Here is a 56,949-nt window from a genome sequence, read left to right on the forward strand (position 1 = left end):
CGGATGTGGAAGCCCAGTAATGGGTGGAGCTGACCGGTACTAATAGGCCGAGGGCTTGTCCTCAGTTGCTCGCGTCCACTGTGTTAGTTCTGAAGTAACGAACACGCCCCCCCTTTCGGGGTGCGCGGCGGTTCAACTTCATAGTGTTTCGGTGGTCATAGCGTTAGGGAAACGCCCGGTTACATTCCGAACCCGGAAGCTAAGCCTTTCAGCGCCGATGGTACTGCAGGGGGGACCCTGTGGGAGAGTAGGACGCCGCCGAACAATCATTGTGGGAAAGCCCCGCACCGTATGGTGCGGGGCTTTTCTGCGTTTACAGGACTTTCAGAGTGCGAGGGCCCGAGGCCCCTCGGGGGACTTCTGGCCCTCGCACTTCAGAGTCGGCCGGCTGCCTTCAGGGCCAGATACGCGTCCGCCAGAGCGGGAGCGAGCTCGTCGGGGGTCGCGTCCACGACCGTGACGCCGTGGCGCTGCAGCTGTTCCGCCGTGCGGAGGCGTTGGGACTGGGCCTGGGTCGCGGCGGCCGCCTCGTAGACGCCCTCGATCGTGCCGCGGGTGGTCGCCATGCGGGCGATGTGCGGGTCGGCGGGGGAGGCCACCAGGACCGTGTGGCGCTGGGTGAGCTGCGGGAGGACCGGGAGGAGCCCCTCCTCGATCGGGGCGGCGTCCAGGCCCGTGAGCAGGACGATGAGGGAACGACGCGGGGCGCGGGCCAGGGCGGTGGCCGCCAGGCCGCGGGCGTCGGTCTCGACCAGCGAGGGTTCGAGCGGGGCGAGGGCGTCCACCACGGCGGGCAGGACGTCCTTTGCGGAGCGGCCCTGCACCTGGGCGCGGAGGCGGCGGTCGTAGGCCACGAGGTCGACGCGGTCGCCGGCGCGGGAGGCGAGGGCGGTGAGGAGGAGGGCGGCGTCCATCGCGGCGTCGAGACGGGGGACGTCGCCGACGCGGCCGGCGGAGGTGCGGCCGGTGTCCAGGACGATCAGGATGTGGCGGTCGCGCTCGGGGCGCCAGGTGCGGACGGCGACCGTGGTCTGGCGCGCGGTGGCCCGCCAGTCGATGGAGCGGGTGTCGTCGCCGGGCACGTACTCGCGCAGGCTGTCGAACTCGGTGCCCTCACCGCGCGTCAGAACGCTGGTGCGGCCGTCGAGTTCGCGCAGACGGGCCAGGCGCGAGGGCAGGTGCTTGCGGCTGGTGAACGGCGGCAGGACGCGGACCGTCCAGGGGACCTCGTGGTTGCCCTGGCGGGCGGCGAGGCCGAGCGGGCCGTACGAGCGGACCGTGACGCGCTCGGCGCTGCGGTCGCCGCGGCGGGTCGGACGCAGGGCCGTGGTGAGGCGGCGGCGTTCGCCCGCGGGGACCGTCAGGCGCTGCCGTGCGGGGTTCTGGGCCGCGCTCGGGGCCCAGGCGTCGCGGAGCTGGGCGCGCAGACGGCGGCGGGACGGGTTGGTGACGGTGAGTCGGACCTCGGCGCCGTCACCCAGGCGAACTGACGTATCACCACTTCGGGTGAACTGGAGCGTTCGCACTGGCGCGGCCATCGCGTAGTCGCACAGAATTGCGAGTGTGAGTGGCGCGTTCACCGCCAGCATCCCCGTCCAGTTGGGGGCGAGGATGCCGACGGGGAGCGCTCCGATGGCGGCGAGCAGGGCGGTTCGTCCGGTGAGGGCCATGGGGCGCCGTTCTCAGCGGGGTACGGGGACGTGGGCGAGGATCGACGTGAGGACGGAGTCCGTGGTGACTCCCTCCATCTCGGCCTCGGGCCGCAGTTGGATGCGATGGCGCAGGGTCGGCAGGGCCAGGGCCTTCACATCGTCCGGGGTGACGTAGTCCCGGCCGGTGAGCCAGGCCCAGGCGCGGGACGTGGAGAGCAGGGCAGTGGCTCCTCGGGGGGAGACGCCGAGGACGAGCGAGGGGGATTCACGCGTGGCACGGCAGATATCGACGACATAGCCGGCGATCTCGGCGGAGACCGTCACCTTGGTCACGGCCTCCCGGGCGGCCTCGAGTTCGGCGGGTCCGGCGACGGGGCGGACTCCGGCGGCCTTCAGGTCGCGCGGGTCGAAGCCCTGGGCGTGCCGGGTGAGGACGTTGATCTCGTCCTCGCGTGAGGGCAGCGGGACCGTCAGCTTCAGCAGGAAGCGGTCGAGTTGGGCTTCGGGCAGCGGATAGGTGCCCTCGTACTCGACGGGGTTCTGCGTCGCGGCGACGAGGAACGGCTCGGGCAGCGGGCGGGGCGTGCCGTCCACGGTGACCTGACGCTCCTCCATCGCCTCCAGCAGTGAGGACTGGGTCTTCGGGGGCGTGCGATTGATCTCGTCGGCGAGCAGCAGGTTGGTGAAGACCGGCCCGGGCTGGAAGGAGAACTCGGCGGTCCGGGTGTCGTAGACGAGGGAGCCGGTGACATCGCTCGGCATCAGGTCGGGCGTGAACTGCACGCGCTTGGTGTCGAGTTCGAGCGCGGCGGCGAGCGTCCGCACCAGGAGGGTCTTGGCGACGCCGGGGACTCCCTCCAGGAGCACGTGGCCCCGGCAGAGCAGGGCGACGACGAGACCGGTGACGGCGGGGTCCTGGCCGACCACGGCCTTCCCGATCTCGGTGCGCAGGGCCTCCAGGGAGGCGCGGGCGCGGTCCGAGCTCGGCACGGTCTCGGGGGTCGGGGCGCTCATGAGGTGCGTACCTCTCTTTCGAGGGCGTCGAGTTGGTCGGCGAGGCGGATCAGGGCGGTGTCGTCGGCGGGCGCCGGGCCGAAGAGGAGGTCCCGGTGGCCGGCGTCGTCGGGGAGCCGGACGGAGAGTGCCGGCAGGAGGAGATCGGAGGTGTGGGCGTCCTTGGAGGGGACGCCGAGGAGCGGGGCGATCCGGGTGCGGGTCGCGGTGCGCAGGACGGTCGCCGCGCGGTCGCGGGCGTCGGCCTTGCGGTAGAGGCGGGCGCGGCCCTCGGTGGCCTCGGAGGCGCGGACGGCGACCGGGAGTTGCTCGGTCACCAGGGGGCCGAGGCGGCGGCCGCGCCAGAGGGCGGCGAGCAGGGCCGCGACGGCGAGCTGGAGGGTGCCCCACAGCCAGCCGGAGGGGGCCAGGTCGAGGAAGGCTCCGGTGGGGTCGTCCGCGGCCTCGGGGTCGGCGGGCACGTCCGTGAGCGAGGGGAGGTACCAGACGAGATGAGGGCGGGAACCGAGGAGTTGCAGGGCCAGGGAGGCGTTGCCCTGCTGGGCGAGGCGCTTGTTGGTGAGGAGTTGCGGCGAGCCGAGCAGGACGGTGTCGGCGGTGCCCGGTCCGGGGAGGCGGACCAGGGTCGGCAGGCCGTCGGAGAGGTAGCAGGCGTCGGCGGTGGCCGTGCCGGTCCGGTAGCGCTCGCCGCCGAGCTCGACGCTGCCGGCGCGGGAGGCGGCGGGCAGGGTGCAGCCGGGTTCGAGGGTGGACACCGTGGTGCCCACGGAGGTCTCGATGCCCGGGGCGAGGGTTCCGACGGAGGGCAGGCCGGCGCCGAGGAGGACGGTGCGGCCGGCCGAGCGGGTCATCGCCCCGTACAGGGTGGACTGCTGATCGTCGGTGAGCAGGTCCGGGGCGGTGACGAGGAGGGTGGTGTCGGCGCCGGTGGCTGCGGTGGCCTCGGTGAGGCTGTCGGCCACGTCGACGGTGACGCGCTGGGCCCTGAGGAGTTCGGCGACGGCCCGGCCGCCGGAGGGGTCGACGGAGCGCGGGTCGAGGTAGCCGCCGTGGTCGGCGGAGCGGACCGTGGCGAGGAGGACGCCGCCGAGCAGGAGGACGGCCAGGAGCACGAGCGTGCCGCGGGCGCGGGCCCAGAGCTGACGGGGCGTGAGCGAGGTCGAGGTGGCGCCGGCGGCCCGCCGGCTCATCGGGGCGCCTCCGTGAAGGCGGAGGCGGTGCCGGTCGCGGAGAGGGACGGCTTGGCGCGTTCCAGGGCGGTGTCGAGCTGCTCGATGCGCTGGTACGCGGGCTCGTCGGCGGAGCGGCCGCCGTACGTGACGTCGTCGAAGGCGCGGGCGGCCGAGCGCAGGCCGTCGGCGTGGCCTGGCAGGGACCGGCCGGCCTCCGCGGCCGCCTCGTCGGCGGTGCGGCCGGGGCGGGGTTCGAGCAGGGTGCGCTCTTCGAGGGAGCGGACGATGGCCCGCATGCGTTCCTGGACGGCCTGGTTCCACTGGCCGGCGGAGGCGTGGCGGGCGGCGGCGGCCCGGTGTTCGGCGGCCGGGCGCGGGCCGTCGTCGAAGAGGGCGTCGCCGCCGCCGGAGGGTGCGCGACGGGGGGTGCCGAGGCGCCACCAGAGGGCGGCGACCAGGGCGATGACGACCAGGACCACGGCCACGACGCCGACGACGCCGCCGGGCGTCGCGCCGGCGGCCGCGTCGAAGAGGTGGCCGATCCAGTCCCAGAAGCGGTCGAGAGCGCGCTGGAGAGGACTCGGATCGTTCTCGTGGTACATCGGCTTGGACAGTTCCCGCTCGGCCGCCTCCTGGGCGGGGACGCGCGGAATGCCCACCGGTACGTCGCCGGCCGTTCCCCCCGTGACCGTCACGCCATCAGCCTCCCTGGCCGGCGAGTCCGGCGGCCCGGGTGAGCTCGATGTCGAGCGCCTCCCGGCGGATGCGCTGGTCGATGTAGAGGAGGACGGTCACGCCGGCCATGACCGGGTAGGTGACGGCGCTCGTGACGATCCCGCCGATGCCGCTGATGAGCAGGAACGACCAGGTGGTCTGGAAGCTGCCGCTGCTGATGCCGGCGAGGCCGTCGCTCGAGACGATCACCGCGATGATGCCGAACGGCAGCGCGAGGATGAAGGCGACGATGGCCACGATCAGCTGGGTGAGCAGGGTGATGCCGAAGATGCGCCACCAGGAGCCCTGCACCAACTTCGCCGAGCGCTTGAGTGCCTTGATGACGCCCTGGCGCTCCAGCATCAGCGCGGGCGAGGCCAGGCTGAAGCGGATCATCAGCCAGATCATGGCCACGAGACCGATGAGGGCACCGGCGACGACGAGGCCGCCACCACCGCCCGCGGTTTCGAGGAGGATGCCGGGCAGCATGGCGACGAACATGACGGCGGCGCCGATCAGCGGCACCAGGAGGGTCAGACCGAGCAGCTGCAGCAGCCGCGGGCGGGCCTCGCGCCAGGCGGTGGCCAGGTCGACGGGGCGGCCGAGGACGGCGCGGCTGATGACGATGGTGAGCAGCGCGGCGCTGACGAGCGTGGCCACGATCATGATCACGTAGGCCGGGATCGAGGCGATCACACCGGCCTTCATCGACTCGACGGTCTGGGCCATCACCTCGGCGGGGCCGGCGTCCGGGTCCACCGTGGCGGGGGTCGGCATCAGATAGCGCTGGGTCAGCGTCTCCGCGATCTGCATGATCACCGCGACGGTGACGGTGACGGTGAGGACGGTCCGCCAGTAGCGGCGCATGGTCGTCACGGCGCCGTCGAGGATCTCGCCCAGCGACAGCGGACGCAGCGGGATCACGCCCGGCTTCACGGCCGCGGGCACGCCCCACTGGCCGTGCGGGGGCTGCGGGCCCCAGCCCGGGACGCCCTGGCCGCTGTGCGCGCGGGCCGGTGCCTGCGGCGGGGCGGCGGGCGACTGCCACTGCCCGGCGGGCGGCTGCTGCTGGGACCACTCGGAGGCGGAGCCGTCCGGGCGGCCGGGCGTGCCGTTCTGGCCGTCGGAGGGGGCAGATCCGGGCGAGGTCCAGCCCGGAGTGTCGTTCACGGTGGTCCACCTCGAGGATTGGTCGCGGTGCCGGATCGCCGAACCGGCTCGGTCTCAGCGGCCGTCCGCCCGGCAGGGCGGCGGGCCGGGAGCCATCGTGCCACGCGAGGCCCGCCCACGGGCGGGCCCGGCCATACCTCCCGCGGCCTTCTACCGGGGCCGTCGCGGGCCGGACCGTGCCGAACGCCGATCCATCCGTACGAAAGGCGGTGGTACGGGGGAGCGGCGGGACACGGTCGTGCGTGGGGCGGGCCCGTGGGCGATCGCGGTGCCGGGAGCGGCTGGTGCCGTCGTGGCCCCAGCGCCTCCGCCGGTGATCGTTCCGCCGGAGCAGCGGGGCGGCGGTGATCGGGCGGCGCCGTGCGGGCGTCCTCCCCATGGGCCTATGTCAGCCGCGCAGGGTACGGTGCAGGGCGACCGGCGGGGGCCACGGGGGTGACATCCGTGTCTGACATCGACACCCACAGACATCGGCCATTCACGGCGGGCAAACGGGGACGTCACCGCAGGTCAGTGAGGTATCTCACCAGCCGCCTTGAGACTGATACGGAAATGGGATGATGTCGATATGAAGGGACGCGTTCTTGTCGTCGACGACGACACGGCACTCGCCGAGATGCTCGGGATCGTGCTGCGAGGTGAAGGTTTCGAGCCGTCGTTCGTGTCGGACGGTGACAAGGCACTCGCCGCTTTCCGTGAGGCCAAGCCGGATCTGGTGCTGCTCGATCTGATGCTGCCCGGTCGGGACGGCATCGAGGTGTGCCGGCTGATCCGGGCCGAGTCCGGGGTGCCGATCGTCATGCTCACGGCCAAGAGCGACACGGTCGACGTCGTCGTGGGCCTGGAGTCCGGGGCCGACGACTACATCGTCAAGCCGTTCAAGCCGAAGGAGCTCGTCGCCCGGATCCGGGCGCGGCTGCGGAGGTCGGAGGAGCCGGCGCCGGAGCAGCTGACCATCGGTGACCTGGTCATCGACGTGGCCGGGCACTCCGTGAAGCGGGACGGTCAGTCGATCGCACTGACGCCGCTGGAGTTCGACCTGCTGGTCGCGCTGGCCCGCAAGCCGTGGCAGGTGTTCACACGCGAGGTGCTCCTGGAGCAGGTGTGGGGCTACCGGCACGCCGCCGACACCCGTCTGGTGAACGTGCACGTCCAGCGGCTGCGCTCGAAGGTCGAGAAGGACCCCGAGCGCCCGGAGATCGTCGTGACCGTCCGCGGTGTCGGCTACAAGGCGGGACCCAGCTGACATGAGCAAGGGCAGTGCTGCTCCCAAGGCCGGGGACCCGGGGGTCCGTGCGGGGCGGGCTGCCGGACCGGGGAGGGGGGGCCGGGGTCTGGGCCGCCTCCTCCAGGTCGGGACACCGGGCGGACCCGCGTTCCGGCTGATAGCGCGCTGGGTGCGCCGTCCGCTGCTGCCCGCCGTACGGCTGTGGCGGCGCAACCTGCAGGTGCGGGTCGTCGCGGGCACCCTCCTCATGTCGCTTGGCGTGGTGCTGCTGCTCGGCCTGGTCGTCATCGGCCAGGTCCGCAACGGCCTGCTCGACGCCAAGGAGAAGGCCGCGCAGAGCCAGGCCGCCGGCGGGTTCTCCGCCGCGCAGGACCGGGCCGCGACCACGCAGCCCGCGCCGGGCGAGCAGGACGGCGGCCGCGCCGGATCCTCGGTGAACTGGCGCTCCACGCTGGTCGAGCAGCTCGCCAGCGGCGGCCAGAGCGCGTTCAACGTGGTCGCGCTCTCCCTGGAGACCGGCGACACCGCCAGCCGCGGCGCCCGCGCCTCCGGCGAGGTCGACCCGACCACGAGCATCCCCGCCGAACTGCGGCACAGCGTCGCGCAGGGCACCAACACCTTCCAGACGTACGCCCGCATCCACTACACCAGCGGCAAGCCGTCCGAGCCCGGCCTGGTGGTCGGCAAGCGGCTCAACGACGCCGACGGCCAGCCGTACGAGCTGTACTACCTCTTCCCGCTCACCCAGGAGGGCGACTCCCTCGCCCTGGTCAAGGCCACCCTGGCGACCGCCGGGCTGTTCGTCGTCGTGCTGCTGGGCGCCATCGCTTGGCTGGTGGTGCGGCAGGTCGTCACGCCCGTGCGGATGGCCGCCGGGGTCGCCGAGCGGCTGTCGGTCAACGGCCTCCAGGAGCGGATGAAGGTCACCGGCGAGGACGACATCGCGCGCCTCGGCGAGGCCTTCAACAAGATGGCGCAGACCCTCCAGCTGAAGATCCAGCAGCTGGAGGAGCTGTCCCGGATGCAGCGGCGCTTCGTCTCCGACGTCTCGCACGAGCTGCGCACCCCGCTGACCACCGTGCGGATGGCGGCCGACGTCATCCACGACGCGCGCGCCGACTTCGACCCGGTCACCGCGCGCTCCGCCGAGCTCCTCGGCGACCAGCTCGACCGCTTCGAGTCACTGCTCTCCGACCTCCTGGAGATCAGCCGCTTCGACGCGGGCGCGGCGGCCCTGGAGGCCGCGCCGATAGACCTGCGCGAGGTGGTACGGCGGGTCATCGGCGGCGCGGAGCCGCTGGCCGAGCGCAAGGGCAGCCGGATCGTCGTCGTCGGCGACGAGCAGCCCGTGGTGGCCGAGGCGGACGCCCGCCGGGTCGAGCGGGTGCTGCGCAACCTGGTCGTGAACGCGGTCGAGCACGGCGAGGGCAAGGACGTCATCGTGCGCCTGGCCGCCGCGGGCGGGGCCGTCGCCGTGGCCGTGCGCGACTACGGCGTGGGCCTCAAGCCCGGCGAGGCGACCCGGGTCTTCAACCGCTTCTGGCGCGCCGACCCGGCCCGCGCCCGCACCACCGGCGGTACGGGCCTCGGCCTGTCGATCGCCGTCGAGGACGCGCGGCTGCACGGCGGCTGGCTCCAGGCGTGGGGCGAGGCCGGCGGCGGCTCGCAGTTCCGGCTGACCCTGCCCCGTACCGCGGACGAGCCGCTGCGCGGCTCCCCGATCCCGCTGGAGCCCGAGGACTCGCGGCGCAACCGCGAGCAGGCGGCCCTGACCGGGGACGGCGGCGCCGCGGGCACGGGCGGTGGCGCCGCGTCCGGCGGGCGGCTCGCGGGCGTGCCGGTGCAGCCGGCCGGCGCGGTGCGCCCGGCTCTGCCCGTACCGCCGCGGATACCGCCGGCGCCGCGGGCGACGGTGGATCCGACGGCCCTGCCGGGCAGCGGTGCCCGGGTGGTCGCCCGGCCCGCGGAGGGGGTCGACGGCGACGGTGGTGAGGCGATGGCGTCGACGCGCGCCGAGCGGGAGGACGGAACTGGTGGGCGCTGACCATCGAGGGAAGCGGGAGACCCTGGGGCGGGGACGGTCGGCGGCCGGGCGGACCGGGCGCGGCGTGGTGCTGATCGCCTGCGGCGCGCTCGTCGTCACCGGGTGCGCCGGGATGCCCGACAACGGGGACGTGCAGGCGGTGAAGGCGTCCAACGCCGGCGACTCGCAGGTGCGGGTGTACGCCGTCGCGCCACGGGACAACGCCGACCCGGACGAGATCGTCGACGGCTTCCTGGAGGCCATGACGAGTGACGACCCCGGCTTCGCGACGGCGCGCAAGTACCTGACGAAGCAGGCCGCGCGGACCTGGAAGCCGGAGGAGAGCATCACGGTGCTCACCACCGCGCCCGACCGCGACCAGGCCGACCGGCCCGGTGACCCGGACAGCCAGGGGCGGACGTTCCCGATCTCGGGGCGGCGGATCGCCGAGGTCGACGCGAAGCACGCGTACCGGCCGGAGGTGCCGTCCGAGTTCGACACGGCCATCCACGTGGTGCAGCAGCCGTCGGCCGACGGCAAGACCAAGGAGTGGCGGATCGACAGCCTGCCGCCCGGCCTGGTGCTCGGCGAGGCGGACTTCCTGCGCAACTACCGCTCGGTCAACAAGTACTACTTCGCCTCCGGCGAGAGCTGGCTGGTCGCCGACCCCGTCTACATCCGGCAGCGCCAGGACCCGGTCACCCGCATGGATCCGGTGACGCAGACCGTCAAGGCGCTCCTGGACGGCCCGACGAAGTGGCTCGGCCCGGCGGTCGACTCGCGCTTCCCGTCCGGCACGGAGCTGCGCGAGGACGTCAGGTCGCTGACCCCCGACGACCAGTCCACCCTCAAGGTCCCGCTCAACGCCAAGGCCGACAACGTCAACGCGCCGGCCTGCAAGGGCATGGCCGCGCAGCTGCTGTTCACCCTGGGCGACCTGACGTCCGTGCGCGTCGAGCAGGTCGAGATCCAGGGCAGCAAGGGCAACCGGCTGTGCCTGCTCGGCAAGGGGCAGGCGCTCCAGGAGTACTCGCCGGTCCGCAACCCGGGCCGCGGCGAGAACCCGTACTTCGTCGACGAGCACGAGCGGCTGATGATGCTGTCGGTCGGCGGCCGCCAGCCGGACAAGCCGGCCGAGGTGCCCGGACCGTTCGGCAAGGGCGCGGTGCCGCTGCGGTCGGTGGCGGTGGACCGCGAGGAGAACCGCGCGGCCGCGATCGTCAACGACGGGCGCGAGCTGCGCGTCGGCTCGATCACCACCGAGGAGGAGCTGCCCGCGCCGGTCGTGATCAGCAGCGCGCTGCGGCCCGATGACCGGCTCTCGGCGCCCAGCTGGGACGGCCGCGGCGACCTGTGGGTCGCTGACCGCAACCCGCTGAAGCCGCGGCTGTGGCTGGTGCCGGGCGGCCAGGGCGAGCGCGTCGAGGTCGTCACGCCGTGGCTGCGCGACGGCGCCCGCGTCGAGTCGCTGCGGGTCTCCGCGGACGGCGTGCGCATCGCGCTGCTCGTGACCCGGGACAAGCGCACCACGCTGCAGATCGGCCGGGTCGAGCGCACGGTCGAGGACGGCCGCGTCGAGATCACCGTCAAGGACCTGCAGGACGCCGCACCCCGCCTGGAGTCGGTCACGGCCGTCTCCTGGGCCGGGCCCAGCCGGCTCGTCGTGGTCGGCACGGAGAAGGGCGGCGTGCAGCAGGTGCGGTACGTCCAGACCGACGGCTCCACCTCGTCCACCTCCGTCCTGCCGGGCCTGAACGGCGTCACGTCGGTCGCCGCGCCGTACGGGGCCGACCAGAGCGCCCCGGTGGTCGCGAACTCCGGCAACGACGGCATCGTGCGGCTCGTGCCGGGCGCGAACTGGCAGCCGGTGGCGAAGCCGGGCAGCTCGCCGGTCTACCCGGGCTGAGACGGGGCGCGAGGACGCGCGAGGGCCGGAGGGCGGGCCCCCGGCGTGCCCTTCTCGGCCATCCGCGCCGGTTGTCCACAGGCCGTTGTCCACAGGGGTGGCCGGGGGCGCCGGGCAGGAGGACAGTGGTGCCATGCAGGGGTGGTGGCGAGAGGTCGCCGGGCTGGTGCTGCCGGTTTCCTGCGGAGGCTGTGGGAGACCGCGTACGGCGCTGTGCCCGTCGTGCGAGGCCGAGCTGACCGGGGAAGGCCCCGGCAGGGTGCGGCCGGCGCCCGAGCCCGCGGGACTGCCGGCGGTGCATGCCGCGGCGCCGTACGAGGGCGCGGTGCGGGCGCTGCTGCTCGCCCACAAGGAGCGCGGCGCGCTGCCGCTCGCGAGACCCCTCGGCGTGGCGCTCGCCGGGGCCGTGACGGCTGCTGCCGGGGGCTTCGGCGGATCCGGACGCGGTCCGCTGCTTCTCGTACCGGTGCCGTCGTCGCGGCGCTCCGTGCGCGCGCGTGGCCATGATCCGACACGGCGGATCGCGCTGGCCGCGGCCGGGCGGCTGCGGCGTGCCGGCCGGGCGGCGCGGGTGCTGCCGGTGCTGCGGCAGCGGCGGTGGGTCGCCGACCAGTCGGGGCTCGGCGCGGGAGAGCGGCTGGCGAACCTGGCGGGGGCGCTGGAGGTCGCGGGAAGCGGCGTGCGGCTGCTCGGCGAGGCCGCGCGCAGCGGCGGACGGGTGGTGCTCGTGGACGACCTGATGACCACCGGGGCCTCGCTCGCGGAGGCCGCGCGGGCGCTCGCGGAGGCCCGTGTCGCGGCGGGCGGCGTACACCGGCCGTTCATCTTCCACGGATTACCGGGCAGTTCACAGGAAGGCGCGGCGGAAGCACTATTCGAACGCCCGGCAGCGGCGGTAGTCGCATCCTCTCCTGCCTCGTTCGAATTAAACCGGAACTCACGGGGAAGTTGCATCGTTGCAGGTGGTGAGAGGTGAAAACACCCGAATGGAGGTAACTGGCCGCACCGGGTGCCGACACCCGTCCGAACGAGCTATGTTCGGTTGTGAGGAATGGCGAATGCCACGCCTCACCGAATGCACGGGTGCGCCTACAGGACGGGAGTTCAGGGCGAATTAACCTCTGGTTGATGGGGTGGGGAGCTTGTCGGCTGGGGAGGAGGAGGTCAGGTCGCCAAGTCCGAGACTCCGGTAATCGCCGGGGTCTGGTGCAAAGGGAGAAGCTCGCCGGCCAAGGTGCCGTAACGAGTGATCCGGGAACGGAGTTCTGCGTGGACATCGTCGTCAAGGGCCGCAAGACCGAGGTGCCCGAGCGGTTCCGGAAGCACGTGGCCGAGAAGCTGAACCTGGAGAAGATCCAGAAGCTCGACGGCAAGGTGATCAGCCTCGACGTCGAGGTGTCCAAGGAGACCAACCCGCGGCAGGCCGACCGGTCCGACCGCGTGGAGATCACCGTTCATTCCCGAGGCCCGGTGATCCGGGCGGAAGCGTCAGCAGGCGACCCGTACGCAGCGCTCGACCTCGCCCACGGAAAGCTGGAGGCCCGGCTGCGCAGGCAGCACGACAAGCGGTTCACCCGCCGCGGCAACGGCCGGCTGTCGGCCGCGGAGGTCGCCGACGTGGTGCCGGGTGTCGCCCAGCTCAACGGAAGCGGCGAGCTCGTGCCCGAGGAGCCCGACGTGCCCACCACGATGATGGGCTCGATCGAGGTCCAGGGCGAAGGGCCGCTGGTGGTCCGGGAGAAGACCCACAAGGCCGCTCCCATGAGTCTCGGCCAGGCGCTCTACGAGATGGAGCTGGTCGGACACGACTTCTATCTCTTCGTCGACGCCGACACCAAGCTGCCGAGTGTCGTCTACCGACGGCACGCGTACGACTTCGGCGTCATCCGAGTCGAGAACGACCCGTTCGCCGAGTCCGAGGGGGGCGGCGCGGGCGGGGCGCTCGGCGGCTGACCCTCCGCCACCGACCCGGTCGCGGACGACCACGAAACGGTGCCCCTGGAGCGCCCCGAGTGCTCCCAGGGGCACCCCTGTGCGACCGTGCGCGCCCCCGTGCGTCCACGGGATCACCTGCCGGCCGCCTCGGCATGAAACTATGGCGTGCACGCCAACCGGTGCTCCCCGAGCAGCGGTTGGGGACCTAAAAGCGAATCAGCACACGACTTCAGGCCACGGCCTTCAGGGGGAGGAACCATGGCGGACAGCTTCGGGCCTTTGCACGGCGGACGAGAGCCCGAGAGCGCGCTGAACCCGGAGGGAATGGATTCGGCCAGCGGCGCGTCACGGGACGAGCCGATCCGGGTCCTCGTCGTGGACGATCACGCCCTTTTCCGCCGCGGTCTGGAGATCGTTCTCGCGCAGGAAGAGGACATCCAGGTCGTCGGCGAGGCGGGCGACGGTGCCGAGGCGGTCGACAAGGCCGCGGATCTGCTCCCCGACATCGTCCTGATGGACGTCCGGATGCCCAAGCGCGGTGGCATCGAGGCCTGCACCTCCATCAAGGAGGTCGCTCCCAGCGCGAAGATCATCATGCTGACGATCAGCGACGAAGAGGCCGACCTCTACGACGCGATCAAGGCGGGCGCCACCGGCTACCTCCTCAAGGAGATCTCCACCGACGAGGTCGCCACCGCGATCCGCGCGGTCGCCGACGGCCAGTCGCAGATCAGCCCGTCGATGGCGTCGAAGCTCCTCACCGAGTTCAAGTCGATGATCCAGCGCACCGACGAGCGCCGGCTGGTGCCCGCGCCCCGGCTGACCGACCGCGAGCTGGAGGTCCTCAAGCTCGTCGCGACCGGCATGAACAACCGGGACATCGCCAAGGAGCTGTTCATCTCCGAGAACACCGTGAAGAACCACGTCCGCAACATCCTGGAGAAGCTGCAGCTGCACTCCCGGATGGAGGCCGTGGTCTACGCGATGCGGGAGAAGATCCTCGAGATCCGCTGACCACGGCCGCCTACCACCCCCCAGGCCTCGGCCCGCCCACCGGCCCCGGCCCCCGAGCCCGTCGGATCCTGAGCTACCGGCCACCGGCCACCGGCCACCGGCCACCGGCCACCGGCCACCGGCCACCGGCCACCGGGCCCGACGGCCCCCGAGTCCCCGCTCTCGGCGCTCCGGGCCTCAGCCCAGTGCCTTGACCAGCTCCGGGGCCAGCTCAGGGGCGTCCACGCGCTCGACCGCTACGGCGTCGCAGCCCACCCACTCGGCCGCCTCGCGCAGCGCCTGCGCCACCGCCGGGACCGCCTTCGCGCCGTCCAGCGTCACCTGCCGGGCGACCAGGGTCCGGCCGTCGCGCGCCGGGTCCACCCGGCCCACGAGCCGGCCGCCGGACAGGACGGGCATCGCGAAGTAGCCGTACACCCGCTTCGGCTTGGGCACGTACGCCTCCAGGCGGTGCGTGAAGCCGAAGATCCGCTCCGTGCGGGGCCGCTCCCAGATCAGCGAGTCGAACGGCGAGAGCAGCGTCGTGCGGTGCCGGCCGCGCGGCTCGGTCGCGAGCGCGGCCGGGTCCGCCCAGGCCGGCTTCCCCCAGCCCGCCACCGTCACCGGCACCAGCCCCGAGTCCGCCACCACCGCGTCGAACGCCTCGGCCTTGATCCGGTGGTAGTCCGCGATGTCCGCGCGGGTGCCGACGCCGAGGGCCTCGCCCGCCTGTCGGACGAGCCGGCGCAGACACTCCGTGTCGTCGAGGTCGTCGTGGAGCACCGCGTCCGGGATGGCGCGCTCGGCCAGGTCGTACACCCGCTTCCAGCCGCGGCGCTCGGTGACCACCACCTCGCCGTACATCAGCGCCCGCTCCACGGCGATCTTGGAGTCGGACCAGTCCCACCACTCGCCCTTGTTCTTCGCGCCGCCCAGCTCCGTCGCCGTCCGCGGGCCCTCGGCGCGCAGCTGCGCGATCACCGCGTCGTACGCCGCCGGGGACAGCTTGTGGCCCCAGTGCGGGCGGTCGCGGTAGGCGCGGCGGCGGAAGGCGAAGAGCGGCCACTCCTCGACGGGCAGGATGCAGGCCGCGTGCGACCAGTACTCGAAGGCGTGGCCCTCGGTCCAGTACGCGTCCTCGACGGTGCGGCGGCCGACCGCGCCCAGGCGGGCGTACGGGATGAGCTCGTGCGAGCGGGCGAGGACCGAGATGGTGTCCAGCTGGACCTGCCCGAGGTGGCGCAGCACACCCCGCACCCCCGCCCGCCGGTCGGGGGCTCCGAGGAAGCCCTGCGCCCGCAGGGCGATCCGGCGGGCGTCGTCGGCGGACAGTTCGGCGGCGGGGCGCGGGGCGGCAGTCATGATCCGCACCCTAGAGGGCGGCACTGACACCGGGTGAGGCTTTCGGCCGAGGCGGCGGGGGACCGGGCAGCCGGGGCCGGCCGGCCCCGCCACACGGCCGCCGCACGTCAGCCACACGTCCGCCACACGCCCCCTCAGCCCTGCACGCCCCCTCAGCCCTCCGTCGCCGCGCTTGCCGCCCTCGCCGGCAGATACGGCACGGGCGAGGGCAGGCCCAGGTCCGACGGCAGCAGGGAGCCGAGCCAGCCGTCGCGGGCCGTGCCCTTGTTGATCAGGCCCGCGCGCTCCACGCCCTCGATGGTGAAGCCGGCGCGCTCGGCGACGGCGCGGGAGGCGGCGTTGCCGACCTCGGCGCGCCACAGGAAGCGGTGGATCCCGAGGGAGGTGAAGGACCAGCGGGCGAGGGCGGTGACGGCCTCGGTCATGTAGCCGTGGCCGCGGTGCTCCTTCACCATCCAGTAGCCGACCTCGCGGACGCCCGGGCCGCGTGCGTGCAGGCCGATCGCGGCGAGCAGCGGGCCGCCCTCCAGGGGCTCGACGGCGAAGGCGTACTCGCCGTCCAGGCGCCAGCCCTCCGGCGCGATGCGGGTGACGAAGAGCTCGGCGTCCGCCCGGCCGTACGGGGACGGGACGGTGGTCCAGCGCTGGATGTCGGGGTCCTGGCAGGCGGCGTACACCGCGTCGGCGTCCTCCGGCGCGAAGGGACGCAGGCGCAGCCGCTCGGTGCTGAGTGTGATGGGCTCCATGACGAAATTGTGGTGACCCGTCCCGGTGGAAGCGAACACTTTTCGGGCGGGGCGGCACCTTCCGGTGGCCTCGTGCGTTCTTCCTGTGAGAGGCGCCGGACAGGTCCTGGGGGCCGGAGCGGGGGCTCCGGCCCTGCGGGCCTCCCTCCGCGAGGGCGGTCTCGCTTACGATGGCCGTTGCGGTGGGGACCACCTGCCGTGCCCGCGCCCGAGTCATGACAAGACCCAGTGCCAGGCCCGACCGGCAAGGAGACCAGCCTCAGTGTCCGTCTTCCACAAGCTCATGCGTGCAGGCGAAGGCAAGATCCTGCGCAAACTGCACCGCATCGCGGACCAGGTCAACTCCATCGAAGAGGACTTCGTCAACCTCTCCGACGCCGAGTTGCGGGCGCTCACCGACGAGTACAAGCAGCGGTACGCCGACGGCGAGAGCCTGGACGACCTCCTTCCGGAGGCGTTCGCCACCGTCCGTGAGGCTGCCAAGCGCGTCCTCGGCCAGCGCCACTACGACGTGCAGATCATGGGCGGCGCCGCCCTCCACCTCGGTTACGTGGCCGAGATGAAGACCGGTGAGGGCAAGACCCTCGTCGGCACGCTCCCCGCGTACCTGAACGCGCTGTCCGGCGAGGGCGTGCACCTGATCACGGTGAACGACTACCTGGCCGAGCGCGACTCCGAGATGATGGGCCGCGTCCACCGCTTCCTGGGCCTCCAGGTCGGCTGCATCCTCGCCAACATGACCCCGGCGCAGCGCCGCGAGCAGTACGCCTGCGACATCACGTACGGCACGAACAACGAGTTCGGCTTCGACTACCTGCGCGACAACATGGCGTGGTCCCAGGACGAGCTCGTCCAGCGCGGCCACAACTACGCGTGTGTCGACGAGGTCGACTCGATCCTCGTCGACGAGGCCCGTACGCCGCTGATCATCTCCGGCCCGGCCGACCAGGCCACCAAGTGGTACGGCGACTTCGCCAAGCTGGTCACCCGCCTCACCAAGGGCGAGCCCGGCAACCCGATGAAGGGCATCGAGGAGACCGGCGACTACGAGGTCGACGAGAAGAAGCGCACCGTCGCCATCCACGAGGCCGGCGTCGCCAAGGTCGAGGACTGGCTGGGCATCGACAACCTGTACGAGTCGGTCAACACCCCGCTCGTCGGTTACCTGAACAACGCCATCAAGGCGAAGGAACTGTTCAAGAAGGACAAGGACTACGTCGTCATCGACGGCGAAGTCATGATCGTCGACGAGCACACCGGCCGTATCCTCGCCGGCCGCCGCTACAACGAGGGCATGCACCAGGCCATCGAGGCCAAGGAGGGCGTGCCGATCAAGGACGAGAACCAGACCCTCGCCACGATCACCCTCCAGAACTTCTTCCGCCTCTACAACAAGCTCTCCGGCATGACCGGTACGGCCATGACCGAGGCGGCCGAGTTCCACCAGATCTACAAGCTGGGCGTCGTGCCGATCCCGACGAACAGGCCCATGCAGCGCGTGGACCAGCCGGACCTGATCTACCGGACCGAGGTCGCCAAGTTCGCCGCCGTCGTCGACGACATCGCGGAGAAGCACGAGAAGGGCCAGCCGGTCCTCGTCGGCACCACCTCGGTCGAGAAGTCCGAGTACCTGTCGCAGCAGCTCAGCAAGCGCGGCATCCCGCACGAGGTCCTCAACGCCAAGCACCACGAGCGCGAGGCCGTCATCGTCGCCCAGGCGGGCCGCCGCGGCGCCGTCACCGTCGCCACGAACATGGCCGGCCGCGGTACGGACATCAAGCTCGGCGGCAACCCCGACGACCTCGCCGAGGCGGAGCTGCGCCAGGCCGGCCTCGACCCGGTCGAGCACGTCGAGGAGTGGGCCGCGGCCCTGCCGGGCGCCCTGGAGCGCGCCGAGAAGGCCGTGAAGGCGGAGTTCGAGGAGGTCAAGGAGCTCGGCGGCCTGTACGTCCTGGGCACCGAGCGCCACGAGTCCCGTCGTATCGACAACCAGCTCCGCGGCCGTTCCGGCCGTCAGGGCGACCCGGGCGAGTCCCGCTTCTACCTGTCGCTCGGCGACGACCTGATGCGCCTCTTCAAGGCCCAGATGGTCGAGCGGGTCATGGCCATGGCCAACGTCCCGGACGACGTGCCGATCGAGAACAAGATGGTCACCCGCGCCATCGCCTCCGCGCAGGGCCAGGTCGAGTCCCAGAACTTCGAGACGCGCAAGAACGTCCTGAAGTACGACGAGGTCCTCAACCGCCAGCGCGAGGTCATCTACGCCGAGCGCCGCCGCGTCCTGGAGGGCGAGGACCTGCACGAGCAGGTGCGCCACTTCATGGACGACACCATCGACGACTACATCCGCCAGGAGACCGCCGAAGGCTTCGCCGAGGAGTGGGACCTGGACCGGCTGTGGAACGCGTTCAAGCAGCTCTACCCGACCAAGGTCACGGTCGACGAGCTGGAGGACGCCGCCGGCGACCGCGCGGGCATCACGGCGGAATTCATCGCCGAGGCCGTCAAGAACGACATCCACGAGCAGTACGACGCCCGTGAGCAGCAGCTCGGCTCGGACATCATGCGCGAGCTGGAGCGCCGGGTCGTCCTGTCGGTCCTCGACCGCAAGTGGCGCGAGCACCTCTACGAGATGGACTACCTCCAGGAGGGCATCGGCCTGCGCGCGATGGCGCAGAAGGACCCGCTGGTCGAGTACCAGCGCGAGGGCTTCGACATGTTCTCCGCGATGATGGAGGGCATCAAGGAGGAGTCCGTCGGCTACCTGTTCAACCTGGAGGTCCAGGTCGAGCAGCAGGTCGAGGAGGTCCCGGTGCAGGACGCCCCGTCCCTGGACAAGGAGGGCGCGCCCGTCCCGGCCGGCGCCGCCCGCCCGGAGATCCGCGCCAAGGGCCTGGACGCCCCGCAGCGCCCGCGCCTGCACTTCTCCGCGCCGAAGATCGACGGCGAGGGCTCGGTCGTCGAGGGTGACTTCGCCTCGGACGGCGCCGCCGGCGAGGGCGACGGCCTGACCCGCGCGGAGCGCCGCAAGGCGCAGAAGAGCGCCGGTGGGCGTCGCCGCAAGAAGTAGGCGGATGCCGTAGGACGAAACCGAGGGGCCGGTCGCCGCATGGCGGCCGGCCCCTCCGGCATACGGGCGGCCGGCACCCGGCCCCTCTGGTGTGCGGCGGCGGCCCGGCCCCTCCGGCGTACGGGTCGCCGCCCGGCCCCTTCGGCGTACGGGCGGCCGCCGCCCGGTCCTCTCCGCGTACGGGCCCCGCGCGGCTCCGCTCTTTCGGGTGCGGCTGCGGTCAACGGCCGGATGACGGGCCGGGCAGGCCGTCCAGTTCCACCGCCGCGCAGCGCCAGCGGCGGTCCCCGCCCCGTTCCAGGCGGAAGGCCATGGCGCGGACGCGGTCGCCCGTCGCGACGGTGGCCCAGGCCTCCAGGGCGCCGTCGGCCGGCGGATGGAACCTGCACGCGCGCAGCACCGGGCGCGGCCCGGACGAGCGCAGCGGCGTGACCGGGGCGAGCCGGACCAGCTGCTCGTACGCCTCGCCGATCGTGTGCCCGAGCATCCAGTGCACGGGCCGCTCGCCGCTCAGCACGGCGAGGAGCTTCTCGGCGAACATCAGGTGCGGCGGCGCCGACCGCCGCGGGGTGGTCCCGGCGCGGCCACGGGGGCCGGTGCCGGCGGGGCCGCGGGGGCGCAGGGTGTTCGTGGTCATGGGGTCCCCGTTCGTCGCGATGCGTGCGATGAGATTGCAGTGGGTGACCGGTTGGTACCAGTCAGTAACTTGCTGGGGATCTTGTACGGGGGCGGCGGGCGCGGTCGCAAGGAGCGGTTGGCCTGCGGAGGTCACGCAGAGCGATTCACCTATCAGGGTGACGGCGGTGCGGGCTCGCCCCGCGGGTCTCCGCGGGTGCCTGCCTCGGCGTCAACCCCGCACCCGGGGCCGCCCGGTCGCCCGTGGCGGCCCCGGCGCCGGACCCCCGGCCCCGAAAGGGGACTCCGCACGTATCCTGAGGGCGTCTCCGACTACGAAAGCGGCCAGCCATGCGCGTGTACGTCCCCCTGACGCTCCCCGGTCTCGCACAGGCGCACAAGTCCGGCGAGCTGGGCCCCGGGCCGCTCACCGCCTACGCCGTCACCCCCGCGCTGCGCGAGTGGTACGTCTCCGACGACATCGAGGAGCTGGAGTACGCCGCCCTCAACCGCGCCGCCGCCGCCTCGCTGCGGCTGCTCGCCGGTGACCCGCGGGCCGCCCGGCGCCGGGTCGTCGTCGCCGTCGACGTGCCCGACAAGGACGCCGTCGTCGACCCGGACCGCGGGCTCGACGCGAGCGCGCTCGGCGAGGTCCGCATCGCCGCCGCCGTGGCGCTGGCCAAGGCCGCCGCCGTGCACGCCGACGCCGACGACGCGGAGAAGGACGTCGCCGCCGCGGCCGCCGCGCTCGGTGCCGCCGACCAGGGTGACGACGACGCGCAGTTCGTCGTCGACGGGGCCGAGGACCACGAGCTGCTCTGGTTCGGCGTGCAGGAGATCCCCGCGCTGCTGGGCTGACCTGCGGGCCGAGCTGCGCGCTGACCTGCCGGGGGCCCGGTCCGGCTGTCGTACCGGGCCGGTACCGTGGCTTCCCATGGGGAAGCACGCGAAGCATCTGGTCTGGGACTGGAACGGCACTCTGCTCGACGACATCGGCGCGGTCATCGGCGCCACCAACGCGGCCTTCGCCGAGCTGGGGCTCGAACCGATCACCCTGGAGCGGTACCGGGACCTGTACACCGTGCCGGTGCCCAAGTTCTACGAGCGGCTGATGGGGCGGCTGCCCACCGAGGACGAGTGGCTGCTCATGGACGGCACCTTCCACCGGCACTACTGGGCGCAGGCCGAGGGCGCCCGGCTCACGGCCGGCGCCGCGGAGCTGCTGGCCGCGCGGCAGGCGTCCGGGTTCACGCAGTCGCTGCTCTCGCTCGCGCCGCACGACGACCTGATACCGCTCGTGCGGCAGCACGGGATCGCCGAGCGCTTCGTGCGGGTCGACGGGCGGGCCGACCGGTCGTCGGACGGGAAGTCCGGCCACATGGTGCGGCACCTGGCGGCGCTGGAGGGAGTGGCGGCGGAGCGGGTGGTCGTCATCGGCGACGCCGCGGACGACGCGATCGCGGCCGCGCACGTGGGCGCGAAGGCGGTGCTGTACACCGGCGGATCGCACAGCCGGGCGTCACTGGAGCGGGTCGGGGTCCCGGTCGTCGACACGCTCGCCGAGGCGGTCGCCGTGGCGGACGAGCTGGTCTAGGGGCAGGGAAGGGCAGGAGCGGGGGCAGGGACAGGGGCAGGGGCAGGACTGGGGTACGGGGCCCGGGGCGGCCCGGTGGGGGTTGTGCCCACCGGTGCCTCCAGCCCCGCGGAACGTAGGCCCGCAACCCCCAGGGGGTCCGTGCCTACGCCTTCGCCTCCCGCAGCACCTTCAGGAACTCCCGCATCCAGCTCGGGTGGTCCGGCCAGGCCCTCGACGACACCAGGCGGCCGTCCACCACCGCCTCCGTGTCCTGGAAGGTCGCGCCCGCCGCCTGCATGTCGAGTTCGAGGGCCGGGTACGCCGTGACGTGGCGGCCTTCGAGGCTGCCGAGGGCCGCGGTGAGGAGCGGGCCGTGGCAGATCTGGGCGACCGGTTTGTCGGCGTCGAAGAAGGACTTGAGGATCTTGCGGAGCTCCGGGTCGTTGCGGAGGTACTCCGGGGCGCGGCCGCCAGGGATGACCACGGCGACGTACTCGCCCGGGTCGACCTCGGAGAAGGCGAGGTCGGCGGGCCAGGTGTAGCCGGGCTTCTCGGTGTACGTGTCGTAGCCCGGCTCGAAGTCGTGCACGACGAAGCGGAGCTGTTTGCGCGACGGGGCCGCGATGTCGACCTCGTACCCCTCTTCGAGGAGCCGCTGGTACGGGTACATCACCTCCAGCGACTCCGCCGCGTCCCCGGTCACGATCAAGATCTTCGTCATGGCGGCTCCCAGATCCGTCAGATCCCCGATGTCGGTGTGTGCCCCGGGAACCATGCGTCGCTGTCCACACTGTCAAACTTACCGGCCTGCTTTTGTACACATAAGGCTCATGACGGCCGGGGGGTCATCAGCGATAGGCTTTTCCCGTGATCAGCGCGATATGCCGAGGGGGCAACGCAGCCCCCGGCTTGCGCCCGGCCCGCTACGGCGGCCGGGCCGACGGCGCGTTCGCGGATTCACTGCGTCCGGGCGGTGCGCGCGCCCACGGCACGACACCCACCGTGGCCGAGAACGACCCGGACATCTCTCATCGCGGCATAACGTCGACTCAGACCGGTACCCCCGCGTCGTGGCGTTGTGTCCTTTCTTCCACCGACGTCACGCAACGGCGCGCGACAGGAGTCAGAGGACATGCAGACCAAGCTGGACGAAGCCAAGGCCGAGCTGCTCGATCGGGCCGCCCGGGTAGCTGAGAACAGCCCGGCCGGGGGGCGACTTCCGACAGGGCCCGACGGGAAGCGTCCGGACCGAGCGACCCTCCTCGACTACCTCCAGCGCTACTACCTGCACACCGCGCCCGAGGACCTCGCCGGCCGTGAGGCCGACGACGTCTTCGGCGCCGCGCTCTCGCACTACCGCCTGGCGGAGAACCGTCCCCAGGGCACCGCGAACGTCCGCGTGCACACCCCGACGGTGGAGGAGAACGGCTGGACCTGCAGCCACTCCGTCGTCGAGGTCGTCACCGACGACATGCCGTTCCTCGTGGACTCCGTGACCAACGAGCTGTCCCGCCAGGGCCGCGGCATCCACGTCGTCATCCACCCGCAGGTCACGGTCCGCCGCGACGTGACCGGCAAGCTCATCGAGGTGCTCTCCAAGGAGCCCAAGGGCGAGCTGCCGCACGACGCGCTGCTCGAGTCCTGGATCCACGTCGAGATCGACCGCGAGACCGACAAGGCCGACCTCAAGCAGATCACCAACGACCTGCTGCGCGTCCTGTCCGACGTCCGCGAGACCGTCGAGGACTGGGAGAAGATGCGCGAGGCCGCGCTGCGCATCGCCGACGGCCTGCCCGAGGAGCCCGTCGCCTCCGACCTGCGGCCCACCGAGGTCGAGGAGGCCCGCGAGCTGCTCCGCTGGCTCGCCGACGACCACTTCACCTTCATCGGCTACCGCGAGTACGAGCTGGTCAACGGCGACGCGCTGTCCGCCGTCCCCGGCACCGGCCTCGGCATCCTGCGCTCCGACCCGCACCACAGCGGCGACGACAAGCACGCCCACCCCGTCTCGCCGTCCTTCAGCCGGCTGCCCGCCGACGCCCGCGCCAAGGCGCGCGAGCACAAGCTGCTGATCCTGACGAAGGCCAACAGCCGCGCGACCGTGCACCGCCCCTCGTACCTCGACTACGTGGGCGTGAAGAAGTTCGACGCCGACGGCAACGTCATCGGCGAGCGCCGCTTCCTGGGCCTGTTCTCCTCGGCCGCCTACACCGAGTCCGTCCGCCGCGTGCCGGTCATCAAGCGCAAGGTCCAGGAGGTCCTCGCGGGCGCCGGCTTCGCGCCGAGCAGCCACGACGGCCGCGACCTGCTCCAGATCCTGGAGACCTACCCGCGCGACGAGCTCTTCCAGACCCCGGTCGACCAGCTCCAGGCCATCGCCACCAGCGTTCTGTACCTGCAGGAGCGGCGCAAGCTGCGGCTCTACCTGCGCCAGGACGAGTACGGCCGCTACTACTCGGCCCTCGTCTACCTGCCGCGCGACCGCTACACCACCCGCGTCCGGCTGCGGATCATCGACATCCTCAAGGAAGAGCTGAACGGGACCAGCGTCGACTTCACGGCCTGGAACACCGAGTCGATCCTCTCCCGCCTGCACTTCGTCATCCGCGTCGAGCCGGGCACCGAGCTCGCCAAGCTCACCGACGCCGACGTCGACCGCATCGAGAACCGGCTCTCCGACGCCACCCGCTCCTGGGCCGACGGCTTCGGCGAGGCGCTCAACGCCGAGCTGGGCGAGGAGCGCGCCGCCGAGCTGCTGCGCCGTTACGGCAACGCCTTCCCCGAGGGCTACAAGGCCGACCACTCGCCGCGCGCCGCCGTCGCCGACCTGTGCCACCTGGAGGCCCTCGCCGACAGCGGCAAGGACTTCGCGCTCTCCCTCTACGAGCCCGTCGCCTCCGGCTCCGGCGAGCGCCGCTTCAAGATCTACAAGACCGGCGACCAGATCTCGCTCTCCGCGGTCCTGCCGGTCCTCAACCGGCTCGGCGTCGAGGTCACCGACGAGCGCCCCTACGAGCTGCGCCTCGCCGACCGCCCCAACGCCTGGGTCTACGACTTCGGCCTGCGGATGCCCACGCCCACCGGCAACGGCGGCGACTACCTCGGCGACGACGCCCGCGAGCGCTTCCAGGAGGCCTTCGCGGCCACCTGGACCGGCGAGGCCGAGAACGACAACTTCAACTCGCTCGTCCTGTCCGCCGGGCTCAACTGGCGCGAGGCGATGGTGCTGCGCGCCTACGCGAAGTACCTGCGCCAGGCCGGGGCGACGTTCAGCCAGGACTACATGGAGGACACCCTCCGCAACAACGTCCACACCACCCGGCTGCTCGTCAACCTCTTCGAGGCCCGCATGGCCCCGGAGCGGCAGCGCGCCGGCACCGAGCTGATCGACGCCCTCCTGGAGGAGCTGGACGCCGCCCTCGACCAGGTCGCGAGCCTGGACGAGGACCGCATCCTGCGTTCCTTCCTCACCCTCATCAAGGCCACCCTGCGGACGAACTTCTTCCAGAAGTCCGCCGACGGCAAGCCGCACCCCTACGTGTCGATGAAGTTCGACCCGCAGGCCATCCCGGACCTGCCGGCCCCGCGCCCGGCCTTCGAGATCTGGGTGTACTCGCCGCGCGTCGAGGGCGTCCACCTGCGCTTCGGCAAGGTCGCCCGAGGCGGCCTGCGCTGGTCCGACCGCCGTGAGGACTTCCGTACCGAGATCCTCGGCCTGGTCAAGGCGCAGATGGTGAAGAACACCGTCATCGTGCCGGTCGGCGCCAAGGGCGGCTTCGTCGCCAAGCAGCTCCCGGACCCGTCCGTGGACCGCGACGCCTGGCTGGCCGAGGGCATCGCGTCGTACAAGACCTTCATCTCGGCGCTCCTCGACATCACCGACAACCTGGTGGCCGGCGAGGTCGTGCCCCCGGTCGACGTGGTCCGCCACGACGAGGACGACACCTACCTGGTCGTCGCCGCCGACAAGGGCACCGCGACCTTCTCCGACATCGCCAACGGCGTCGCCGAGGCGTACGGCTTCTGGCTGGGCGACGCGTTCGCCTCCGGCGGCTCGGCCGGCTACGACCACAAGGGCATGGGCATCACCGCCCGCGGCGCCTGGGAGTCGGTCAAGCGCCACTTCCGCGAGCTGGGCCACGACACCCAGACCGAGGACTTCACCGTCGTCGGCGTCGGCGACATGTCCGGCGACGTCTTCGGCAACGGCATGCTGCTCTCCGAGCACATCCGCCTCGTCGCGGCCTTCGACCACCGCCACATCTTCATCGACCCGACCCCGGACGCGGCCACCTCGTACGCCGAGCGCCGCCGCCTCTTCGACCTGCCGCGCAGCTCCTGGGCCGACTACGACCTCTCGCTGCTCTCCGCGGGCGGTGGCGTCCACCCGCGCAGCGCCAAGTCGATCCCGGTCAACGCGCAGATGCGGGCCGCCCTGGGCATCGAGGCCGGCGTCACCAAGCTGACCCCGGCCGAGCTGATGAAGGCCATCCTGCAGTCGCCCGTCGACCTGCTGTGGAACGGCGGCATCGGCACGTACGTGAAGTCCTCCGCCGAGTCGAACGCCGACGTCGGCGACAAGGCCAACGACGCCATCCGCGTCGACGGCCAGGACGTCCGCGCCAAGGTCATCGGCGAGGGCGGCAACCTCGGCGCGACCCAGCTCGGCCGCATCGAGTTCGCCCGCACCGGCGGACCCGAGGGCGCGGGCGGCAAGGTCAACACCGACGCCATCGACAACAGCGCCGGCGTGGACACCTCCGACCACGAGGTCAACATCAAGATCCTGCTCAACGGGCTCGTCGCCGAGGGCGACATGACCGTCAAGCAGCGCAACAAGATCCTCGCCGAGATGACGGACGAGGTCGGCGCGCTCGTGCTGCGCAACAACTACGCGCAGAACACCGCCCTGGCCAACGCCGTCGCCCAGTCGCCGTCCCTGCTCCACGCCCACCAGCGCTTCATGCGCCGCCTGGGCCGCGACGGGGCGCTCGACCGCTCGCTCGAGTTCCTGCCCAACGACCGGCAGATCCGCGAGCTGCTGAGCGGCGGCAAGGGCCTGAGCCAGCCGGAGCTCGCCGTCCTCCTCGCGTACACCAAGATCACGGTGGCCGACGAGCTGATCGGCACCGAGCTGCCGGACGACCCGTACCTGCGCGGGCTGCTCCACGCGTACTTCCCGACGCTGCTGCGCGAGCAGTTCACCGAGGCCGTCGACAACCACGCGCTGCGCCGCGAGATCATCACCACGGTGCTGGTCAACGACACCGTCAACACCGGTGGCTCGACCTTCCTGCACCGTCTGCGCGAGGAGTCCGGCGCGTCGATCGAGGAGATCGTCCGCGCGCAGACCGCGGCCCGCGTGATCTTCCGCCTGGGCGAGGTCTGGGACGCCGTCGAGGCGCTCGACAACAAGGTCGCGGCCGAGTTCCAGACCCGGATGCGGCTGCACTCGCGCCGGCTCGTCGAGCGCGGCACCCGCTGGCTGCTCAACAACCGGCCGCAGCCGCTCCAGCTGGGCGAGACCATCGAGTTCTTCGCCGAGCGGGTCGAGCAGGTCTGGGAGAAGCTGCCGCAGCTGCTGCGCGGCGCGGACCTGGAGTGGTACCAGTCGATCCTGGGCGAGCTGACCGAGGTCGGCGTCCCGGAGGAGCTGGCGCTGCGCGTGGCCGGGTTCTCCTCCGCGTTCCCGATCCTCGACGTCGTCGCGATCGCGGACCGCACCGGCAAGGATCCGCTGGCGGTCGCCGAGGTCTACTACGACCTGGCCGACCGGCTGAAGATCACCGACCTGATGGACCGGATCATCGAGCTGCCGCGGGCCGACCGCTGGCAGTCGATGGCCCGCGCCTCCATCCGCGAGGACCTCTTCGCGGCCCACGCCGGGCTCACCGCGGACGTCCTCGCCGCCGGGAACGGCACCTCCACCCCGGAGGAGCGGTTCAAGGCGTGGGAGGACAACAACGCGGCCATCCTGGGCCGGGCGCGCACGACCCTGGAGGAGATCCAGGGCTCGGACGCCTTCGACCTGGCGAACCTGTCGGTGGCCATGCGGACGATGCGCACGCTGCTGCGCACGCACAGCTGACCGCTGATCCGACCCAAGGGGCGCCCCCGCCGGCACGAGCCGGCGGGGGCGCCCCCGTCGGTGGGGCTACGCGCTCGCGGTCGACGTCCACAGCCGGCGCGCCGCCAGCGCCGCCGACGCCAGCAGAAGGGCGTTGCGCAGCGTCAGGACGGTGAGGCCCTGCCAGGTGCCGGCGACGACGTCCGGATAGAGCACCGGGTACGTGAGCGAGCTCAGGGCCGCGGCGGGCAGCAGGAGCAGGGCGGCCGGGCGCATGACCGTGCGCCGGCAGGTCAGGCAGACGGCCGCGAGGCCGAGCAGCCAGACCAGGTACTGGGGGCTGATCACCCGGCTGGTGACGGTGAACAGCAGGACGGCGGCGAAGGCCGCGTCGAGCGGGGTGGCCTCGGTCCAGCGGCGGGCCCGCATCCGCCACAGCAGCAGCCAGATGAACGCGACGACGGTGAGCAGCAGCGCCAGGTGGCCGACGGTGGAGACGTACGGGCCGACGTACTCGTAGGCCCCGTAGCGGAACTGGATCCCGCCCGGCCAGATGCCGGCGGCCCGGGCGAGGGCGAGGCCGGTGCCGCCGAGGGACTCGATCTGGACGCCCCGGTTGCCCTGCTGGCGCAGGAAGCCGAGCGAGTCGGTGAAGAGCAGCGCGAGCACGCCGCTCAGGGTGAGGGCGGTGACGGCGGCGGCCGTCCACGCCTCGCGGGTGGTGCGGCCGCGCGGGGTGCCGATCAGGGTGAGCGCGGGCCACACCTTGACCATCGCGCCGAGCCCGGCGAGCACGCCGCCGATCCGGTGCGCGACGGGCGCGCGGGACCTGAGGGCGAGCAGCGCGAGCACGGCGAGGGCGGTGGTCTGCACGTCGTAGCGGGCGAGCGGGATGTGCAGGAGCAGCGGCAGGCCGAGCACCCAGTACCAGGCGCCGTGCGTGAGCCGGGCGCTGTCGGCGGAGGCGAGGGCGACGGCGACGGCCGCGTCGGCGAGCAGGGTGAGGAAGACGAAGCCCTGGAAGTACGTGAGCCCGGGCACGATGCCGGGGGACATGACGACCAGGCCGGCGCCGGGCGGGTACTGCCAGGCGGGGTCGCCGGGCGGGAAGGTGCCGTGCGCGAACTGGTCGTACCAGTGCCGGTAGAGCCCGTACACCTCGGCGGCGACGCCGCCGATGCCGAGGTCGTCGCGGCGCAGCAGGATCAGCATGCCGATCCGGGTGAGCAGCCAGACGACGGCGAGGGCGAGCAGCGGGCCGCGGCCGACGGTCACGAAGGTGGCGGAGGTGAAGGTCTCCGACTCGAAGGGCGACCGGGTGAGGGCGGGCGGCTCCGGCGCCTTGGCGGATCCGGTCGTCGGCCCGAGGGCGGCGGGAGTGGCGTGCGGAGGGGGCTCGTTCGTCATCCCTCCGCACTCTAGGGCGTTATGTCCTACTTCTTCCCGTTCTTGACCCCCGAGCCGGTGACGCTCGTGAATTCCTCGTACGCCGCCACGACCTCGTCCGCCGGGCCGTCCATCCGCAGCGTGCCGGCCTCCAGCCACAGCGCCCGGTCGCAGGTCTCGGTGATGGTCGAGTTCGAGTGGCTGACCAGGAAGACCGTTCCGGCCTCGGCGCGCAGCTCGTCGATCCGCCGCTGGCTGCGGCGGCGGAATCCGGCGTCGCCGGTCGCCAGGGCCTCGTCGATGAGGAGCACGTCGTGGCTGCGGGCGGCGGCGATGGAGAAGCGCAGCCGGGCGCCCATGCCGGAGGAGTACGTGCGCATCGGCAGCGAGATGAAGTCGCCCTTGTCGTTGATCCCGGAGAAGTCGACGATCGCGTCGTAGCGCTCGGCGACCTCGCGGCGGCTCATGCCCATCGCGAGCCCGCCGAGGACCACGTTCCGCTCGCCCGTGAGATCGCCCATGAGGGCCGCGTTGACGCCGAGCAGGGCGGGCTGGCCCTGGGTGTACATGTGGCCCGCGTTCACCGGCAGCAGACCCGCGACCGCCTTGAGCAGCGTCGACTTGCCCGAGCCGTTGGAGCCGATCAGACCGATCGCCTCGCCCCGGTAGGCGGCGAAGCTGACGCCCTTCACGGCGTGCACCGTGCGGGTGCCGGGCGCGCTCTTGCCGCGGGCGACGATCCGGCTGAGCGCCGAGGTGGCGCTGCCCTTGCCGGCGCGGCCGCCCTGGACGGTGTACGTGACGTGGACGCCGTCGGCGACGACGGTGGGGGTGCGCTCGGGCACCGCGGGGGAGGTGTGATCAGCCACGGCCGTAGGTCTCCTCAGCCTTCCAGAAGTAGACGAACCCGCCGGCGAAGGCCACGACGGCCCAGCCGGCCGCCAGCGCCCACACGTGCGGCGGGAGCAGCGAGGCGTGGAAGCTCTCCACGAGCGCGTACCGCAGCAGGTCGATGTAGACGGCGGCCGGGTTGGCCTGGAGCGCCACGATCACCGCGTGCGGCAGATCGCGGCCCTTGGTGAGGTGCGCGATCGACCACATGACGCCGGAGGCGTACATCCAGGTGCGCAGGATGAACGGCATCAGCTGCGCGATGTCCGGCGTCTTCGCCGCCCACCGGGCCATGACGAGCGCGAGTCCGGTGCTGAAGAGCGTCTGGAGCAGCAGCGCCGGGATCGCGAGCAGCCAGCTCGGGCGCGGGTACTCGCCGAAGCAGACCAGGATCGCGACCAGCGCGCCGAGCGAGAAGAGCAGCTGCTGGAGCTGCTGGATCGCGAGCGCGATGGGCAGGCTGGCGCGCGGGAAGTGCAGGGCGCGGACCAGGCCGAGGTTGCCGCTGATGGCGCGGGTGCCGGTCATGATCGTCTGCGAGGTGAAGGTCCACGCGAAGACGCCCGTGAGCAGGAACGGGACGTAGTCGGCGATGCCCTTCTTGACGTCCATCAGGACGCCGAAGATCACGTAGTAGACCGCCGCGTTGAGCAGCGGGGTCATCACCTGCCAGATCTGGCCGAGCTTCGCCTGGCTGTACTGCGCGGTCAGCTTGGCGGTGGCGAACGCGGTGATGAAGTCCCGCCGGGACCAGAGCTGCCGCACGTACGACGGGAGCGAGGGGCGCGCGCCGCTCACGGTCAGGCCGTGGCGCCGGGCGAGGGCCCGCAGCTCCTCGGAGGTGAGGGCGGCGGGCGCGGCGGGTGCGTCCGTCTTCGGCGGGGGCGCGAGGGTCTGAGTGGTCACGGGCATCGCCTTCGGGTGAGGCCGTCCGGGGACGGGACTCGAGGGAACGGGTTCGATGGAACCGGCTCGAAGGAACCGGCTCGATGGAACGGGTCCGTATCGTCGCTACGGCGAGAGTAGGGCGCGCGGCCGCCGTGCGCAACGTCGGGACGGAACCGTCTCGTCGTCACGACCGCGTTCCGTAACCGCTGGTTAAGATCCTGTGCATGACGACACCGTCCGGAACCTCGGGAACCCCTCGCCGCACGCCTGCCGGAGCCGCCGTGCTCCGGGAGGACGTCACCGAGGCCATCCGGGCCGCCGTCTTCGAGGAACTCGCCGCGGTCGGCTTCGCCCGGATGTCCATCGAGGGCATCGCGCGCCGCGCGGGCGTCGGCAAGACCGCCGTCTACCGGCGCTGGAAGTCCAAGCTGTCCCTCGTCCTCGACCTGGTCGGCGCCGTCGCCGTCCGCGGCCTGCCCGCGCCGGCCACCGGCTCGCTGCACGGCGACGTCCGCGCGCTCCTTGAGGTCGCCGCGCACGCGCTGCGGCACCCGGTGGCCTCCCAGGTCATCCCCGACCTCCTCGTCGAGGCGGCCCGGCACCCGGAGATCGCCGACACGCTGAAGGCCGCCCTGCTCGACAGCCAGCAGGGCGTGGTCGCCCAGGTCGTCCGCGCGGCCGTCGAACGCGGCGAGCTGCCGGCGGGCTCCGACCCGGACCGGGCGCTCGACCTCGTCCTCGGGCCGCTCTACTGGCGGCTCGTGGTCGTCCGTACGGAGCTGCCCAAGGGGTATCTGGACGACCTGGCGCGGTCGGCGGTCGCCGCGCTCACCGCGTAACCCCGGGGTCCTGCCCTCGCCGCGAGGCCCGGGGCCGGCCGTCACCGCGAGGCCCGGGGCCGGCCGTCACCGCGAGGCCCCGGGCCGTACCCGCAGCGCGCGCGGCTACTTCACCGCGCCCGCCATCACTCCCGACACGAACTGCCGCTGGAACGCGAAGAACACCAGCAGCGGGATCACCATCGACACGAACGCGCCCGGCGCGAGCACGTCCACGTTGTTGCCGAACTGGCGGACCTGCTGCTGGAGCGCCACCGTGATCGGCGGCGACTGGGCGTCGGCGAAGATCAGCGCCACCAGCATGTCGTTCCACACCCACAGGAACTGGAAGATCCCCAGCGAGGCGATCGCCGGACCGCCCAGCGGCAGCACCACCCGGGCGAACAGCCGCACCTCGCCCGCGCCGTCCAGCCGGGCCGCCTCCAGCAGCTCGCGCGGGATCTCCGCGAAGAAGTTCCGCAGCAGGAAGATCGCGAACGGCAGCCCGAACGCCGTGTGGAACAGCACCACCCCGAGCGTCGTCTCGAAGATCCCGAGCGCGCCGAACAGCTTCGACACGGGCACGAGCGCCACCTGCACGGGCACCACGAGGAGCCCCACGACCAGCAGGAACCACCAGTCGCGGCCCGGGAAGTCCAGCCACGCGAAGGCGTAGCCGGCGAAGGCGCCGACGACGACCACGAGGACGGTCGCCGGGACGGTGATCAGGACGGTGGAGACGAGCGAGCCGGTGACGGCGTCGTTGGCGAGCAGGTGGCGGTAGTTCTCGGTGGTGAGCTGCGCCGGGGCGGCGAAGACCTGCCACCAGCCGCTCGCCGCGATGTCGGACGGCGAGCGGAGCGAGGACAGCAGCAGCCCGACCGTCGGCATCAGCCAGAAGAGGCCCACCAGGACGAGGAAGACCCGGACGGCCCCGGAGGCGGTACGGGCGGCGAGCCGCGCTCCCAGGCGGTTCGTGCTCATCGGCGGGTCTCCCTTCGCGCGCGGCGGACGCGGCGGATGTTGACCGCCATCACCGGCAGGACGAGCAGCAGGAGCAGCACGGCGATCGCCGAGCCGACCCCGAGGTCCGCGTCCGTGCCGAAGGACGAGCGGTAGAGCTGGAGGGCGAGCACGTTCGCGTCGTCCTGCGCCGAGCCCGGCGCGATGATGAAGACCAGGTCGAAGACCTTCAGGACGTTGATCATCAGGGTGACGAGGACGACGCCGAGGACCGGAGCGAGCATCGGGACGGTGATCCGGCGGAACACCTGCCACTCGTTCGCCCCGTCGACCCGCGCCGCTTCGAGCAGCTCGCGCGGCAGGCCCGCGAGCCCGGCGGCGATGAGGACCATCGCGAAGCCGGCCCACATCCACACGTAACTCCCGATGATCGCCGGGGTGACGAGCGTCGGACCGAGCCACTCCACGCCGTCGTACTGCTCGCGGAAGTTGCTCGCGGGCAGCCGGAGCACCGCCCCGTCGGCGGCGGCCGGGAGGCGGAAGGTGCCGTCGGCGGCGGCCGTGGCGGTGGCCACCACCCGGCCGTCCTTCACCGCCTCGATCCGCAGCCCCTTCAGGCCGAGTTCGCCCGGATCGACGGCGTTCGGCCTGCCGCCGCCGCCCCGCGTGAAGTCCAGCCAGGCCGTGCCCGTGACGCCGGGCCCGTCCGCGGCGGGGGTGCGGGCCGGGCGGGCGTCCTTCGGCATCCGCGCCGGCGGGACGCCGACCAGCGGCAGCCGGGCCGGCTCGCCCGTACGGACCGGGGACCTCGTCTCGTACGCGCCGCCGCCCGCCGGCTTCAGCGGGTGCACGGGCAGCGGGCGGGCGCGCGGGTAGGTCGACGCCTCGGCGAAGGTGTCGTGCACGCCCACCCAGACCGCGTTGGCGACCCCGCGGTCCGGGCTCTGCTCGTAGACCAGCCGGAAGATGATCCCGGCGGCGAGCATCGAGATCGCCATGGGCATGAAGACGACCAGCTTGAACGCCGTGCCCCAGCGCACCCGTTCGGTCAGCACCGCGAAGACCAGTCCGAGGGCCGTCGCCACGGCCGGCGCGACGACCACCCAGATCAGGTTGTTGCGGATCGCGGTGCGGATCGCGTCGTCCGTGAAGAGCGTGACGTAGTTGTCCAGGCCGGCGAAGGAGTCGCCGGACCGGTCGAAGAAGGAGCGCTGGACCGAGTAGCCGATGGGATAGACGACCAGCGCGCCGAGCAGGACGAGGGCCGGCAGGAGGAAGGCGGCGGCGACGAGGGCGGTACGGGTACGGGGCCGCCGGCCCGCGCGGGGACGCGGGCCGGGGCGGCGTTCACGGACACGGCTGGCTTGCGTGCGGGCGACGGCCATCGGGCGGGCCCGTCAGCTCTTGTACGCCTTGGCGGCCTCGGCCTCCAGCGCGGCCTGGGCGCCCGCCACGTCCTTGGGGTTCTTCAGGAAGTCCTGGAGCGCCTTCCACTCGCCCTTGCCGGGCGTGCCGCCGAAGGACTGCGGCATCTGGTCCGACATGTCGAAGCGGAAGCGGTCGCCCGCGCCGATCAGCGCCGTGGCGATCCTGCGCTGCACGTCGTTCGGGTACGCGGCGGGGTCGAGCGCCTTGTTGGGGGAGAGGAAGCCGCCCTCGGCCGCCCAGATCCTCGCCGCGTCGGGCGAGGCAAGGAACGTGAGCAGGGCCTGCGCGCCCTTGCCGTCCTTCAGCGCCACGGCCGCGTCGCCGCCGGTCACCACCGGCGCCGCCCCGTCGCCGACCGCCGGGAACGGGAACACCTTCGCGTCCGAACCGATCCTCGCGCCGGTCTGCGCGATGTTGACGGCCGAGAAGTCGCCCTCGAAGACCATCGCCGCCTTCGCCTGCTCGCCGCCGGTGAAGGTCTGGGTGACGGAGACCGGGTACTCGGTCTGCAGCGCGCCGTTCGTGCCGCCCGCGAGCAGGTTCGGCTTGCCGAACAGCTCGCCGAGGGTGGTCAGCGCGCGGGCCACCGACGGGTCCGTCCACTTGATCGTGTGCTGGGCGAGGCGGTCGTACTTCTCCGGGCCGGCCTGGGAGAGGTAGACGTTCTCGAACCAGTCGGTGAGCGTCCAGCCGTCCGCGCCGCCGACCGAGACCGGCGTGACGCCGGAGGCCGAGATCGTCTCGGCCGTGGTGAGGAAGTCCTTCCAGGTCTTCGGCTCGGCCGCGCCCGCGTTGGCGAACACCGCGGAGTTGTACCAGACCAGGGACTTGTTGGCGGCCTTGAAGTACACGCCGTACGGGGTGCCGTCGACGGCGCCGAGGTCCTGCCAGCCCTTCGAGTAGTTCGCCGCGAGCTGGGCCTTCGCCTCGGGGCCGAGCGGCTTCAGCCACTTCTGCGCGGCGGCCTGGTGGATCGCGCCGACCTGCGGCAGCATCGCGACGTCGGGCGGGGAGCCGCCGGCGATCTTCGTGCCGAGGAAGTTCACGATCGGGTCCTGGGCGGGCACGAAGGTGACGGTCGCGCCCGTGCGCTTCTCGAACTCCTTCAGGACCTTGGTGAAGTTGGCCTGCTCGGGGCCGGTCCACACGGCGGCCACTTCGAGCTTCTCGCCCTTGAGGGAGGGGAGCCGTAACCCCGAGCTGCCGGTGCCGCTGCTCGCACCGGGCCCGTCCGTGCCCTTGTCCTTGCCGCCGTCGCTGCCGCAGCCGGTCGCCCCGAGGGCCACCACGGCCGCCACCGCGACGATTCGAAGAGTTCTGCTGGTCCGCATCCGAGCCCCGCCTCTCCCGCGTTTCTCCGGTCCCGTGGGCTCGGTTCTACGCCGGGTCGCACGGGGCCCGCAATACCGCCTTCCGCTTCGGGGGACGGATCGTGATGCCCTCGTGACGTGCCGTCAGGCGGGTGTCACGAGGGCATCGCACGTGCGTCGGGCGCGCGTCGGCCGTTGCTCAGGCGTGCGTCGGGGACGTCAGGGGCGGTATCGGAGCCGCGTCGACCGAGCGGGCCGCGCGCTCCAGGGCGCTCGCGAGCAGCGCCAGGTCCGTCGGGCCGTTGCCCAGCTCGCGGACCGGGCGGCGGGTCGGCGGATCGCCCATCCGCTCCCACTCCAGGGGCACCACCGTGGGCCGCTGGGTCGCCGTGCGCGGGATGCGCCCGCTGACCCGGCCCGTCTGGAACGGCGTCACTCGGCCGTCCGGGTGACCGAGCCGCCCCCGGCCCGGCCGCGGCTCGCCCGGGCCGCCCGTCCCGGCCGCCGGCGGCGGATCGAGCACGATCCGCAGCCGCGCGCCGTGCGCCAGCTCCGTGTCCACCGTCCGGTCCGGGCGCGCGGACGTCGCGACCAGGTGCACCCCGAGCCGCGCGCCGCCGCGCGCCACCGCCTCCAGGGCCCGTACGACCGAACCGGCCGCCGGCCGCCCCGGTGCCCCGAGCGCGGGCGCGACCAGCGCGTCGTAGTCGTCCACCAGGACGACGAGACGGGCCAGCGCGGCCGCGCCCTCGACGGCTCCGGCCTGCGGCGCGGGCGCGGTCCTGCGGTACGTCGGAACGCTGTCCTGGTCGTAGATGTCACCGGCGCCCGGGCGGTACGTGCGCCCGCTCGGCACGTCGCCGACCTGGGCCTCGCCCTGCGCGGACCCCCACCGCATCGCGGCGCTCGCCGCGGCCCCCGTCCGGTACGTCCGCCCGCTCGGCGTGTCGCCGACCGAGCCGCTCGCGTCGGTGCGCAGCGTCCGGCCGCTGGCCGTGTCCCCGAGCGTGCCGGGGGCCGTGCGGGCGTCCGGGACGCGGGCCGTGGCACGCGCGGCGGACGACGGCACGGACGAGGCCGCCGGGATGGACTCGTCGGCGCTCGCCGAGCGCTGGCCGATGAGCCGGGCCGAGCGGCGGTCGGTGAAGTGCGTGTCGCCGAGGAGCTCGGCGCGGCGCTTCAGCTCGGCGCCCAGCGCCTGGGCGAACTCCCGCATCCGCACCGGATCGGAGGCCACCAGATGCTCCGTCACGTGCGGCAGCTCCGTGCACGGCGCGAGGCCCTCGCCGCGCTCGCCGCCCGCGCCGTCCACGAGCAGCAGCCCGAGCCGGTCCGGACGGCCGCCGGCCGCGAGGGAGGCGGCGATCGAACGCAGCAGCTCCGTGCGCCCGCTGCCCGCCGGGCCCTCGATCAGCAGGTGCGGGCCCTCCTTCGTGAGGTCCACGGCGACCGGGCCGCGCGGACCCGCGCCGAGCACCGCCGTGCCCTCGCCGGCCGAGGCCCAGCGGGCCATCAGCGAGGCGGGCGTGGCCCGGGCCAGGCCCAGCTCGTCGAGGAGCCGGGACGACGCCGGCAGCACGGCCGCGGCCCGCCCGGCCCCGCCGCCGGCCGTCTCCGTGCGCAGCGGGGCGAGGGCGCGGCCGAAGCGCTCCGCCCAGGCCACCGACACCGCGTCGAGCACGCCGACCGTGCCGTGCCCGGCGACCCGGCCGCCGGCCGTGCGCAGCAGCCGCAGCGCGGTCGCCACGTCGCCGCTGAGCAGCGCGGCCGCCCCGCACTCGCGGAAGGCCGGCGAGGCCGCGCACGCCGTCTCGTACGTCGCCGCGACCGGCGACACCGGGGACGCGGCGGGCGCCTCGGCCAGACAGAGCAGATGGATGCCGGCGGCGGCGCCCGCCCCGGCGAGCCGGGCCGCCGTCTCGCGCAGGGCCGAGGAGCCCGGGTCGCCGTCGACGATCACGACCGTCACCGGACCGTCGTGCCGCGCGGCGGCCTCGGCGACCTGCGCCCGGTCGGCGCTGGGCCAGCCGGGGCCGAGCGGGCCGTCGTCGAGACGGCGGGTGAGCTCGGTGAAGCGCGCGTGGGCCTGGTCGCGGTCGTAGGCGAGGAGCAGCCGGCAGTCCTGGCCGTGCGCGGGCCGCACGTGCGGCAGCCAGCCGAGCCAGCCCCAGGCCCGGCGCCGCTCCTCCAGCGGACGGTTCCGGTCGGCGCTGACCAGCACGATCTCCAGGTCGCCGGGGGAGTGCAGGGCGGCGAGCTGGGCCACCACGGAGCGGGCGAGCCCGGCGAGCCTGGGCGCGGGCCCGGCCAGGCCCAGCGAACCGGCCTCGCGCAGCCCGACGGTGACGGGCACGCCGGACAGCTCGGCCCGGTCGGTCGTGCCGAGCCGGACCACCAGGGCCTCCGGATGGTCCGGGCCGCGCTCCCACAGGCGCGGGCCGGGGCCGAGCGCGGTGAGCAGCACGGCGGCCGGGTCCGGCCAGTTGTCCGGGGACGGCAGGGGGCCGGGCGCGGTCGCGGCGAAGGCCGGCACGGGCTCCACCCCGTACTCCGCCTCGGCCGGCTCCTCCCGGCCGCCCGCGAGCCGCCGTGCCCAGGCGCCGAGGCCGCGCTTGCGGGTCTGCCGGGTCCGGCCGTGCGACTCCGGCTCACCGCCCTGCGGCGTCCCGGCGGGCTCCTGCGCACGCGCGTGGCCCTCGGGGTGTCCGGTGCCGGGTGTCTCGGTGCTCCGCAGGCCGTTGCCGCCGAAGGTCTGCTCCTCGGCCCGCGCGCCCGGCTCGTACGGCGGCGCGTACGCGACGGGGCCCGCGCCGGGCTCCCCGCTCCCCGCTCCTCCGCCGGCGAGGCCCACGCGCAGATGGCCCTCGCCGTCCGAGGCGGTGGCGAGGCTGTCGCCGGCGCCGCAGCTCGCGCCGGGCCCGGTCGTCAGGCGCAGCGCGGACTCGCCGACGCGCAGCACGGCGCCGGCCGGGAAGCGGACGGGGCGCGGGCCGACGGGGGCGCCGTCGAGCGTGGTGCCGTTCGTCGAGCCCTGGTCGGTGACGGTGACGCGGCCGTCGTCGCCGACGGTCACCGTGCAGTGGGAGCGGGAGACGTCCGGGTCGTCCAGCGGAACGTCCGCGTCGACAGAACGGCCGATTCTGATCGCTCCGCCGTGCAGCAGGTGCACGCCGCCGGCGTCCGGGCCGGCGACCACGTGCAGCCGGGCCGGGGCGCCCTCGCCGACGCGGTCGTCGGCACCCGGCAGCTGGAGGGAGAGCACGGCCCCGTCGACCAGCGGCGGCTCGCCGAGCAGACAGCGCCGGGTGTCGAGGCGCTGCCCGCCCGCGTACAGCACGATGCCGGCGGAGGAGGAGGCGTCCGGGCCGGCGACGGCGGTGGCGAGCGAGGAGGCCACGGCGGCCAGCTCGGTCCCCGCCGGGGCGGTGACGAGCACGTCGCAGGCGCGCCCGGCACCCTGGCCGGCGGCATGGCCGGCGGTCGCGGCATGGCCGGCGTGCGGCGCGAGGACGGTCAGCCGGATCTGCATCGCCGTCAGCGGTCCCTTCTGCGCGGCGCGCCCGGCAGGGGAATCGCCCACTCGCCCCCCACCCGGCACGGACGCGTCGTCCGGTACAGGTCGGCACGGGTGCGGGGCTCCCGACCCACACACGACGTGCTGGGTGCATCCTCGCACCTGCCACTGACAACCCGCCTCCGGGTCGTCCAGAAGTGATCTTGTTCGGTCGTCCATGGCGGTGTCGTGGACGGGAAATGGCCTGGTTGCGCACGTCTCGTATCGCTTCCGGCAACCTTCGCCCGGCGCCGGGCGTCTTGTGAACGGACACGTTCCGGTTGCGTTCCCGACCCCCGCCCGGGCGGAATCGGCCGTCCCGGGGACCGTCGACGACCCGTTCGGCGGCACTAAAGTGGGTCGGACACCCGGACGGGTCACAGAACACACAGGAACCCCGGGGATCCTCCACGTACCACTCCGGTCCCGGGATCCAGGACCACGATCAGCAGGGAGCGCGTGACGTGCGGCCTATCGGCAGCAAGTACCTGCTCGAGGAGCCGCTCGGCCGCGGCGCCACGGGCACCGTCTGGCGGGCCCGCCAGAGGGAGACGGCCGGCGCGGAGGCCGCGGTCCCGGGCGAGCCCGGCGAGACCGTCGCGATCAAGGTCCTCAAGGAGGAGCTGGCGAACGACGCGGACATCGTGATGCGCTTCCTGCGCGAGCGGTCCGTGCTGCTCCGGCTCACCCACCCCAACATCGTGCGCACCCGCGACCTGGTCGTGGAGGGCGATGTCCTCGCCCTGGTCATGGACCTCGTCGAGGGCCCCGACCTGCACCGCTACATCCGCGAGAACGGCCCGCTCACCCCGGTCGCCGCCGCCCTGCTCACCGCGCAGATCGCCGACGCCCTCGCCGCCAGCCACGCCGACGGCGTCGTCCACCGCGACCTCAAGCCCGCCAACGTGCTGCTCGCCGAGCAGCACGGCGCCATGCACCCGATGCTCACCGACTTCGGCATCGCGCGCCTCGCCGACTCCCCGGGCCTGACCCGCACCCACGAGTTCGTCGGCACCCCGGCGTACGTCGCGCCCGAGTCCGCCGAGGGCCGGCCGCAGACCTCCGCCGTCGACATCTACGGCGCGGGCATCCTCCTCTACGAGCTCGTCACCGGCCGCCCGCCCTTCGCCGGCGGCACTGCCCTCGAAGTCCTGCACCGGCACCTGAGCGAGGAGCCGCAGCGGCCCTCGACCGTGCCCGGCCCGCTGTGGACGGTGATAGAGCGCTGCCTGAGCAAGGACCCGGACGGGCGGCCCAGCGCCGAGAACCTCTCCCGCGGCCTGCGCACGGTCGCCGCCGGCATCGGCGTGCACGCCACCCCTGCCCAGATCGAGGCCGCCGACGGCGTCGGCGCGCTGCTGGCGCCCGACCCGGCCCCGGCGCCGGTCCCGGGCACCACGGACGCCGGCGTGGACCCGGCCGGCGCCACCCAGGTGCTGCCGAGCGGTTCCGCCGCCCCGGCCGGCTTCCCGCCGCCCCCGCAGTACGACCCGGCGGCCGCGACCAGCGTCATGCCCACGAGCGGCCCGCCGCCCGGCCAGCCCGGCGCCGCCGACCCGACCGCGGTCATGCCGCCCGTACCGCAGGACCCGCCGGCCGAGCAGCCGCACCCCTGGCAGACCCAGCTGCGCGCGGCCCGCGACCGCAACGAGCAGACGCAGATGCAGTACCTGGACCCGGGCGAGGACCCGCTGCGCCGCCGCCCCCAGCGCCGGCAGCAGCCCCAGCCCCAGGCGCCGTACCCGCCGCAGCCCCAGGGCCCGTACCCGCCGCAGCAGCAGTACCAGCAGCGCCCGCCGCAGCAGCCGTACCCGCCGCAGCCGTACGCCCAGCAGCCGCCGCAGCGGCAGCAGTACGCGCCCCAGCCGCCGCAGCAGCAGTACGTGCCGCCGCAGCCGCCGCCCCAGGCGCCCGCCCCCGCCCCGGCGCCGCGCGAGCCGCGCCCGCCGCGCCAGCGCAGCGCCAACCCGATGCACATCCCGGGCCTCGGCTGCCTCAAGGGCTGTCTGTTCACGATCGTGCTGTTCGTGATCGCGGGCTGGCTGATCTGGGAGCTCACGCCGCTCCAGGACTGGGTCGCGCAGGGCAAGGGCTACTGGCAGGCGATCGGCGACGGGATCTCGTCGCTGTACGACTGGGTCACGTCGCTCGCGGACAGCGCGAGCAACGCGACGGGCGGCGGCGGTCGGTAACCGGCGGGGCGGCCGGTGAATCGACGGCCGGCGGTCGGCGGCCGGCTGCCGGTAACCGGCGGTAAGTGCCGATAAGGAACGGCGATCCTGTCTCTTTGTCGACTTCCGAGGGGTGATTTCCGCTCGGAAGTGCCGGTGGGCGCCTCCGGACGCGTAGCTTTTGACGCGAACCGCAGCCGCTGAGGGAGCAGTCTTGGCACGGAATATCGGCAGCCGCTACACGGCCCACCAGATCCTCGGGCGCGGCAGCGCCGGCACGGTGTGGCTCGGCGAGGGACCCGAGGGGCCCGTCGCCATCAAGCTGCTGCGCGAGGACCTCGCCGCCGACCAGGAGCTCGTCGGCCGCTTCGTGCAGGAGCGCACCGCCCTGCTCGGGCTCGACCACCCGCACGTCGTCTCCGTCCGCGACCTCGTCGTCGACGGCAACGACCTCGCGCTCGTCATGGACCTGGTCCGCGGCACCGACCTGCGCACCCGCCTCGACCGCGAGCGCCGGCTCGCCCCCGAGGCGGCCGTCGCGATCATCGCCGACGTCGCCGACGGCCTCGCCGCCGCGCACAAGGCCGGGGTCGTGCACCGGGACATCAAGCCCGAGAACATCCTGCTCGACATGGAGGGCCCGCTCGGCCCCGGCGGCGCCCACCCCGCCCTCCTCACCGACTTCGGCGTCGCCAAGCTGATCGACACCCCCGGCCGCACCAAGGCCACCCGGATCATCGGCACCCCCGACTACGTCGCGCCCGAGATCGTCGAGGGCCTGCCGCCGCGCGCCGCCGTCGACATCTACGCCCTCGCGACCGTCCTGTACGAGCTGCTGGCCGGCTTCACCCCCTTCGGCGGCGGCCACCCCGGCGCCGTACTGCGCCGTCACGTCACCGAGACCGTCGTCCCGCTGCCCGGCATCCCCGAGGAGCTGTGGCAGCTGATCGTCCAGTGCCTCGCGAAGGCCCCGGCGTCCCGGCTGCGCGCCTCCGAGCTCGCGACGCGGCTGCGGGACGTGCTGCCCACGCTCAAGGGCATCCCGCCGCTCGACGTCGACGAGCCGGACGCGGACCCGGCGGCGGAGCCGTCGTACGAGGAGGACCCGTACCCGACCGGCGCCGCGGGCGCGGCCGCCGGCGAGAACGCCCCGCGCCGGGCCGCCGTGCCCCTCGTCCCGGGCGCCTCCACCGACTCCAACCGCGACACCCACACCTCCATGCGGGTGCCCGGCCCCGACGAGCTCTCCGGCGGCCCCCTCGGGACCGCCCGCGCCCCGCGCTCCGCGAGCGCCCGGCGGCCCGGCTCGGCCCGGCACAAGGCGGACGCGGTCCGCAAGCGCCGGATCACGCTGACGGTCGCCGCGGTCGTCCTCGCGGGCGCCCTCGGCGTGGGCGGATACCTGGCGGCGGCGGGCGGCGAGGACGCGGCGCCGCAGCAGGATTCGCGGCAGTCCACCACCCAGCCCTGAGTGCGGGGACCTGGTATTCGCGGGAAGCCGTTACGCTGGACGCGTGGCAGTCGTCGATGTATCCGAAGAGCTGAAGTCCCTCTCCTCGACCATGGGGTCGATCGAGGCCGTCCTGGACCTCGAGAAGATGAGGGCAGACATCGCCGTGCTCGAAGAGCAGGCCGCGGCCCCGTCCCTGTGGGACGACCCGGAGGCGGCGCAGAAGATCACGAGCAAGCTTTCGCACCTCCAGGCCGAGGTCCGCAAGGCCGAGGCGCTGCGCGGCCGCATCGACGACCTCGCGGTCCTGTTCGAGCTGGCCGAGGAGATGGACGACCCGGACACCCGGGCCGAGGCCGAGGCCGAGCTCGTGACCGTCCGCAAGGCGCTCGACGAGATGGAGGTCCGCACCCTCCTGTCCGGCGAGTACGACGAGCGCGAGGCCCTCGTCAACATCCGCGCCGAGGCCGGCGGCGTCGACGCCTCCGACTTCGCGGAGCGCCTGCAGCGCATGTACCTGCGCTGGGCCGAGCGTCACGGCTACTCGACCGAGATCTACGAGACCTCGTACGCGGAAGAGGCCGGCATCAAGTCGACCACCTTCGTCGTCAAGGCCCCGTACGCCTACGGCACGCTCTCCGTCGAGCAGGGCACCCACCGCCTGGTCCGCATCTCGCCCTTCGACAACCAGGGCCGCCGCCAGACCTCCTTCGCCGGCGTCGAGATCCTCCCGGTCGTCGAGTCCTCCGACCACGTCGAGATCGACGACTCCGACCTCCGCATCGACGTCTACCGCGCCTCCGGCCCCGGCGGCCAGGGCGTCAACACCACCGACTCGGCCGTGCGCATCACGCACATCCCGACCGGCATCGTGGTCTCCTGCCAGAACGAGCGCTCCCAGATCCAGAACAAGGCGAGCGCCATGAACGTCCTCCAGGCCAAGCTCCTGGAGCGCCAGCGCCAGGAGGAGCGCGCCAAGATGGACGCCCTCAAGGGCGACGGCGGCAGCTCCTGGGGCAACCAGATGCGTTCCTACGTCCTCCACCCGTACCAGATGGTCAAGGACCTCCGCACGGAGTTCGAGGTCGGCAACCCGCAGTCGGTCCTCGACGGCGAGATCGACGGCTTCCTGGAGGCGGGCATCCGCTGGCGCAAGCAGCAGGAACAGGCGTAGTCAGAGCTTCCGGGCCCCGCTCACCGCTGGTGGGCGGGGCCCGTCTGCGTGCTGTGGTGCATGACGCGGCCGGGACGGCGGCTGGCTGAAGCCCGACACATGGCGGGGGCTGGGGTTGCACCCGGAGCCTTTCGATTCGCGGGAGCAAGTGCCAGGTCGACAATTCTGACGCTTTGTCGACATGGGAACTGGCGTGACGAGGGCGGCAGTTCCCGGTTTACGTCACAGTTGCATCCCCGCATGGCGGGCAGAACATGATCTTTCGGGCATTGCGCGCGCAACGACCTTGACGTGTTCTTGGAAACTCGCAAGGGTGGCACGCGGCATGCGTGTTCCTGGGGCGTGTGTGGACGGGGGCGGGTCCAGTGAACACTGCGATCGCCCCCAGTGCCCGGGCCCCGGGCCGCTGCTCTACAGACGAGATGAGCTACTGGGGGTAGCAGCCAGATGACGAAGAAGACGCGGATCCGCGTTGCGCGCATTGCGGCCGGCGCTGTGATCGCCGCCGGTGCGTCGCTGACGGCGGCCGGCGCCGCGCAGGCCGTCGGGGTCAGCATCAACCTGGGCACCGAGGTCGGTGGCGGCGGGCCGGGCGACTGTGAGATCGACCCGACGCTCTGCCAGTCGGGCGGCGGTGAGAACGGCGGCGGCGAGAACGGCGGTCAGACCGGCGGTTCCGAGAACGGTGGCGGCCAGAACGGTGGCCAGACCGGCGGTTCCGAGAACGGCGGCCAGACCGGCGGCTCGGAGAACGGCGGCCAGACCGGCGGCTCCGAGAATGGTGGCCAGACCGGCGGTTCCTAGAACGGTGGCGGCGAGAACGGTGGCCAGACCGGCGGCTCGGAGAACGGTGGCCAGACGGGCGGCTCGGAGAACGGCGGTCAGACGGGCGGCTCGGAGAACGGCGGCCAGACGGGCGGCTCGGAGAACGGCGGCCAGACCGGCGGTTCCGAGAACGGCGGTCAGACGGGCGGCTCGGAGAACGGCGGCCAGACCGGCGGCTCTCAGACCGGTGGTCCGAGCACGTCCGGCGGCCAGAACGGTGGCCAGACCGGCGGCTCGGGCAGCAACGGCGGCCAGACCGGCGGCTCCACCACCACGGGCGGCTCCACCACCACGGGCGGCACGGGCTCCAACGGCGGTCAGGGCACCACGGGCGGCCACGGCGGTTCGGCCACCGGTGGCGGTTCCACCACCGGTGGCGGCGCCGGCACCTGCACCGTCGACCTCGACGGCGCCGAGTGCGTCGACAACGGCGGCAACCACAACGGCACCAACGACGCCGGCTCGCAGCCCGTCGAGCAGGGCAAGGCCAAGGAGGAGCTGGCGGAGACCGGTGCCGCCGAGACCTCGTTCCTGATCATCGGGGCGGCCACCATGATCGCCGGTGGCATCGGCTTCCGCTTCCTGCCGCGTCTCGTGACCGGCGGGCGTACCGCCGTCTGAGGTCACTCGGCGCGTACGTAGGCGTACGCGAGAGGGCCGGAGCGCTTCACGGCGCTCCGGCCCTCTCGTACGTCCAGGGGGCGTCCTCGGCCCCTACATGCCCCGCGCCACCAGCAGCAGCGCCATCGCCGCCAGCAGGGCGATCACCAGGGTCAGCAGCATCGCCGGCGTCAGGCCCGTCGGCTGGGGCAGACGCTCGCGGTTCGCGCGGCAGACGGGGCAGCGGCCCTCGGCGACGGGCGCCGCGCAGTTGGCGCACACCAGACGGTCATAGGTCATGCGCTCTCCTCCTCCCGCACAGGGGTCCGGTCAGGGGTCCTTACCGGAAGAACGCTCGGAGCGACCCCGGCGTTCCCCTACCACTGTGCCAGCTCCGGCGCGTTTCGGCGCGCCCCGCGAGATCCGGTCGGAGCGGCCCGGAGGGATGAAAAGGATAAAGCGCACAAGCGTGGAGCGCGACTGCACGGGCCATCCCCGTTCGCGTAGTGTCACGCACACCTACTCCCGGCCGACCGTGGTGCATCCGTGATCCGATTCGACAACGTCTCCAAGTCCTATCCGAAGCAGAACCGCCCCGCGCTCCGGGATGTCTCCCTGGAGATCGAGAAGGGGGAGTTCGTCTTCCTCGTCGGTTCCTCCGGCTCCGGAAAGTCGACCTTCCTGCGGCTGATCCTGCGCGAGGAGCGCGCCAGCCAGGGACAGGTGCACGTGCTGGGCAAGGACCTCGCCCGGCTCTCCAACTGGAAGGTGCCGCACATGCGCCGCCAGCTGGGCACCGTCTTCCAGGACTTCCGTCTCCTGCCCAACAAGACCGTCGCGGAGAACGTGGCCTTCGCCCAGGAGGTCATCGGCAAGCCCCGCGGCGAGATCCGCAAGGCCGTCCCGCAGGTGCTCGACCTCGTCGGCCTCGGCGGCAAGGAGGACCGCATGCCCGGCGAGCTGTCCGGCGGTGAGCAGCAGCGCGTCGCGATCGCCCGGGCCTTCGTGAACCGCCCGATGCTGCTGATCGCGGACGAGCCCACCGGCAACCTCGACCCGCAGACCTCCGTCGGCATCATGAAGCTGCTGGACCGCATCAACAGGACAGGGACCACCGTCGTCATGGCGACCCACGACCAGAACATCGTCGACCAGATGCGCAAGCGCGTCATCGAGCTCGAGGGCGGCCGGCTCGTCCGCGACCAGGCCCGCGGCGTCTACGGCTACCAGCACTGACGGGCGGGGGAGAAGTCACATGCGCGCCCAGTTCGTGCTCTCGGAGATCGGTGTCGGCCTCCGCCGCAACCTCACGATGACCTTCGCCGTCATCGTCTCCGTCGCCCTGTCCCTGGCCCTCTTCGGCGGCGCCCTGCTCATGCGCGAGCAGGTCAGCACGATGAAGGACTACTGGTACGACAAGGTCAACGTCTCCATCTTCCTCTGCAACAAGAGCGACGCCGCCTCCAGCGCCAAGTGCGCCAAGGGCGCGGTGACCGGGCAGCAGAAGGACCAGATCGAGGCCGACCTGAAGAAGATGTCGGAGATCGTCGAGTCGGTCCACCACGAGTCGGCCGACGAGGCGTACAAGCACTACAAGGAGCAGTACGGCGACACGGCCATCGCCTCCGTCGTCACGCCCGACCAGATGCAGGAGTCCTTCCGGGTCAAGCTGAAGGACCCCGAGAAGTACAAGGTCATCGCCACCGCCTTCGCCGGCCGCGACGGCGTCGAGTCGATCCAGGACCAGCGCAACATCCTGCAGAACCTCTTCGACCTGATGAACGGCATGAACATCGCCGCCCTCGGCGTCATGGGCCTCATGCTGGTCATCGCGCTGATGCTGATCGTCAACACCGTCCGCGTCTCCGCCTTCAGCCGGCGCCGCGAGACCGGCATCATGCGGCTGGTCGGCGCGACCAACTTCTACATCCAGATGCCGTTCATCGCGGAGGCCGCGTTCGCCGGCCTCCTCGGCGGCGGCGTCGCCTGCGTGCTGCTCCTGGTCGGCCGCTACTTCCTCATCGACCACGGCATCGCGCTCGCCGACAAGATGCAGCTGGTCCACTTCATCGGCTGGGACGCGGTCCTCTCCAAGCTGCCGCTGGTCCTCGCGATCGGCCTGCTGATGCCGGCGCTCGCCGCGCTCGTGGCGCTGCGCAAGTACCTGAAGGTGTGACAGTTCCCTCCGGGTGACGTGACGGCGCCGTACGGGCAACCTCCGTACGGCGCCGTTCTCTTGTCCTACAGTGGGCCGCATGCGTGCCGGTGCCGGCCCCGAGTTCTGTCGACGGCCCCGCGGAGTTCTCCGTGGGGCCGCCCTGTCGTTGGTCTTCGCCGGGGTCATCGGGACGGCCGCCGCGACCGGCGTGCTGCCGCGCCAGCAGGCCCCCCGCCAGGCCCCGGAGGCCGGGCCCTCGCCCCGTACGGCCGTCGCCGCCGCCGGCACCGTCGACCGGGCCGCGCTCGCCCGGGCCGCCGCCGAGGCGATCGCCGACGGGAAGTCCGGGAAGAAGGCGGCGGAGGAGTTCGTCAGCCGCAGCGGGGACCGCTGGGGGGCGGTGTACGACAAACGGGAGTACGCCGAGTTCGAGCAGACCCTCGACGGCGCCTACACCGGCGTCGGGCTCTCCGCGCGCCGGGGGGCCGACGGGCGGGTCGAGATCAGCCGGATCCGGGGCGGCGGGCCCGCCGAGCGGGCCGGGCTGCTGGTCGGCGACCGGCTCACCGCGATCGACGGCCGGCCGGTGGACGGACTGAGCGTCTCGGAGATCGTCTCGCTGCTGCGCGGCGAGGGCGTCACCGGCTCCACCGTCGCGCTCGGCGTCGAGCGCGGCCGCGCCGCCTGGACCCAGCCGCTGCGCCGGGCCCGGCTCGCCACCGACCCCGTCACCGTCCGGCGGCTCGCCGACGGCACCGTCCTGATCCGCGTCGCCGCCTTCACCAAGGGCACCGGCGAGCGGGTCCGGCAGGCCGTGCGCTCCGCTCCCGCCCGCGCCGGCGTCCTGCTCGACCTGCGCGGCAACTCCGGCGGCCTCGTCGCCGAGGCCGCGACCGCCGCCTCCGCCTTCTTCGACGGCGGGCTCGTCGCCACGTACGACGTCGACGGCACCCAGCACGCCGTCTACGCGGACGGCGGCGGCGACACCCTCCGCCCCCTGGTCGCGCTGATCGACGGCGGCACCATGAGCGCGGCCGAGCTGCTCACCGGCGCGCTCCAGGACCGGGGCCGGGCCGTCACCGTCGGCTCGCGGACCTTCGGCAAGGGCTCGGTGCAGATGCCGAGCGCGCTGCCCGACGGCTCCGTCGCCGAGCTGACCGTCGGGCACTACCGCACGCCCGCCGGCCACGCGGTCGACGGCCACGGCATCACCCCGGACGTCACGGTCGACGCCGCGGACGCCCGGGCCGAGGAGCGGGCCCGGACGGTATTGAGTGGCCTCGGAGGGGCCTCGTAGTGCGAAAATGGCCGCACTATGGCAAAGGGACTCGTCAACGTGCAGGGCAAGCCTGCGAAGAAGACCCAGGACAAGGGGCCGGAGCGCAAGCTCATCGCGCAGAACAAGAAGGCGCGGCACGACTACCACATCCTGGACACCTACGAGTGCGGTGTGGTGCTCATGGGCACCGAGGTGAAGTCGCTGCGGATGGGCCGGGCGTCGCTCGTCGACGGCTTCGTCCACATCGACGGCGGAGAAGCCTGGCTGCACAACATCCACGTGCCCGAGTACACCCAGGGCAGCTGGACCAACCACTCGGCGAAGCGGAAGCGCAAGCTGCTGCTCCACCGCGAGCAGATCGACAAGCTGGAGCAGAAGGCGTCCGAGACGGGTCACACGATCGTGCCCCTCGCCCTCTACTTCCTGAACGGCCGGGTGAAGTGCGAGATCGCGCTCGCCAAGGGCAAGAAGGAGTACGACAAGCGGCAGACCCTGCGTGAGCAGCAGGACACCCGCGAGGCGAGCCGCGCCATCGCGGCGGCCCGGCGTCGCCAGCGTGCCCAGCAGGCCCGCCAGGGTTAATACGCTGGCAACTGCGCCCGTCGGTCACGTACCATGGGCTCTGCACCTCACAGAGGGTGCAACCTTTGAAAAATCAACATGGGGATGATCGGTTTCGACAGCGGATGTCGAAGCAGGGGAAGCGTGTCGAGGAAGCGGCAATGATCTCGTAAACCACGCGCCGAAACCAATAATCGCCAACACCAAGCGCGATTCCTTCGCCCTCGCTGCCTAAGTAGCGACTTGCGAAGTGTCAGCCCGGGGCTGTTCCCGACCCGGATCCTGGCATCATCTAGGGGACTAAACCTTGATCCCGGTCACGGGGTGAAGAGGGAAATCAAACAGTGACTGAGCCCGTTCCGGACTTGTCTGGGTGATCCGGAGGGCTGAGAAACGCGTACCAGACTGCACACGGAGAAGCCCTGATTCCGCACCGTTGGACGCGGGTTCGATTCCCGCCATCTCCACTCATCCCATGTGGGCGCAGGCCCGGTGGTCGTCACGACGACTGCCGGGCCTTCGTCATGCCCCGGACCACCAGCGCAAGCGTCGCCGCCGCGGGCGGGAGCACATAGCCGTACGTCGTCGTCGGGGCGTGCTCCGCGAGCCAGCCGCCCGCTGCCGAGCCCGCCGCGATGCCGCCCAGGAGGGCGGTCACGGCGAGGGTCATGCCCTCGTTGAGCTGGGACGGCGGGGTGAGGCGCTGGGTCAGGGTCATGGCCGTGACCATGGTCGGCGCGGTGGCCGTGCCGGCCAGGAGCAGGGCGGCGGCGAGGGCGGCGAGCGAGCCGGTGGGGGCGGCCAGGAGGGGGAGCGTCATCAGCGCGGCCATGGCCGCCAGGCAGGTGGCGAGGCCGGGGGTGCGGCGGGCGCGGCCGTAGAGGAGGCCGGCGGCGCAGGAGCCGGCGGCCTGGAGGGCGAGGACGGGGCCGGCGGCGGGGCCGTCGACGTGGGCGAGGGTGACGACCTCCATCGAGCCGAAGACCGCGCCGGTGGCGAGGAAGACCGTGAGCAGCGCGGGCATGCCGGGGGCGCGGAGCGGTGGGCCGGGCGCGGTGGCGGGGCGCGGGGCGACGGGCGGTTCGGTGGTGCGCTGCGCGGCGAAGAGCAGCACCCCGGTGAGGAAGAGGGCGGCGGCGACGAGCGTGCCGGCCTCCGGGAAGAGCGTGGAGCACAGGAGTGCGGCCAGGACCGGGCCGAGCATGAAGCACAGTTCGTCGGCGGCCTGCTCGAAGGCGTTGGCGGTGTGCAGGGCGGCTTTGGCGTCGGGGGCGTCCTTGAGCAGGTGCGCCCAGCGGGCGCGGGACATGCCGCCGGTGTTGGGGGCGGTGGCGGTGAGGGCGGTGGTGAGGAAGAGCGTCCAGGCGGGGGCCTGGGCGTGGGCGCAGAGCAGCAGGACGAGCCGGCCGAGGACGGCGTAGGCGGTGGCGGGCACGGCGACGCGGGCCTGGCCGTGGCGGTCGACGAGCCGGGCGATCCAGGGCGCGGTGAGCGCGCCGGCGGCCATGCCGGTGGCGCTGACGGCGCCGGCGAGGGCGTAGGAACCGTAGGCTCCGGCGATCATGACGACGGCGCTGATGCCGAACATGCCCATGGGCAGCCGGGCGATCAGGTTGCCGGCGGTGAAGGCGCGGGTGCCGGGGAGGGTGAAGAGGCGCAGGTAGGGGTTGGCGGGACGGCGAGGGGCACGGAGGGTGCTGCCGGTGCTGCCGGTGCTGCCGGTGCTGCCGGTGCTGCCGGTGCTGCCGGTGCTGCCGGTGCGGCGAGGGGCGCGGAGGGTGCGGCGGGCTGTGCGGCGGAGGGCGCGGAGGGCGCGGAGGGCGCGGAGGGTACGGCGGGTGAGGCGAGGGGTGCGGGTGCTGCGGGTGCGGGGCGGGGTTTCGCGGTAGCGGGGGGCCAGGGCCGGGCCGGCGGGGGTGAGGGTCAGGTCGGATGGCGGCATGGGTCCACCGTCCTTCGGCACGCCCCCGGCGGTCCAACACCTCTTCGCTCGCCATTCACGCACTTCTGTTGTTGACTGCGGCGGTGCCCTCGCTGAACGACCTCGATCCCCGCCTGCTCCGCTCCTTCGTCGCGGTCGCCGCCGAACTCCACTTCACCCGCGCCGCCGCCCGGCTCTTCGTCGCCCAGCAGGCGCTCAGCCGGGACGTGCGCCGGCTCGAACGCGCGCTGGGCGCCGAGCTGTTCGTGCGCAGCACCCGGCAGGTCGCGCTCACGGTGGACGGCGAGCGGCTCCTGCCGTACGCCCACCGGGTCCTCGCCGCCCACGACGAACTCGCCGACGCCTTCCGCGGCGAGGTCCGCGCGCTGCTCGTCGACCTGAACAGCGCGGGCCTCGCCCACGAGCGGGTGCTCGCCCGCGCCCGCGAACTCGCCCCGGACCTGGAGCTGATGGCCCGCTACGAGAGCGGGCTGACCGGCGCCGTGCGGGAGATGCTCGCGGGGCGGCTCGACGCGTCGTTCGGGCGGTACGGCGGGCTGGCGCCCGAGCTGCGGGCCCGGGTCGAGGCGCAGTTCGTGCGCTACGAGCCGATGGCCGTGCTGCTGCCCGAGGGCGACCCGCTGGCCGGCCTCGCCGAGGTCCCGCTGGACGCGCTCGCCGGCCGCCGGGTCTACGCGGGCGCCGGCAACGACCGTACGCCCGAGTGGACCGACCTCGCGGCCCGCCTCTTCGAGGGCCGCGGCATCCTGCTCGCGCCGCCCGCGCCGCTCGTCGTCGGCCGGGAGGAGTTCCGCCGGGTGATGGCCAAGGCCCCGACGCCGGTCCTCGCCGTCGTCGACTTCCCGCCGATGCCCGGCAGTGTGCTGCGGCCGCTCGTCGACCCCGTACCGCTGTCGCCGGTGAGCCTCGTCTGGCGCAGGGGCCTCGCCCATCCCGCGCTCGACGCCCTGCGCCGCGCCGCCGCGGAGCTCACCGCCGAGGAGGGGTGGGGCGTGCGTCCGGCAGGCTCGTGGCTGCCGGACCAGGAGGCGCTGGGGGCGCTCACAGCGGCTGTGCGCTCCGGGTGAGTGCAAGGTTCCGTCCCCGTCACCTCGCGGCACCGGCACCCGAAACGCGGCCTCCCTAGCGTCGCCGTCACAGGGGCAGGACGGGATGCGACACCGCGGAGGTGCGACATGGGCGGTCGGTGGATCGAGCGCTGGGAGCCGGAGGACGAGACCTTCTGGCGGGAGCGGGGCGAACGGATCGCGCGCCGGAACCTGTGGTTCTCGGTGTTCTGCGAGCACATCGGCTTCTCGGTGTGGAGCCTGTGGTCGGTCATGGTCCTCTTCATGGGTCCGCGGTACGGCGTCGACCCCGCCGGCAAGTTCTTCCTGATCGCCACCGCGACCCTCGTCGGGGCCGTCATCCGCGTCCCGTACACCTTCGCCGTCGCCCGCTTCGGCGGACGCAACTGGACCGTGTTCAGCGCGCTGTTGCTGCTGCTGCCGACCGGCCTCGCGTACGCGGTGACGGAGCCGGGGACCTCGTACGGCACCTTCCTGCTCGTCGCCGCGCTCACCGGTGCCGGCGGCGGCAACTTCGCCTCCTCCATGACCAACATCAACGCCTTCTTCCCGCTGCGGAAGAAGGGCTGGGCGCTCGGCCTGAACGCGGGCGGCGGCAACATCGGCGTGCCGGTCGTCCAGCTCGTGGGCCTGCTCGTCATCGGCACCGCCGGCGCGCCGCACCCGCGGATCGTGCTCGGCGTCTATCTGCCGCTGATCGTCGTGGCCGCCGTGTGCGCCGCGCTGTTCATGGACAACCTGGCGCCCGTGAGGAACGACGCCGGCGCCGCCCGGGAGGCGGTGCGGGCGCGGCACACCTGGATCATGGCGTTCCTCTACGTCGGCACCTTCGGCTCGTTCATCGGCTACGGCTTCGCCTTCGGTCTGGTGCTGCAGACCCAGTTCGGCCGCACCCCGCTCCAGGCGGCCTCGCTCACCTTCATCGGCCCGCTGCTCGGCTCGCTCGTCCGCCCGGTCGGCGGCGCGCTCGCCGACCGGCACGGCGGCGCCCGGATCACCCTGGCGACCTTCGCGGCGATGGCCGTCGCCGCCGGGACCGTGCTCTGCGCCTCGGTCGCCGGGTCGCTGCCCGTGTTCCTGGCCGGCTTCATCGCGCTGTTCGCGCTCAGCGGCCTCGGCAACGGCTCCACGTACAAGATGATCCCGGCCGTCTTCCTCGCCCAGGGGTACGAGAAGGGGCTCGCCGGCGAGGCGGCCCGGGCGCACGGCCGCCGGCTGTCCGGCGCCGCGATGGGGCTCATCGGCGCGGTGGGCGCGCTCGGCGGCCTCGGCATCAACCTGGCGTTCCGGGAGTCGTTCCGCGCGGTCGGCTCCGGCACCGGCGCCTATGCCGCCTTCCTCGTCTTCTACGCGGCGTGCATGGCCGTCACCTGGGCGGTATACCTTCGGCGGCCGTCCGCGGCGGCGCCGGTGCCCGACACGGCGGCGGGCGTGGAGGTGCGGCGCGATCCCGCCGAGGTGTGAGTCAAAGTGGGCCCCCGAGGGCCGTAACGACTGTGAAATACGGGTGAACCCGGACCGACATCCCGGCCCGGCAGTCTCGGCAGGCATGGACGAGCGGGGCAGGGGCGAGCAGCGCATGGACGAGCAGCGCACGGACGATCGGGACACGGACGACCGGGACACCGGCGGCAGCGGCCCGGGCGGGCACGGGGCCCTCGCGGGCTTCACCGTCGGCGTCACCGCCGCCCGCCGCGCCGACGAGCTCATCGCGCTGCTGAGGCGCCGCGGCGCAGCGGTCGTCCACGGCCCCGCGCTGCGGATCGTGCCGCTCGCCGACGACACCGAACTCCTCGCCGCCACCAAGGACCTCGTCGACCACGCCCCGGACGTCGTCGTCGCCACCACGGCGATCGGCTTCCGCGGCTGGGTCGAGGCGGCCGACGGCTGGGGCTTGGGCGAGGCGCTGCTCGACCGGCTGCGCACGGTCGAACTCCTGGCCCGCGGGCCCAAGGTGAAGGGCGCGGTGCGGGCGGCCGGGCTCACCGAGACCTGGTCGCCGTCCTCCGAGTCGATGGCCGAGGTCCTCGACCGGCTGCTCGGCGAGGGCGTCGCCGGCCGGCGCGTCGCGCTCCAGCTGCACGGCGAGCCGCTGCCCGGGTTCGTGGAGGCGCTCACCGAGGGCGGCGCGGAGGTCGTGCCGGTGCCCGTCTACCGCTGGATGCCGCCCGAGGACCCCGGCCCGCTCGACCGGCTCCTCGACGCCACCGTGGCCCGTGCCCTCGACGCGGTGACCTTCACCAGCGCCCCGGCCGCCGCCTCGCTCATCGACCGGGCCCGCGTCCGCGGGCTCCTCGACCAGCTGGTGGCGGCGCTGCGGCACGACGTCCTCGCGGTGTGCGTGGGCCCGGTGACCGCGCTGCCGCTGCAGTCCCTCGCCATCGGCACCCACCAGCCCGAACGCTTCCGGCTCGGCCCGCTCGTCCAGCTCCTCTGCCGCGAACTGCCCTCCCGTGCACGGGCGTTGCCGGTCGCCGGCCATCGCGTCGAGATCCGCGGCCACGCCGTCCTCGTCGACGGCGCGCTGCGCCCGGTGCCGCCCGCCGGGATGGCTCTGCTCGGGCTGCTCGCCCGCCGCCCCGGCTGGGTCGTCGGCCGCGCCGAGCTGCTGCGCGCCCTGCCGGGCGCGGGCCGCGACGAGCACGCCGTGGAGACCGCGATGGCCCGGCTCCGTACGGCCCTCGGCGCCCCGAAGCTCATCCAGACGGTGGTCAAGCGCGGCTACCGGCTCGCGCTCGACCCGGCGGCCGACACCAAGTACGGGGCCGAGGAGACCCGTTAGGGGGCCGGCCGGAGAGCCGGGTCGGCCGGGCCCTGAGGCCTGACCCGGCCCCCTACCGCCAACGCCCGCAGCAGGCAGCCGAATCCGGCCAGGGTGAGCACTCCGCGGACGTCGTTCCAGACCACCCACGGGCCCTCGAAGGCGGCCCGGGCCCGCACCGGGTCCGTGGCGGCCGCGAGGGCGTCGTTGAGCGGGACGTTCGCCGCCGAGGTGACGGCGAACACCGCCACGTACAGGGCGAGCGCGGCCACCGTCCAGCCGCGCGCCCGGCCGCCGGCCCGCAGCCGCCAGGCGGCCGCCGCCGTCAGCAGCAGCGCGCCGAAGAACGCGGTGAAGAACACCGGGTTCTGGATGACGTCGTTGACGTTGCGCATCACCTCGACGTAGCTGCGGTCGTCGCTGCGCGCCAGCGCCGGCATCACCGAGCAGGCGTACGCGAACCACACCCCCGCCGTCAGCCCCGTCGCCACCGCCGCCGCCCCCAGGACCGCCCCGGCGGCCCCCTTCGCACTCTCGCCCGTCTTCGTCATGTGCCCATTCAAGGGCGGGCGTTGGGCCCCGGACATGGTTGCGCGTCGCACCGGCATACGCGGGCGTCTACGGTACGCGGATGAGCACCGTCACGATCAGACCCGCGGCCCCCGAGGCCCCCGAAGACGCCGTCGCGCTCGCCGCGGCCGTGGCACGCAACCGCGCGTACATGAAGCCCTGGGAGCCGTACCGGGCCGAGACGTACTACACGCCGGCGGGGCAGGCCGCACGGCTCGGGGACGGCGCCCGGCGCTGGTTCGCGGTGGACCGGCTGCCCGGGGGCGAGCGGATCGCGGGCGTGGCGATCCTCTCCGGGATCGCCCTCGGCCCGTTCCGCAGCGCCTCGCTCGGCTACTGGGTGGACCCGGAGTACGGGGGCCGTGGTCTGGCCACCGCGCTGACCGAGGAGGTCTGCCGGGCCGCGCGCGAGGAGCTCGGCCTGCACCGGATCGAGGCCGGCACCCTGCTCGACAACCACGCCTCGCAACGGGTCCTCGCCAAGTGCGGCTTCGAGCGGATCGGCACCGCGCCCCGCTATCTGCACATCGACGGCGCCTGGCGCGACCACCACCTCTTCCAGCGCATCCTGCACGACGACCCGCCGCCGAAGGCCTAGGGCCCCTGCCTCGGCGTCGCGCGCAGCATCGGGGCGCGGGCGTGGGCCTTCTGGAGGCCCGGGCGGAAGATCATGATGATCAGCCGGGCGCCCGGCGCGGTGAGCGGCTGGGCGGCGCAGATCGTGACGTGGCCGCGGCCGAGGAGAGCGTGGTGGATCGGGCGCTCGTCGCCGTCCGGGTGGATGTGCGCGCCGCCCGCCTCCCACAGCGGGCCGAGGTCCGGATCGGCGCGGACCTCGTGCTCGATGCGGCGCAGCGTCTCGTCGTCGCGGCGCGCGGCGATGGCGGCGTGCAGCTGGGGCAGGATCAGCGGCGCCCAGCCGTACCGCCAGTCGATGAGCGTGGTGTCCCGGGCCTCCTTGTCGAGGAGCATCCAGCGCATGGTGTTCGCCGGGGCCACGCCGCCCGGGTACATGTCGGCGAAGTGCCGGTTGTGCGCGAGCAGGTTCCAGGACGCGTCGGTCACGTACGCCATGTGGGAGATGCCGTCCACGGCCTCCTGCCAGACGCCCGGCACCTCCAGGCCGGAGGAGGCGTGCAGCGGCCCGGGCGGGTCGCCGATGCCCGCGTACCGGCACAGCGACACCCACTCCTGCTCGTTGAGGCCGAAGAGGCGGGCGACCTGGCGGAGGTAGTCGGCGGGCGGGTTCGGGTAGCGGCCGGTCTCCAGGCGGTTGTACGTGTCGACCGCGCGCAGCGTCAGCTCGTCGACCTGCTGCTGCGACAGGCCGCGGGCGCGGCGGCCGCGGCCGGTCGGCCGGGAGAGGCCGTGCGACTCGGGGGCGATCAGCTCGCGGCGCTCCTTGAGGAGGGCCCGTAGCGCCGTCTTGTTCACCACACCCCCGGTGCGTCGTGCCTCGTGCGTCGCGCGACGTGCGTCTCGCGCTGTCCTCGTGCGTTGTCCGTCGTGCCAGGGGCCGCTGCCCTGTGTCCTGATTTTCCCGTGTGCGAATTCGTAGGAAAAACGGCTCGTAGATATTAAACCGTTCAACGTTCATGCTGGCGGTGCCTCGCGCTGACCTGCGAGGACTCCATGGACGACCGGACGGCATCCCCCCGAGCCGTTCGGTTTCCAGTCGGCCCGGGCGGCTCCCCCGTACGCCCGGGCCGACTATTTTCCGCCACTGCCCGCGCCGCCCCCTGGCCAGCCCCGGCTGCCGGGAGCACTCTGGTGGCGACACGAGAGGGGGACGCGGGCATGGCTGCTCGGACGGCGGGCTTCGCCTCCGGACGCGTCTGCCTCGACCTCGCCGCCGAACCCCTCGACCGGCCCGAGACCCTCGCCGTCTTCCTGCGCGCCGCCGGCCTCGTC

At 73.1% G+C, this 56,949-nt stretch carries 44 protein-coding genes, 1 rRNA gene and 1 other RNA gene (1 of these 46 only partly in view); 26 read left to right on the forward strand and 20 right to left on the reverse strand.

What is annotated here, in order from left to right; genetic code table 11:
• Positions 1 to 147: 147 nt before the first annotated feature.
• Positions 148 to 264: ribosomal RNA gene (gene rrf / locus ACFYU9_RS06045) — 5S ribosomal RNA — on the forward strand.
• A gap of 110 nt (positions 265 to 374) precedes the next feature.
• On the opposite strand, the gene ACFYU9_RS06050 is transcribed toward rrf, so the two are convergent.
• From ACFYU9_RS06050 to ACFYU9_RS06070, 5 genes are read right to left on the reverse strand one after another with little or no spacing between them, the layout of a single operon-like run.
• Positions 375 to 1,670, reverse strand: coding sequence for a DUF58 domain-containing protein (locus ACFYU9_RS06050; protein ID WP_389343055.1), 1,296 nt, complete (start codon positions 1,668 to 1,670; stop codon positions 375 to 377).
• A gap of 12 nt (positions 1,671 to 1,682) precedes the next feature.
• Positions 1,683 to 2,666: an AAA family ATPase gene (locus ACFYU9_RS06055; RefSeq protein ID WP_389343058.1), complete on the reverse strand. Its 984-nt coding sequence runs from the start codon at positions 2,664 to 2,666 to the stop codon at positions 1,683 to 1,685.
• Complete coding sequence (locus ACFYU9_RS06060; RefSeq protein WP_389343061.1) at positions 2,663 to 3,856, reverse strand: DUF4350 domain-containing protein; 1,194 nt, start codon at positions 3,854 to 3,856, stop codon at positions 2,663 to 2,665. Before ACFYU9_RS06060 ends, ACFYU9_RS06055 begins: the two co-directional genes overlap by 4 nt.
• Positions 3,853 to 4,533, reverse strand: coding sequence for a DUF4129 domain-containing protein (locus ACFYU9_RS06065; protein ID WP_389343064.1), 681 nt, complete (start codon positions 4,531 to 4,533; stop codon positions 3,853 to 3,855). The genes ACFYU9_RS06060 and ACFYU9_RS06065 overlap by 4 nt, the downstream gene beginning before the upstream one ends.
• Before the next feature lie 4 nt (positions 4,534 to 4,537).
• Positions 4,538 to 5,722 (reverse strand): hypothetical protein, encoded by a 1,185-nt coding sequence (locus ACFYU9_RS06070; protein ID WP_389343067.1) that lies wholly within the window; start codon positions 5,720 to 5,722, stop codon positions 4,538 to 4,540.
• A gap of 568 nt (positions 5,723 to 6,290) precedes the next feature.
• On the opposite strand from ACFYU9_RS06070, the gene mtrA reads away from it, so the two are divergent.
• From mtrA to ACFYU9_RS06100, 6 genes are all read left to right on the forward strand, one after another.
• Positions 6,291 to 6,968: a two-component system response regulator MtrA gene (gene mtrA / locus ACFYU9_RS06075; protein WP_197990047.1), complete on the forward strand. Its 678-nt coding sequence runs from the start codon at positions 6,291 to 6,293 to the stop codon at positions 6,966 to 6,968.
• A 1-nt stretch (position 6,969) separates the two neighbouring features.
• On the forward strand, positions 6,970 to 8,994 hold the full coding sequence (mtrB, locus tag ACFYU9_RS06080) for an MtrAB system histidine kinase MtrB (RefSeq protein WP_389343070.1): 2,025 nt from the start codon (positions 6,970 to 6,972) through the stop codon (positions 8,992 to 8,994).
• 112 nt (positions 8,995 to 9,106) lie between these two features.
• A complete protein-coding gene (locus ACFYU9_RS06085) occupies positions 9,107 to 10,879 on the forward strand; it encodes an LpqB family beta-propeller domain-containing protein (RefSeq protein ID WP_389218839.1) in 1,773 nt (590 codons plus the stop codon).
• 133 nt (positions 10,880 to 11,012) lie between these two features.
• Positions 11,013 to 11,855: a ComF family protein gene (locus tag ACFYU9_RS06090; protein ID WP_389218685.1), complete on the forward strand. Its 843-nt coding sequence runs from the start codon at positions 11,013 to 11,015 to the stop codon at positions 11,853 to 11,855.
• A gap of 293 nt (positions 11,856 to 12,148) precedes the next feature.
• Positions 12,149 to 12,832 carry a ribosome hibernation-promoting factor, HPF/YfiA family gene (gene hpf / locus ACFYU9_RS06095; RefSeq protein ID WP_389218688.1) on the forward strand — a complete coding sequence of 228 codons (684 nt, stop codon included), beginning with the start codon at positions 12,149 to 12,151 and terminating at the stop codon, positions 12,830 to 12,832.
• A 240-nt stretch (positions 12,833 to 13,072) separates the two neighbouring features.
• On the forward strand, positions 13,073 to 13,828 hold the full coding sequence (locus ACFYU9_RS06100) for a response regulator (RefSeq protein ID WP_389218691.1): 756 nt from the start codon (positions 13,073 to 13,075) through the stop codon (positions 13,826 to 13,828).
• Between the two features lie 177 nt (positions 13,829 to 14,005).
• On the opposite strand, the gene ACFYU9_RS06105 is transcribed toward ACFYU9_RS06100, so the two are convergent.
• Entirely contained in the window at positions 14,006 to 15,169 is a 1,164-nt protein-coding gene (locus tag ACFYU9_RS06105; protein WP_389343073.1) for a winged helix-turn-helix domain-containing protein, read from the reverse strand.
• Positions 15,170 to 15,321: 152 nt separating this feature from the next.
• Positions 15,322 to 15,915: a GNAT family N-acetyltransferase gene (locus ACFYU9_RS06110; RefSeq protein WP_389218697.1), complete on the reverse strand. Its 594-nt coding sequence runs from the start codon at positions 15,913 to 15,915 to the stop codon at positions 15,322 to 15,324.
• Positions 15,916 to 16,177: 262 nt separating this feature from the next.
• Between ACFYU9_RS06110 and secA the strand changes: the two genes are divergently transcribed.
• Positions 16,178 to 18,985: a preprotein translocase subunit SecA gene (gene secA, locus ACFYU9_RS06115; protein WP_389218700.1), complete on the forward strand. Its 2,808-nt coding sequence runs from the start codon at positions 16,178 to 16,180 to the stop codon at positions 18,983 to 18,985.
• A gap of 220 nt (positions 18,986 to 19,205) precedes the next feature.
• On the opposite strand, the gene ACFYU9_RS06120 is transcribed toward secA, so the two are convergent.
• Entirely contained in the window at positions 19,206 to 19,622 is a 417-nt protein-coding gene (locus ACFYU9_RS06120; protein ID WP_389218703.1) for an Rv3235 family protein, read from the reverse strand.
• Between the two features lie 329 nt (positions 19,623 to 19,951).
• Between ACFYU9_RS06120 and ACFYU9_RS06125 the strand changes: the two genes are divergently transcribed.
• Both ACFYU9_RS06125 and ACFYU9_RS06130 read left to right on the forward strand, forming a co-directional pair.
• Positions 19,952 to 20,458 (forward strand): DUF6912 family protein, encoded by a 507-nt coding sequence (locus ACFYU9_RS06125; RefSeq protein ID WP_389218705.1) that lies wholly within the window; start codon positions 19,952 to 19,954, stop codon positions 20,456 to 20,458.
• A gap of 76 nt (positions 20,459 to 20,534) precedes the next feature.
• Complete coding sequence (locus tag ACFYU9_RS06130; protein WP_389218708.1) at positions 20,535 to 21,194, forward strand: HAD family hydrolase; 660 nt, start codon at positions 20,535 to 20,537, stop codon at positions 21,192 to 21,194.
• A 145-nt stretch (positions 21,195 to 21,339) separates the two neighbouring features.
• Here the strand turns inward: ACFYU9_RS06130 and ACFYU9_RS06135 are convergent, their stop codons facing one another.
• Positions 21,340 to 21,897: a DJ-1/PfpI family protein gene (locus ACFYU9_RS06135; protein ID WP_389218710.1), complete on the reverse strand. Its 558-nt coding sequence runs from the start codon at positions 21,895 to 21,897 to the stop codon at positions 21,340 to 21,342.
• Between the two features lie 411 nt (positions 21,898 to 22,308).
• Between ACFYU9_RS06135 and ACFYU9_RS06140 the strand changes: the two genes are divergently transcribed.
• Entirely contained in the window at positions 22,309 to 27,264 is a 4,956-nt protein-coding gene (locus ACFYU9_RS06140) for an NAD-glutamate dehydrogenase (RefSeq protein WP_389218712.1), read from the forward strand.
• A gap of 66 nt (positions 27,265 to 27,330) precedes the next feature.
• Here the strand turns inward: ACFYU9_RS06140 and ACFYU9_RS06145 are convergent, their stop codons facing one another.
• The 3 genes from ACFYU9_RS06145 to ACFYU9_RS06155 are packed head-to-tail and all read right to left on the reverse strand — an operon-like array spanning position 27,331 to position 30,432.
• Positions 27,331 to 28,650 carry a glycosyltransferase 87 family protein gene (locus ACFYU9_RS06145; protein ID WP_389218714.1) on the reverse strand — a complete coding sequence of 440 codons (1,320 nt, stop codon included), beginning with the start codon at positions 28,648 to 28,650 and terminating at the stop codon, positions 27,331 to 27,333.
• 26 nt (positions 28,651 to 28,676) lie between these two features.
• Positions 28,677 to 29,498 carry an ABC transporter ATP-binding protein gene (locus tag ACFYU9_RS06150; protein ID WP_389218717.1) on the reverse strand — a complete coding sequence of 274 codons (822 nt, stop codon included), beginning with the start codon at positions 29,496 to 29,498 and terminating at the stop codon, positions 28,677 to 28,679.
• Complete coding sequence (locus ACFYU9_RS06155) at positions 29,491 to 30,432, reverse strand: ABC transporter permease (RefSeq protein WP_389343076.1); 942 nt, start codon at positions 30,430 to 30,432, stop codon at positions 29,491 to 29,493. The genes ACFYU9_RS06150 and ACFYU9_RS06155 overlap by 8 nt, the downstream gene beginning before the upstream one ends.
• Before the next feature lie 200 nt (positions 30,433 to 30,632).
• Here ACFYU9_RS06155 and ACFYU9_RS06160 point away from each other — a divergent pair, with 200 nt between their 5' ends.
• Positions 30,633 to 31,247 (forward strand): TetR/AcrR family transcriptional regulator, encoded by a 615-nt coding sequence (locus ACFYU9_RS06160; RefSeq protein ID WP_389218723.1) that lies wholly within the window; start codon positions 30,633 to 30,635, stop codon positions 31,245 to 31,247.
• Positions 31,248 to 31,352: 105 nt separating this feature from the next.
• Here ACFYU9_RS06160 and ACFYU9_RS06165 read toward each other — a convergent pair whose 3' ends face one another.
• From ACFYU9_RS06165 to ACFYU9_RS06180, 4 genes are all read right to left on the reverse strand, one after another.
• The gene (locus ACFYU9_RS06165; protein WP_389343079.1) at positions 31,353 to 32,210 is read right to left on the reverse strand and encodes a carbohydrate ABC transporter permease; all 858 of its coding nucleotides are present in this window, start codon (positions 32,208 to 32,210) and stop codon (positions 31,353 to 31,355) included.
• Positions 32,207 to 33,574 (reverse strand): carbohydrate ABC transporter permease, encoded by a 1,368-nt coding sequence (locus ACFYU9_RS06170; protein WP_389218729.1) that lies wholly within the window; start codon positions 33,572 to 33,574, stop codon positions 32,207 to 32,209. Before ACFYU9_RS06170 ends, ACFYU9_RS06165 begins: the two co-directional genes overlap by 4 nt.
• Before the next feature lie 12 nt (positions 33,575 to 33,586).
• The gene (locus ACFYU9_RS06175) at positions 33,587 to 34,948 is read right to left on the reverse strand and encodes an ABC transporter substrate-binding protein (RefSeq protein WP_389343082.1); all 1,362 of its coding nucleotides are present in this window, start codon (positions 34,946 to 34,948) and stop codon (positions 33,587 to 33,589) included.
• A gap of 178 nt (positions 34,949 to 35,126) precedes the next feature.
• A complete protein-coding gene (locus tag ACFYU9_RS06180; RefSeq protein ID WP_389344113.1) occupies positions 35,127 to 38,456 on the reverse strand; it encodes an FtsK/SpoIIIE domain-containing protein in 3,330 nt (1,109 codons plus the stop codon).
• A gap of 488 nt (positions 38,457 to 38,944) precedes the next feature.
• Between ACFYU9_RS06180 and ACFYU9_RS06185 the strand changes: the two genes are divergently transcribed.
• The 4 genes from ACFYU9_RS06185 to ACFYU9_RS06200 all read left to right on the forward strand — a co-directional run bounded on the left by ACFYU9_RS06185 (position 38,945) and on the right by ACFYU9_RS06200 (position 44,079).
• A complete protein-coding gene (locus tag ACFYU9_RS06185) occupies positions 38,945 to 40,672 on the forward strand; it encodes a serine/threonine-protein kinase (RefSeq protein WP_389343085.1) in 1,728 nt (575 codons plus the stop codon).
• A gap of 193 nt (positions 40,673 to 40,865) precedes the next feature.
• Positions 40,866 to 42,122 (forward strand): serine/threonine-protein kinase, encoded by a 1,257-nt coding sequence (locus ACFYU9_RS06190; RefSeq protein ID WP_389218738.1) that lies wholly within the window; start codon positions 40,866 to 40,868, stop codon positions 42,120 to 42,122.
• Between the two features lie 43 nt (positions 42,123 to 42,165).
• Positions 42,166 to 43,275 carry a peptide chain release factor 2 gene (prfB, locus tag ACFYU9_RS06195; RefSeq protein ID WP_389218741.1) on the forward strand — a complete coding sequence of 370 codons (1,110 nt, stop codon included), beginning with the start codon at positions 42,166 to 42,168 and terminating at the stop codon, positions 43,273 to 43,275.
• Positions 43,276 to 43,722: 447 nt separating this feature from the next.
• Entirely contained in the window at positions 43,723 to 44,079 is a 357-nt protein-coding gene (locus tag ACFYU9_RS06200) for a hypothetical protein (RefSeq protein WP_389343088.1), read from the forward strand.
• A 735-nt stretch (positions 44,080 to 44,814) separates the two neighbouring features.
• On the opposite strand, the gene ACFYU9_RS06205 is transcribed toward ACFYU9_RS06200, so the two are convergent.
• On the reverse strand, positions 44,815 to 45,000 hold the full coding sequence (locus tag ACFYU9_RS06205) for a hypothetical protein (RefSeq protein WP_389343091.1): 186 nt from the start codon (positions 44,998 to 45,000) through the stop codon (positions 44,815 to 44,817).
• Positions 45,001 to 45,246: 246 nt separating this feature from the next.
• On the opposite strand from ACFYU9_RS06205, the gene ftsE reads away from it, so the two are divergent.
• The 5 genes from ftsE (at position 45,247) to ssrA (ending at position 49,168) form a co-directional block, all read left to right on the forward strand.
• Positions 45,247 to 45,936, forward strand: coding sequence for a cell division ATP-binding protein FtsE (gene ftsE, locus ACFYU9_RS06210; RefSeq protein ID WP_389218756.1), 690 nt, complete (start codon positions 45,247 to 45,249; stop codon positions 45,934 to 45,936).
• Between the two features lie 19 nt (positions 45,937 to 45,955).
• Positions 45,956 to 46,876: a permease-like cell division protein FtsX gene (ftsX, locus tag ACFYU9_RS06215; RefSeq protein ID WP_389218759.1), complete on the forward strand. Its 921-nt coding sequence runs from the start codon at positions 45,956 to 45,958 to the stop codon at positions 46,874 to 46,876.
• A gap of 79 nt (positions 46,877 to 46,955) precedes the next feature.
• Positions 46,956 to 48,155, forward strand: a complete 1,200-nt coding sequence (locus tag ACFYU9_RS06220; protein ID WP_389343094.1) for a S41 family peptidase — start codon at positions 46,956 to 46,958, stop codon at positions 48,153 to 48,155.
• 18 nt (positions 48,156 to 48,173) lie between these two features.
• A complete protein-coding gene (gene smpB / locus ACFYU9_RS06225) occupies positions 48,174 to 48,719 on the forward strand; it encodes an SsrA-binding protein SmpB (RefSeq protein WP_389218765.1) in 546 nt (181 codons plus the stop codon).
• 80 nt (positions 48,720 to 48,799) lie between these two features.
• Positions 48,800 to 49,168: a transfer-messenger RNA gene (gene ssrA, locus ACFYU9_RS06230) on the forward strand.
• A 29-nt stretch (positions 49,169 to 49,197) separates the two neighbouring features.
• On the opposite strand, the gene ACFYU9_RS06235 is transcribed toward ssrA, so the two are convergent.
• Positions 49,198 to 50,640, reverse strand: coding sequence for an MFS transporter (locus tag ACFYU9_RS06235; RefSeq protein WP_389343097.1), 1,443 nt, complete (start codon positions 50,638 to 50,640; stop codon positions 49,198 to 49,200).
• An 83-nt stretch (positions 50,641 to 50,723) separates the two neighbouring features.
• On the opposite strand from ACFYU9_RS06235, the gene ACFYU9_RS06240 reads away from it, so the two are divergent.
• From ACFYU9_RS06240 to ACFYU9_RS06250, 3 genes are all read left to right on the forward strand, one after another.
• Positions 50,724 to 51,707, forward strand: a complete 984-nt coding sequence (locus ACFYU9_RS06240; RefSeq protein ID WP_389218771.1) for a LysR family transcriptional regulator — start codon at positions 50,724 to 50,726, stop codon at positions 51,705 to 51,707.
• Positions 51,708 to 51,815: 108 nt separating this feature from the next.
• Positions 51,816 to 53,171 (forward strand): MFS transporter, encoded by a 1,356-nt coding sequence (locus ACFYU9_RS06245; protein ID WP_389343100.1) that lies wholly within the window; start codon positions 51,816 to 51,818, stop codon positions 53,169 to 53,171.
• An 85-nt stretch (positions 53,172 to 53,256) separates the two neighbouring features.
• Complete coding sequence (locus tag ACFYU9_RS06250; protein WP_389218777.1) at positions 53,257 to 54,489, forward strand: uroporphyrinogen-III synthase; 1,233 nt, start codon at positions 53,257 to 53,259, stop codon at positions 54,487 to 54,489.
• On the opposite strand, the gene ACFYU9_RS06255 is transcribed toward ACFYU9_RS06250, so the two are convergent.
• The gene (locus ACFYU9_RS06255) at positions 54,486 to 55,019 is read right to left on the reverse strand and encodes a DUF1772 domain-containing protein (protein WP_389343103.1); all 534 of its coding nucleotides are present in this window, start codon (positions 55,017 to 55,019) and stop codon (positions 54,486 to 54,488) included. The two genes, ACFYU9_RS06250 and ACFYU9_RS06255, sit on opposite strands and share 4 nt — an antisense overlap.
• Before the next feature lie 80 nt (positions 55,020 to 55,099).
• On the opposite strand from ACFYU9_RS06255, the gene ACFYU9_RS06260 reads away from it, so the two are divergent.
• Positions 55,100 to 55,636, forward strand: coding sequence for a GNAT family N-acetyltransferase (locus ACFYU9_RS06260; RefSeq protein ID WP_389218783.1), 537 nt, complete (start codon positions 55,100 to 55,102; stop codon positions 55,634 to 55,636).
• On the opposite strand, the gene ACFYU9_RS06265 is transcribed toward ACFYU9_RS06260, so the two are convergent.
• Complete coding sequence (locus ACFYU9_RS06265; protein ID WP_389218844.1) at positions 55,633 to 56,472, reverse strand: helix-turn-helix domain-containing protein; 840 nt, start codon at positions 56,470 to 56,472, stop codon at positions 55,633 to 55,635. The genes ACFYU9_RS06260 and ACFYU9_RS06265 overlap by 4 nt on opposite strands.
• Positions 56,473 to 56,835: 363 nt before the next feature.
• Between ACFYU9_RS06265 and ACFYU9_RS06270 the strand changes: the two genes are divergently transcribed.
• On the forward strand, positions 56,836 to 56,949 hold the beginning of the coding sequence (locus tag ACFYU9_RS06270; protein WP_389218786.1) for a CGNR zinc finger domain-containing protein. It continues 441 nt past the right edge of the window; 114 of the gene's 555 nt are visible here — the first part of the coding sequence; it begins with the start codon at positions 56,836 to 56,838; the stop codon falls past the right edge of the window.

The sequence above is a fragment of the Streptomyces sp. NPDC004327 genome, assembly GCF_042873935.1.
Lineage (GTDB): Bacteria > Actinomycetota > Actinomycetes > Streptomycetales > Streptomycetaceae > Streptomyces.

Excerpts from the sequence above, each read along its gene's own strand:
- ACFYU9_RS06050 (WP_389343055.1), bottom strand. The coding sequence starts at position 1,670 with ATGGCCCTCACCGGACGAACCGCCCTGCTCGCCGCCATCGGAGCGCTC.
- ACFYU9_RS06055 (WP_389343058.1), bottom strand. The coding sequence starts at position 2,666 with ATGAGCGCCCCGACCCCCGAGACCGTGCCGAGCTCGGACCGCGCCCGC.
- ACFYU9_RS06060 (WP_389343061.1), bottom strand. The coding sequence starts at position 3,856 with ATGAGCCGGCGGGCCGCCGGCGCCACCTCGACCTCGCTCACGCCCCGT.
- mtrA (WP_197990047.1), top strand. The coding sequence starts at position 6,291 with ATGAAGGGACGCGTTCTTGTCGTCGACGACGACACGGCACTCGCCGAG.
- mtrB (WP_389343070.1), top strand. The coding sequence starts at position 6,970 with ATGAGCAAGGGCAGTGCTGCTCCCAAGGCCGGGGACCCGGGGGTCCGT.
- ACFYU9_RS06085 (WP_389218839.1), top strand. The coding sequence starts at position 9,107 with ATGCCCGACAACGGGGACGTGCAGGCGGTGAAGGCGTCCAACGCCGGC.
- ACFYU9_RS06090 (WP_389218685.1), top strand. The coding sequence starts at position 11,013 with ATGCAGGGGTGGTGGCGAGAGGTCGCCGGGCTGGTGCTGCCGGTTTCC.
- ACFYU9_RS06100 (WP_389218691.1), top strand. The coding sequence starts at position 13,073 with ATGGCGGACAGCTTCGGGCCTTTGCACGGCGGACGAGAGCCCGAGAGC.
- ACFYU9_RS06105 (WP_389343073.1), bottom strand. The coding sequence starts at position 15,169 with ATGACTGCCGCCCCGCGCCCCGCCGCCGAACTGTCCGCCGACGACGCC.
- ACFYU9_RS06110 (WP_389218697.1), bottom strand. The coding sequence starts at position 15,915 with ATGGAGCCCATCACACTCAGCACCGAGCGGCTGCGCCTGCGTCCCTTC.
- ACFYU9_RS06120 (WP_389218703.1), bottom strand. The coding sequence starts at position 19,622 with ATGACCACGAACACCCTGCGCCCCCGCGGCCCCGCCGGCACCGGCCCC.
- ACFYU9_RS06125 (WP_389218705.1), top strand. The coding sequence starts at position 19,952 with ATGCGCGTGTACGTCCCCCTGACGCTCCCCGGTCTCGCACAGGCGCAC.
- ACFYU9_RS06130 (WP_389218708.1), top strand. The coding sequence starts at position 20,535 with ATGGGGAAGCACGCGAAGCATCTGGTCTGGGACTGGAACGGCACTCTG.
- ACFYU9_RS06135 (WP_389218710.1), bottom strand. The coding sequence starts at position 21,897 with ATGACGAAGATCTTGATCGTGACCGGGGACGCGGCGGAGTCGCTGGAG.
- ACFYU9_RS06140 (WP_389218712.1), top strand. The coding sequence starts at position 22,309 with ATGCAGACCAAGCTGGACGAAGCCAAGGCCGAGCTGCTCGATCGGGCC.
- ACFYU9_RS06145 (WP_389218714.1), bottom strand. The coding sequence starts at position 28,650 with ATGACGAACGAGCCCCCTCCGCACGCCACTCCCGCCGCCCTCGGGCCG.
- ACFYU9_RS06155 (WP_389343076.1), bottom strand. The coding sequence starts at position 30,432 with ATGCCCGTGACCACTCAGACCCTCGCGCCCCCGCCGAAGACGGACGCA.
- ACFYU9_RS06160 (WP_389218723.1), top strand. The coding sequence starts at position 30,633 with ATGACGACACCGTCCGGAACCTCGGGAACCCCTCGCCGCACGCCTGCC.
- ACFYU9_RS06165 (WP_389343079.1), bottom strand. The coding sequence starts at position 32,210 with ATGAGCACGAACCGCCTGGGAGCGCGGCTCGCCGCCCGTACCGCCTCC.
- ACFYU9_RS06170 (WP_389218729.1), bottom strand. The coding sequence starts at position 33,574 with ATGGCCGTCGCCCGCACGCAAGCCAGCCGTGTCCGTGAACGCCGCCCC.
- ACFYU9_RS06175 (WP_389343082.1), bottom strand. The coding sequence starts at position 34,948 with ATGCGGACCAGCAGAACTCTTCGAATCGTCGCGGTGGCGGCCGTGGTG.
- ACFYU9_RS06180 (WP_389344113.1), bottom strand. The coding sequence starts at position 38,456 with ATGCAGATCCGGCTGACCGTCCTCGCGCCGCACGCCGGCCATGCCGCG.
- ACFYU9_RS06200 (WP_389343088.1), top strand. The coding sequence starts at position 43,723 with ATGACGAAGAAGACGCGGATCCGCGTTGCGCGCATTGCGGCCGGCGCT.
- ACFYU9_RS06205 (WP_389343091.1), bottom strand. The coding sequence starts at position 45,000 with ATGACCTATGACCGTCTGGTGTGCGCCAACTGCGCGGCGCCCGTCGCC.
- ftsX (WP_389218759.1), top strand. The coding sequence starts at position 45,956 with ATGCGCGCCCAGTTCGTGCTCTCGGAGATCGGTGTCGGCCTCCGCCGC.
- ACFYU9_RS06220 (WP_389343094.1), top strand. The coding sequence starts at position 46,956 with ATGCGTGCCGGTGCCGGCCCCGAGTTCTGTCGACGGCCCCGCGGAGTT.
- smpB (WP_389218765.1), top strand. The coding sequence starts at position 48,174 with ATGGCAAAGGGACTCGTCAACGTGCAGGGCAAGCCTGCGAAGAAGACC.
- ACFYU9_RS06235 (WP_389343097.1), bottom strand. The coding sequence starts at position 50,640 with ATGCCGCCATCCGACCTGACCCTCACCCCCGCCGGCCCGGCCCTGGCC.
- ACFYU9_RS06245 (WP_389343100.1), top strand. The coding sequence starts at position 51,816 with ATGGGCGGTCGGTGGATCGAGCGCTGGGAGCCGGAGGACGAGACCTTC.
- ACFYU9_RS06250 (WP_389218777.1), top strand. The coding sequence starts at position 53,257 with ATGGACGAGCGGGGCAGGGGCGAGCAGCGCATGGACGAGCAGCGCACG.
- ACFYU9_RS06255 (WP_389343103.1), bottom strand. The coding sequence starts at position 55,019 with ATGACGAAGACGGGCGAGAGTGCGAAGGGGGCCGCCGGGGCGGTCCTG.
- ACFYU9_RS06260 (WP_389218783.1), top strand. The coding sequence starts at position 55,100 with ATGAGCACCGTCACGATCAGACCCGCGGCCCCCGAGGCCCCCGAAGAC.